This is a genomic window from Limosilactobacillus difficilis, assembly GCF_947387495.1.
GTDB lineage: Bacteria > Bacillota > Bacilli > Lactobacillales > Lactobacillaceae > Limosilactobacillus > Limosilactobacillus difficilis.
Map to the genome: position 1 here is coordinate 1 of NZ_CANDNU010000009.1, position 57,577 is coordinate 57,577.

A 57,577-nucleotide genomic window follows, 5' to 3' on the forward strand; every position below is an offset into this window, starting at 1 on the left:
AGGCCTTCTACCAAGAGATATCACAGCTCCATCAACCAATAATCAATTGGTCAGTATTATTTATTTGAGTCCAGTGGCTAACTTATTCTTGAAATTTAGGCCTAAATAAAAAACGCCTTCTCGCTTAACTTAATAAGCAAAGAAGACGTCAGTAACGCGGTCCCACTTCTCATGCGCCGCTCCCTCACGAAAGTGGCCTCAAGTTGAAACTTAATTCAACGCCTGGTAACGGTGGCAACCGGGTTAACTTACTATTTTCGGTTAATCAGTTCCTAGGTGTGCTTCATCAGTAACGCTAGCTCCCTTTCCAGCGACGGGAACTCTCTTGATAGTTGGTTAGTGATTACTCTCCTAGTCATGACATTCAAGTTATATTGATTCATCAAAAAAACGCCCTCTCTGCTTAACTTAATAAGCAAAGAGGACGTCAGTAACGCGGTCCCACCCCTTGTTCGTCGCTTCCTCACGAAAGTGACCTCAAGTTGAAACTTAATTCAACGCCTGGTAACGGTGGCGACCGAACCAGCTTACTGGCTTTCAGCTGGTTAGTTCCTAGGTGTGGTTCGTTAAGGTGATTGACCTCCTTTTCAGCAACGGGGGTTCTCTAAACAATCCGGCCTTAACTACTCTCCTAGTCATTACTTGCGATTGCTTTTGATGAATTGTTTAAAACAATATCATTAGATTTTTCTCATGTCAACACATTATTTTTTAATTTTGGCTCTGATACTCAAACAAGTGATAGCCGTGACCAACTTCAGCGATACTGTGAGCGTCCGAACCAAATTCTAATGCAACGCCTTGCTGCTGGGCTTGCTGCAAGATCTGCTGACCAGGGTAGAGGTCATTGCAGTATGGTTTGTAGAGTCCAGCCGTATTGAAATCTAATTTCATTTTTTTCTCGTTGGCCACCTTTAAAATTTGCTTGACTAGTTTCATTGTCGGTACTGAAAAAGTGGCTGGTAAGTGAAAATAGTCCTGATATTTTTTGATCAAGCTCATGTGACCGATTTTGGCAGGGGAAAATTGACCATAATCTACTGCCACACTGGTTAAAACAGTTTGAAAATAACGCTGGTAGAGTCGCTGACCATCTTGGATATCATCGCTGAAGCCATCGTGCAGTTCGTTAGGACTATAATCAATCCCGTAATAACCGCCGTTTGCCGCCTTCAAATAGTGAATTGAAATGATATTATTTTCCGTCAGGGGACCCACTTGTGCTAGAAAGTCTTTAATTGTGTCTTCGTAATCAGCAAGGTAATCAATCTCAAAACCGACTGTCACCTTAATTTGTGCTTGAAACTGTTTTTGGAGTTTGCGGCCCAGTGCGAGGTACTGGTCGATCTGATCCCAGCGCAGGGAAGCAGTGGCAACATTATCAGGGTCCCCGGCATAATGAGCGATGAATTCATCCGGCAAAGGTGCGTGTTCGGTGAGGTGGTATTCGGTAAAACCGAGTTGAATAGCTCGTTGGATCATTTTTTCGGTAGGTTCGCCACTGCCGTGCGGACATAATTCTGTATGGGTATGACCATCAATTTTCAAAGAAAAACCTTCTTTTTGCGATAATAAGCGGCTTCGGTTTAGTTGCCAGTAGCTTCCATGCTTTCTTTGTACTTGTCCTTGATGAAATCAGCGGAACGCTGCAGCTTTTTCAGTTCTTCGTCCGTTAGTTTTAACTGGGACTGGTGAACGATTCCGTCGCGACCGACAATCGCCGGATAAGACAGGTAAACGCCGTATTCTTGGCGGTAGTTGGAAACTGGCAGCTCGGTCAGAGCATTGGAGAGAATCGTGTTTGTCAGGTGAACGGCCGCGGTAGCTACGCCATAACTGGTGTATTTCTTGCCCTTGAAGACCGTCCAACCACCCATCCGAGCTTCTTCGTCTAACTTGGCGAGATCGAGGCCTTCAGTTTTGGCAAGCTCGGTAATCGGGGTGTCGAGGACCCGAACGGTTGACCAGGCCGTGAATTGGGAATTACCGTGTTCACCAAGGTTGTAGCCGTTAACCGACCGAGGGTCAACGTGAAGGCGCTTGGCAACGGCACGTTTCATCCGGGCTGAGTCCAGCAAAGTTCCCGTGCCGATGACGTGGTTCTTGGGCAGACCGGTGATCTTTTGGTAAAGGGACGTGATAACGTCGACAGGGTTGGTGATGACTACCATCAGCCCGTGAAAGCCGCTCTGCTTGATCTGATGGGCTACGTCACTGACTTCCTGCCGCGTGAAAGGAAGTTCGGCAAAACGATCGGCATTGGGATTATCCTGCAGTTTGATGTTGCCGAGTGCGGAGATGATCACGTCGGTGTCTTTGAGTTCGCCGTAGTCGTTCACCTTGATGTCCGTATGCACGGGGAGGTTGGCCATGGCGTCCTCGAAGTCGAGGGCGTCCGCCTGAACTTTCGCTTCGTTCTTGTCGATCAGGACCAGTTCGTCAGCAAAACCGTTAGCAACGATGTAGTGAGCAGCGGTTGAGCCAACGTGGCCCAGTCCGATGATTGCAATTTTCCGAGACATCGAAATTCCTTCTTTCTGAGAGAATGATTAGAATCTTAAATTGAAACTCATTATATCATGGACGTTGTCATAAAAAAAGCAAGGTTTGTTGGCCTTGTTCCAGTAAATCTCTGCTAAATCCTGCTGTCGGATTGCTAATCGCAATTCAGCAGCGGGATTTTAATTTGTTCAGGAAAATGACACAAAAAAGGAGCATGCCAAAAGTCATTGCTGGCTTCGCACGCTCCTCTGAATCGAAATAAGCGCCAAGCGATCGGCTGGGCCGAATGCTTAGCGCCATTGGGTGGATTATGATCTAAAATTTTGTGGTGATGGCTTAGGCCCAGTAGAAGTTTGGCCGGTAAACCACTTGGTAAGGACGATCGTCATCATTCCAGTACCATTGATAGTTGAATTCTTGGACGGCTTGTCCCGCAGCCCCATAAACCGAGTTCGGGTCGCTGCTCCAGTAGTAGCCGCAAGTAGAAATACACTTCGGATCGGCACCACCGGTTGAAACGATGACAACGTGACCACCAGCACCGGCGGAAGTTCCCCAGACCACGATGTCGCCGTACTGAACGTCTTGTTGGCCGTAACCGGAGCCGGCAATGTAGTAGCCATTTTGCCGGAGGTAGTTGCCGATGTCCAGGGTGGAGTAGAGGTGACTCGGGGTGGAACCACCGGCTGAATATACCGCCTGGGTCATGGAACCGGAGCAGTCAGCTGTTCCGTCGCTGCCGTTCCGGGAGCCGTACATCGAATAAGTCAGCTTGCCTTCCCGCGACAAGAACCAATTGATAACCCGCTGGCTGAAGCCAACGAAAGCCCCGGAATCCTGGAAATGAACCTGGTGGCCGTTAATCCAATGATTGCCCGTGTACATCTTGCAACTGTTCAGGTCGAAGTAGTACCAGTTATGGTTAACAAAAGTCCAGCCGGTGTCCGCCCAAGCGTTGGTTGGGTCGAGATAGTACCAATCGTTGCCCAGGTGCAGCCAGCCGGTATCAGCCCAGGCATTGGTCGGGTCGAAGTAGTACCAGTGGCCGTTGATGTACTGCCAATCGGTCCGGGCAGTGCCATTGTTGTTGAAGTAGTACCAAGCCCCGTTGACTGATTTGTACCAGCCAGTCGCTGCCGCAGCATTGGTACCGAAGTAGTACCAGGAGCCGTTGATCTTTTGCCACTGGTTAACCGCCAGGGTTTGGTCAGCGGTATTGTAGTAATAGTAACGATTGCCAATCTGGTTCAGACCATTAGTGAAATTGAAAAGCAGGTTCCCACTAACTGGGTCGAACTGGTAGGTTTGACCATCGATAGTCGCCGTCGTTTGGCGCGTTCCGTTTTGCTCGTTGTAGTATTGCAGTGCCTTGGCAGAGGTGTTGTAGACCAAGCCAGTTTGCGGATGCCCATTCTGGTCGAAGTAGTAGTGTTGACCGCTAATTTCAGTTGGCCCCGTGGCGAGCTGGCCTGTCGTAGGGTCCAGGTAGTAACGTTGGCCATTGATTGATTGCCAGCCAGTCAATTCCCAGGCATTGGCTGGGTCAAAGTAGTACCAAGAATTATTGAGGAGCTGCCAGCCAGTCAGGGCCCAAGCGTTGGTCAAGTCGAAATAGTAACGGTGACCGTTAATCGACTGCCAGTTGATGTCCGCTTGCCCGTTTTGATCAAAGTAGTACCAACGACCGTTAATGTACTGCCAATTGGTCAGCGCGGCCCCGGAGCCACCAAAGCCGTACCAGCGACCGTTGATTACCTGCCAACCAGTCTTCATGGCGCCATAAGTGCCATCATGCTGCGGGTTGAGGTAGTAGGTGCTGTTATTGATCTTTTGCAGACCAGCCAGCATCTGGGCGTTAGTCGGTTCAAAGTAGAACCAGTGATTGTTGAGCCAAGCCCAGCCCGTGGCGGCTGCACCGGAATTGTTGAAGTAGTACCAGTTGCCGTCAACTAACTGCCAGCCGGTCTTCATGGCACCATAAGTGCCATCATGCTGGGAATTGAGGTAGTAGGTACTGTTATTGATCTTTTGCAGCCCCGCTTCCATGATACTGGATTGCGGGTTCATGTAATACCAATTATTGTTAATCCATTGCCAATTGTTGGTTAGCTGACCGTTTTTAAAGTAATACCAGTCATTGTTATTTTGCTGCCAGCCGTTCGCCAACTGCCCCTGACTGTTTTGCCAGACAGAATTGCCATTTGTGCTGGTTTGTTGGTAGCCGTTAATGTTGGTCACAGCTTGGGAGCCCTGATCAGTCTTGGTTGTGCTAGTTGTACTTTGCTCAGCAGCGCCTTGGTCAGCAACAGCCGTGCCCGTGGTCTGATTAACGGCGCCTGCCTCGTCTGTGGTGGCTACAACTTGCTGAGTGTTAACCGGATTGGCCGTGTTGGGTTGGTTTTCTGCCGCGTAGGCATGACCACCCCAAAGACCAAAGGCAACGATAGCGGCCGTCAGCCACAGCTTACCGGCCTTGTACATTTTGAAGTGCTTCTTCATTGAAATAATTTCCCCCATTTAAGAAAGATGTCGCACTTATCATAACATATAATTTTTGTCTCTTTGAGGGCAAAAAGCCCAGAACAATATTGTCATGTTCTGAACTCACTTTTGGTACGATTTAGTTTTCTGTTATGACTACTTTGGTTCCGGTGGGAACATTTTGCTGGAACCACTTGGCATCGGGCAGACTTAAGCGGATACAACCGTGAGAACCTTGAGCCTTGCCTAGCTTGGCGGCTTCCCAACCGATAATGTGGTGGGCACCATCAAATGGTACTGAATGGAAGAGGTAAATACCGTGGCCTAACCAGGAGGTCCAATAATAAGCTCCTTCTCCCTGGCTAGCAACATAGAATTGGTAGCCCCGTTCTGGCTGAACGTAGTAGGTGCCAGTTGGTGTATTATTGCCCAACCCGGCGCTAGAGTACATTGTGTAGATGTTCCGATTGCCAGACATTAAGTAAACGCGATTTTTGCGGATGCTGACATGAACCCAGAAATTAGGGGTTTGGCTGACATTCGGGTACGGATCATATTCTGAGGGTTGGTAGATGTTAACAGGTCGCATAATGTAGCGGTTCGTTAACTCTTCTTGTTTGTCCGTGGCCCAGGCATTGTTTTCATCAAAATGGTAGCTTTGCCCATTGATAATTTGGTTGCCAGTTAATGCCTTGCCAGTCGACTGATCAAAATCATAGACCAGTCCGTTAATCTTGTGGATGCCGGTATAGGCCCAAGCGTTTTCTTCATCGAAGTAATACCAGCTGCCATTAATTTTTTGCCAGCCAGTCTTGGCCCAGGCATTGCTGGGATCAAAATCATACCAAGCGCCATTGATTTGTTGTAGACCACTTGTTGCCTGATGGGTTGTTGAATCAAAGTAGTACCAGCGACCGTTGATCTTTTGCCAGCCGGAGGCAATATTGGCATCATTGTTGTAGTAATACCAGTGCTTATAGTAGTATAGCCATCCCGTCTGCACAGCCCCATCATTCTTCAACAAATACCAAGTATCATTCGGCTTTACCCAGCCGACTTGCATTTGATTATTTTGCGGGTCTAGGTAGTACCACTTATTATTGACTTCTTGCCAACCAGTAGTGGCCGCCCCATTTGGAGCGAAGTAATACCAATGCCCGTTGACCCATTGCCAGCCGGTCTTCATGGTGCCAAAAGTGCCGTCGTGCTGGGTGTTGAGATAGTAGGTACTGTTGTTGATCTTCTGCAGGCCGGCCTGCAGCTGGGCGCTGGTTGGATCGAAGTAGAACCATTGGTTATTCAGCCAGGCCCAGCCCGTGGTAGCGGCACCGGAGACGGTGAAGTAATACCAGTGACCATCAGCCAACTGCCAGCTGGTCTTCATAGCGCCGAAAGTGCCGTCATGCTGGGAATTGAGGTAGTAAGTATTGTTATTAATCTTCTGCAAACCAGTCTCCATCACCTTGGATCGTGGATTCAGATAGTACCATTGATTACCGATCAACTGCCAGTTGCCGGTCTGCTGACCATCCTTGAAGTAGTACCAGTTGGTATCATTTTGCTGCCAGCCGTTTGCCAGCTGTCCTTGGTTGTTTTGCCAGACGTCATGGCCGTTCATACTGACCTGTTGGTAGCCATTGATGTTGGTTACGGCTTGGACAGTCTTGTCGATATTGATTGAGCTATTCTGATTTTGGTTGTTTGCAACTGCCAGGTCCGTGCTTTGCTTTGTCGTGCTTTGGTTTGTGGTGACGGCAACCCGGGCTGTTGCCGAGTTGTTTGAGCTGGCTGGGAGTTCAGCTGCGTAGGCGTTGCTACTTCCCCACAGGCCCAAAGCAACGATAGTAGCTGTCAGCCACAGTTTACCCGCCTTATACATTTTGAAGTGTTTTTTCATAGCGATGATTCCCCCAAAATTAAAAAAGTTATTACACCTATCATAATAGCATGCAACTATTACGCAGACGACTAAGCAATTAAACGATTTTCCGATTAAGGAGTTGACATCAGTCGTCATTTGGATAGAATTTAATTAAAATATTAAAACAAGATGAGAATAGTAAGGGATGACTTTAATCGGCAGCGAGCGCTAACTGGTGAAAGGGCGTATGCAAGGACTCCCTGAATGAACTCGTCAGGATTGGAATGGGTGCAAGCTACATTTCCGGGCGATGACCGTTATCCATTTTAAGAGGCTGTCGAAAGACAGTGAAGATAGGTGGTACCACGGTTGTCGTCCTTGTGCAGATTGCACGGGGACTTTTTTTATTTTGGAGGTTAAACACATGTCACGAATTCAAGCAGCAGATGAACGCCAGTACTTAGAAGAAGTCTTTGACCAGCTCGGTTTCACGAAAGAAAACGGGCAATTGTTGGCCGATACCTTGGTGGACGCCGATCTGCGGGGAATTTCCTCACACGGGATTCAGCGCTTGGCCTGGTACCGGCGGATGATTAAGGATGGCACAATTGTTCCAAGCCGCGAACCTAAGGTAGTTCGCGAGCTGCCGGGGACAGTTTTGGTTGACGCTAACCAAAATATGGGGCAAATCGCCGCCAACTTAGCGATGGACAAGGTGATTGACAAAGCCAAGAAAGTCGGTGTCGGGATCGGGGTCGTCAAGAACTCCAACCACTTTGGGATTGCCGGCTACTACGCCCGCAAAGCACTGCAGGCCGGATTAGTCGGGATCGCCCTGACGAATACGCGTCCACTGGTTGTACCGACTAATGCCCGGGAAGCCTTTTTGGGTTCGAATGCCTTTGCCTTTGGCTTCCCGGCCAGCCCGCACCCGTTTATGTTTGACGGGGCGACTTCCACCGTTGCTGGCGGAAAGATTCAGTTGGCCGACAAGAAGGGCGAAAAATTGCCAGGTCAGTGGATTGTCGACAAAGATCGTCAGCTGGTCAAGGACCCGAAGCAGGCGGAAGGCATTTTACAAAAAGCAGCTTTCAGCGAAGATCAAGAAGGTGGCGGCTTGCTGACCCTCGGTGGCGTAGATGAAGAGAACAGTAACTATAAGGGAATGGGTAACTCAATTGTCGTCGAATTGCTGACGGGAATTCTGGCTCAGGGTTCAATTTCTGCCGACACTGTCCGCGGCAAGCATGACTTCAGTCAATTCGTCTTCGCCTTCGACCCGTCCTTCTTTGGCGATCCAGAGCAGTTGAAAGCTGATGCGACTGCCATGCTTGACCGGATTCGTCAGCTGGACCACGTTCCAGGCAAGACAATCTGGGTGCCAGGTGACCGCGAATACAAGTACTTGGCGGAAAATAAGCAGCGCGGGGTCAGCATCGACGATAGAACTTTTGAAGAAATTGAGGAAATTGGTCAAGAACTTGGAGTGCAGGTCCCTGCTAAGATATAATAAGAAAAAGAGTCTTATTGAACAAAGAAAGAAGCAGGGATTAGTGCAGTTTTTAACACATTCTCAACGCTATCGGTTGTGGCGGTGGACCGCAACGGCAGCTGCTGGTTTTATTCTGAGCGGAATTGCCTATGGCCAGGTCCGGGCATCGGCCGATACGACAACCAATACAGTGACGACAACGACGACCTCCTCGGCGATCAGTTTGGCGCCGGCTTCTGCCAATGTGCAGGCCGACCAACCAGCTGCGACCAGTGACAGCACCTTGGTGAAGGTGACGCCGGCCGTGGGTGACCAAGGTGAGCCGGCCGGTTTGAAGAATAATGCGAATGGCCAGGGTGGAATCACTAAGCCCAACACCAAGTATACGGAAATTGCCAACGCGCAATATGGCGAGTTCGGCACCCAAACGGCGACAACCTGGGGTGATCCGAATGATCCCACCATCAAGCGAGCGACAGTTTCCAACCTCAATCAGCTGCCATTGACCTTTGCGCCGGGGCAGTTGATCTATGACCCGAACAATGATAGCTCGCCAGTGATTGACAGCACAAAGGGGCTGAGCGAGGTCCAGATGAATTTCTTGCGGGAGCTGGGAGTCAACTGGCTCAATCAGTATCGCAACTATGTCTATGATCATTATCCGGAACTTTACCGCTACTACAACCAGCTGGGCGGCTACCGCACGGCGGAGATGGATAGCATTCGACCTTTTACCTTATTGAATACGGACGTCGCGGCCAGCATCGGCGATCAGGAAGCACGGATGCGGGCTAATGACGGGATGGATGAAGTACGTCATGATCTTGCCAATCCCGATATTTGGCGAATCATTCAAAATACAGTCCACGCAGATGCACTGCAGCAAGCGATGCTCAACGCCCTAGTGGCCGATGGTGACATTCGGAGTATCGATGATGTCTACCTCTTCCCTGACAATAACGAAAATCTCTATATCGTCAGCGGTCAGACCCTGCTGCAGTACGCGGTTGATCTCTACAACCGGATGCAGGCGATGCTCTATGGTGAACTTAATGATCCGGGAGTGACGGCCACAACCCAGCTGGGGCATGCCATCAATGCGCTGAAATTTGCTGATATCCTGACGGGGATCGGCTTTCAGCGGTCAGTCAAGCACCCGGCAACCTACTACGTTACTTTTGACAGTCAGTCCTTTACCCCTTATGTCAGTGCCGGCTTAACGGCGACCGCCAAGGCATGGTACCAGGCCCGGGGAATTAACCTGACCAGTGCCTATCTTCGTGACCGTCTCAATGCCATGATTACAAGTGGGCGTTTTAGCCAGTATCTGGGAACGACGATGACGTCAGCTGAATACAATACGATTGTTGACGCCCAAACCAAGGGAGTCCACACCGGTTGGGATCAGCGAGACGGCCATTGGTACTACTACAACCAGTATGGCGATATTATGACGGGCTGGCAGTTGGTCCGGGGCGCTTGGTATTATCTCGACCCTGTTTCGGGGCAGATGGCGACTGGTTTGACCACGATTGACGGCCAGCTCTACGGCTTGCAACCTTCAGGACAGATGTTGACGGGTTGGCAGTATATGAATGGTCACTGGTATTACTTTGCGTCTTCCGGAGCTGCTGCCAGTGGCTGGCAAATGCTACGGGGAATTTGGTACTACTTTGATGCTAATAATCATCAGATGCTGACCGGGGCCCAGTCGATTAATGGCAGCACTTATGGCTTTAACAATGCTGGCCAAATGTTGACGGGTTGGCAGGATCTCGCCGGTACTTGGTACTATTTCATGCCTTCCGGGGCCGCGCTCAGCGGTTGGCAATGGTTGAATGGCCATTGGTATTACTTTGCGCCTACGACTGGGCAGATGCTAGCCGGGCTGCAATCGATCAAGGGCCACTACTATTACTTGAACGAGCAGCATGACGGTTACTATGGCGCAATGAAGAATGGCTGGCAAGTGATTGACGGGGCTTGGTATGGTTTTGGCGCTTCTGGCTCGGCCTTGACGGGTTGGCAGTTCATCAATGGTCGCTGGTACCGTTTTGACCAGACCGGCCGGGCTTTGGCCGACAGCCAAACGATTAACAAACACCACTATTACTTTGATCCGGTCAATGCTTGGGCTTTGACCGGCTGGCAAAAGTTAAATGGCTATTGGTACTATTTTGATCCGGCCAATGCCTGGGCCCTGACTGGCTGGCAGCTGATCAATGGCCACTGGTACTATTTTGCCCCGGACGGTCGGGCAGATACTGGGTGGCAGACCATCAATGGTCACCGCTATTATTTTGATTCGACGAATGCTTGGGCTGACACCGGTTGGCAGGAGATTGCCGGGAATTGGTATTACTTCGATCCAACAAATGCTTGGGCTTTGACAGGCTGGCAGACGCTTGGTGGTCATCGTTACTACTTTTCGGCGGATGGGAAGATGGCAACTGGCCAAATAACCATTGACCATGTGACCTATCATTTCAACGACCAGCATGATGGTACTTACGGGGCATTGTTGCAAGCAACATCGACATCAACTGGTGACGATGCTGTGTCCCCCGCCGCAGGAACGCGTTCTAAGTCGACAACGGATTAAAGCAACTAGCCGGGTGATAGCCCGGTTTTTATTAATATTCACTAAGAAAAATTAAAATAGTCCTTGATTTTCTCATTTTAGTGTGTAGAATACTAAATAACAAATCAACTAAAGCAAATAACAACATTGATCGAGAACGATGATTGATTGCCAAGGCAGAGAACCGGTGGTTGGTGAAAACCGGAAGCGGCGATCATGAGTTGATCGCTCGTGAGTTGAGCATCGAAAGTCACTGATTAGTAGATTGCCCTGGTAGCACCCATTACCGTGCCAGCTAATCGCCACCCTGTGTGGCCGTTAGTAGAGGTGTTTCCTGGCCCCGTGTCGGGAAACATGAACAAAGGTGGTACCACGCAGCAGCGTCCTTTTCAAGCTCCCAGAGGGGAGTTTGGAGGACGCTGCTTTTTTATTTAGTGGCAGTTGAAAGAAAGGTGATGATGATCATGTCGGAAGATGACATTAGTGGCATTCAAAGCCCGGTTAAGATTAACAACAATTCAGAAAAAATCGAATTAAATAAGAACATGGTGGTCGTCACCATTTGCAGGGCAGCTCGCTTGTAATCGTGACGGTCACCTCTTAGAGGAGGAAATTATTATGGCCAACGAAACTGCAAACCACACCGCCCTTAACGACAAGCAAACCGCATTTGTGCAAGCCTTGTATGATGCTTACCGGACAAAGAAACCGCTCCAGATGGATGAATGGGACGGTGTCGTCAATGATGATGAGACAGCCTACGCGGTCCAGGACGCCTTTGTGGCCCTGAAGGGACTGCCTACTGGCGGCTACAAGGTGTCGCTCACGAGCAAGGAAACTCAGGATATGTTTGATTCTGACAGTCCACTTTACGGCCAACAAGTTGATTCCCATTTCTTGCCAGCGCCAGCGTTGTTATCCTTGAAGGACCAGACGATGGCCCCGTTGCTGGAAGTTGAATTAGGCTTCCGGGCGACTACTGATCTGCACGCCAGCGATAGTTTAGAAGACCTGCTTCACAAGACGACGGTCTGTGGCACCGTTGAACTGCCTGATAGTCGTTTTGCCGACTGGTTTCCAGACTTAAGCAAGTACAACGTGATGAGTGATTGCGCGGTAGGCGGCTTCGTTGTCTACGGTGCTGAACGGCCGACAGATGAAGTTTTCAAGACTGTCGATGACGCTGCCAATGTCAACGTTACACTTTACCACGACGGGAAAGAACAAGCCCACGGTAAGTCCAGTGAAGTTCTGGGGAACCCCTTGAAGTCCCTGCAATGGCTCGTTGGCAAGCTGGAAGAACAGGGCAAGACCTACAAGGCGGGGCAATTAGTTTCATCAGGTACTTTTCTGCTTCCGCCGCACCTGACAGCTGGCAAATGGGAAGCCAAGTTTGATCAGGGCTTTGGGGATGTGAGTGTTGAAGTTCGCCCATAACCACGGCTGAAGTTAGACTTTATTAGAAATGATCGATTCAAGCATAGATTGAGAAGAGAGGGAACGCTTATGAGAAAAGTTGCAGTTGTTGGAATGGGCCACGTTGGCGCAACGGTTGCCCACTATCTTGTTTCTGGTGGTTTTACGGATGAATTAGCGTTGTATGATACCAATCAAGCGAAGGTGGAAGCGGATGCCTTGGACTTACGGGACGCGATGGCCAATTTGCCTTTCCACACCGTCTTGACGGTTAATGACGATTCACAGTTGCGCGATTGTGACGTGGTGGTTTCAGCCCTCGGCAAATCAAAGCTGGTGGACACTCCCGACCATGACCGCTTTGCCGAATTCAAATTTACCCGCACTCAGGTTCCCTTGGTAGCCAAGAAGCTGGTTGACAATGGTTTCCATGGCATGCTGGTTGATGTCACCAATCCGTGCGATGTTATCACTTCAATGTACCAAAAGTTGACGGGCCTCCCGAAGAATCACGTGATGGGCACCGGGACGCTGCTGGATTCAGCCCGGATGCGGGCTTGTGTCGGCGACGCCCTGCACGTTGATTCGCGATCGGTGGTCGGTTTCAACCTTGGGGAACACGGCAATTCTCAATTTACGGCCTGGTCGACGGTGCGCGTCCTCGGCAAACGGGTGCTGGACTTGGCTAAGGAACGGAATCTTGACTTGGCTGATCTGGAAGAGCGGGCTCGTCAGGGCGGTTACATGGTTTATAAAGGCAAAAAGTACACTAACTACGGAGTAGCTACGGCGGCAGTTCGACTGACCAACGCCTTGCTGAGCGACGCCCGAACTGAAATGCCGGTATCGAACTATCGGGAAGAATACGGGACATATCTCTCCTATCCGGCCGTTGTGGGACGCGACGGTGTGATGGAGCAGCTGCATCTGGATTTGACTCCGGCAGAAGAAGAGAAGTTGCGCACTTCGGCCAACTATATCAAGGATCGCTTGAAGAAGGAAGAAGCAAGGTCACTTGCGGCCGAAGCAGAAAATTGATCATCAGGGGTTGACAAAGGTCGCAAGGGCTTGTATCATTCATGGCAACAATTAAAAAACAGTTAGAGCACGATGAAAAGATGAGTAATTCAGCTCCGCTTCTCAAGAGAGCTGCCGGTTGATGGAAGACAGCGCCGCGTCTGAACGAAGATGGTCTGGTAGTGCAGCAGCAGCGAGGGCTTTCTAAGCCGCTGCCGAGTTGGTATCCCGTTACCCGTACCGAGTCCTGGGGGTAGAATATTCTCGTGACTCAATGAGGTTGTTTCCGTGAGGAAATAACAAAATTAGGTGGTACCGCGACTAAGAGCTCGTCCTTTGATTAGATTTTTCTAATCGAGGACGGGCTTTTTTCGTGTCTGACTTAGAAAAAACGGTGACATTAATCACAATGACATCTAGTGGTAGAGGAGGTTCGATTGATGAGTAAGATAACGGTGGCGGTGGGTCAAATTGACATTGACCTAGCTCAGCCGGAAACAAATTACGCCCGGGTGCACGAAATGACGGTTGCGGCGGCCCGGGCTGGGGCAGACGTGGTGGTCTTTCCGGAAATGTGGAATACCGGCTACGCCCTCAAGCAGCTGCCCGACCTGGCTGATTTAAATGGCCAACGGACCCTCCACCAATTGCGCACGGATGCTAAGGAGTTCGGGATCAACATCGTTGGCGGTTCCGTAGCGACAGCTCGTGACGGGAAATTTTATAACACGACCTACGTAGTTAATTCTGCCGGTCAGTTAGTCGGTTCATACGACAAGGTGCACCTCTTCGGTTTGATGGATGAGGGCCAATACATCACAGCCGGTGATCGGGGCAACGCCTTTGACTTGGCGGGAGTGGCCAGCGCGAGTGCAATCTGCTATGACCTGCGTTTTCCAGAATGGTTGCGGACGATTTCACGCCACGGGGCACAAGTACTATATCTGCCGGCAGAATGGCCGGACGTCCGGATCCCCCAGTGGGAGGCTTTGTTACGGGCCCGGGCCATCGAAAACCAGCAGTTTGTGGTAGCGGTCAACCGGGTCGGTCACGATGACGGGAATCGTTTTAATGGCCACTCGCTCGTGGTTGATCCCCTAGGCAGAGTCCTAATCAATGCTGGTGAACAAGCAAACCTGACTTTTGCCCAGTTAGACCTCGATGAAGCAGTCAAGGTCCGCGGCCCGATCCCGGTCTTCAAGGATCGCCGGCCATCCCTATATCGCTAAAAATTAATTCAGGAAGGGAAGCAGAAACATGAAGTTTGAAGAATCCAACTTATTACACGGTTTACCGAAACAATTTTTCGCCAATCTGGTCGCCAAGGTCAATGCCAAAGTCGCCGAAGGGGTCGACGTCATCAACCTGGGTCAGGGCAATCCGGACAAGCCGACTTTTGATTATATCGTCAAGAGTGCCCAGAAATGGGTGGCAGACCCGGCCATGCACAAGTATTCGCAATTCCGGGGCCTGCATGCTTTTAAACAGGCGGCTGCTGATTTTTACCAGGACCAATATGGTGCCAGCTTTGATCCGGAAAAGGAAGTCTGTGTCCTCGGTGGTTCCAAGATCGGGCTGGTGGAATTACCGTGGGCGTTGATGAACCCCGGCGATACTCTGCTGCTGACGGACCCTGGTTATCCTGATTACCTGTCCGGAGCAGCCCTTGGCGAAGTCAAACTGGAAACCGTGCCATTGCTGGCCAAAAACAACTTTCTTCCCGACCTGGATGCAATTCCGGAGGCGGTTGCCAAGCGCGCGAAGTTCTTCTACATCAACTATCCAAACAACCCGACCGGTGCCGTGGCCACTGCCGATTTCTACGAGCAGCTGGTTGCTTGGGCAAAGAAATACCATGTGGGCATCATTAGCGATTTGGCTTACGGAGCCATTGGCTATGACGGTAAAAAATGCCTGAGCTTCATGCAGACACCTGGTGCCAAAGATGTCGGCATCGAATTCTACACTTTCTCCAAGACCTTCAACATGGCCGGCTGGCGCCTGGCCTTTGCGGTCGGCAATCCCGACATCATCGAAGGCTTGAACCTGATCCAGGACCATCTTTTCGTCAGCGTTTTCCCTGCCATTCAGTATGCCGGTATTGATGCACTGACGGCTCCCGAACGTGACGGGGAGATCAAGAAATTGGTCGACCGCTACCAGAAACGACGGGATGCCTTCATCAACGCAGCCGAGAAGATCGGCTGGCACGCCTTCGTTCCGGGTGGGACATTTTACGCCTGGATGCCGGTTCCGGAGGGTTACACGAGTGAACAATTTGCTGACCTTCTGCTGAATAAGGCCGGCGTGGCAGTAGCGCCAGGGAACGGGTTTGGCAAATATGGTGAAGGCTACGTCCGCATTGGTCTTTTGATCAAGCCGGAGCGGCTGGTTGAAGCCGTGGAGCGGATTGATAAGCTTCACTTATTTAAAAAGGATTAATTGACTCATTCAGACAATATCAAGGAGGAAAAAATTATGGCTTTATCTTACGCGGTTTTAGGTGCTGGCGGCATGGGACTTCGTTTCGGGGTGCTGCTGCAAGAATTAGCTGGTTCCAAGGTTGACTTTGTCGATAACTGGGCTCCCCAGGTTGACACGATCAAGAAACAAGGCGGGGTTTACGTTTCACGGGATCATGAAAACAAGCATTTGGTACCAATCAACATTTATTCACCGGAAGAATACGCGGGTGATCCAGATGTCTTCATCGTCTTTGCCAAACAGCTGACCCTTGATGATTTACTGAAACGGTCGGCCCACTTCTTCCATCCCGACCACCAGTACGTTTTCACCGGTATGAACGGAATGGGACACATCGAAAAGATCAACAAGTACTTCCAGCCAGAACATGTATTGGCCGGGACCTGCTTGATCGGGACGGTGCTTAACAAGGCCGGGGACGTTGACTTCATTGGCAAATCTGGGGCGGGCTCGATCAATGTGGCCAACCAAACCGAAAAGCCGGATGCGGTCACGAAACAGATTCTGGCTGACTTTACCAAAGCTAACATCAATCCTCACTACAACGAAAACTTTCTGGGAACTCTCTGGACGAAGCTGATCTTTAACTCCGTCATCAATACCCTCTGCACGATGTTTGAAATTCAAATGGGCCAGTTCATCGACTACCAGGGTTCCGAACGGCTCGGCAAGCAGCTGATTAATGAGGCCTTTGACGTCGCCGAACGAGCGGGCGTCAAGCCGCTGTCGACGCGGGAAGAAGAGTGGCGGACGATTCATTACGTCAGCGCCGAAACCAACCCGCTTCACTACCCGTCGATGTACCAAGACATGCACAATGATCGGAATACGGAAGTTGACTACATCAACGGCTATATTTACGAAACCGGTAAGAAGTATGATTACGAAGCGAAGACACATGATTTCCTGCGCGGCCTGGTTCACCTGGCTGAGAACACGCGGAAATTCCGTTAATTGAAAGCAAAACCCTCAACGCTGGGTGACCAACGTTGAGGGTTTTGTGATGTTAAAAATTAAGCTAAGTGAATGTTCATTTTGATGCTGCCGGACAGGCTTTCGTGAACGGTACAAACCCGCAGGGTATTATCTAACAAATCCTGCTTTTCCTGGTCATTTAAGTCACAATCGAAGTCTACCGTTGTATCGATGGCGGTGACAGCGGTTCGGCCACCACCCAGCTTGTCGACGGTGCCGTGGGAAGTGATCCGGACGTCGCGCAGATTAATGCCGTGCTTCTTGGCGAGCGCCTTGGCGGAGATAGTTAAGCAGCCATTGAGTGCACCGATCAGATATTGGACCGGGTTGGGACCCGCATCAGTTCCAGCCGGGGTGGGTTCATCGGCCAGGTATTGGTGTTGGCCGGCCTTAATCATCACCTGATAGCCGGCGGGACGGAGATTGGAAGTGACGCGATACTCACTCATAATAAATGCCTCCTTTTCTTTTTCCTTCAATATATATTATACTAGAATAATAATATATATTGAAATCTTTTAGTATTGCGCTGAGATAAGCAAAGCGTCTGCTAAAGAGTTAACGCGGTGCTTTAGCACCACGGGAGGGTAGAATAATGGAATATACCACACTTAATAATGAGATCAAGGTCCCGATGGTGGGTTTCGGGGTTTACCAAATTGCCCCGAGTGAAACGGTGACGGCTGTAACGACAGCATTGCAGAAGGGTTACCGGATGATTGACACCGCCGATTATTACCACAACGAAAAGGAAGTCAGTCAAGCCGTGGCCCAGAGTGACGTTCCACGTGAGCAAGTCTTTATTACTAGCAAAATTCAGCCGACGGCGGATTATGCTACGGCGATGAAAGAGATCGACGAGTCAGTATCACGGATTGGTGACTATGTTGACCTGATGCTGATTCACTGGCCGGGCCCAGCCAACGTTGAAAATTACCGGGCCCTGGAGGACGCCCAAAAAGCTGGTAAAGTACGGTCGATTGGCCTGAGTTCCTTCTACGGTCAGGAGTACCAGGAAATTTTGGACAAGTGTGATGTGGTGCCGGTGGTCGACCAAAACGAAACTCATATCTTTCACCAGCAGCGCGAATTTCATGAGCAATTGGAACAAGATGAGGTTAAACTCGAAGCTTGGTCACCGCTGGTTGAAGGGGTACATGATGTCTTCGAAACCCCCATATTGAGACAGATTGCTCAGAAACACCACCGGACGACTCCGCAAATTATGCTGCGCTTCCTGGTTCAACAGGGCATTATCGTCCTACCACGGAGCGAAAACCCGGCTTATATCGCTGAGGACATCGATCTCTTTAGTTTTGAGCTTGACATCGATGATATGATGGCGATTTATAAACTCGACCAAGAACAATCTTACTTTGATAATCTTTTCTAGAGGACACTAGCTGAAAATTAGAGCGCCTTGACCCCGTTTGAAGGGATATTGGCGCTCTTTTTTAGTTGGTGATTTGAAAGTTAATCAATGGCGAAGGATACCCCCCAAGCAATGTCTTTTTGGTAACTGGTCTGACCCAAACCACGATATTTATTTATCACATGCAAACATACTACATCCGCTTTATAGCAGCACTTTGACTGGCTAATCAAAAAAATAGACGGATTGTTCTTTAAATAAAATAGAATAATTCTGGACTTTTATCTAAAGAGTGATAAACTAATAAGTGAAGTGAGATATAAAAATTATTAATTGCTATTTATCTGGGGGACTAAAAAAGGCTGAATGTAATTATCAAATGAAAAATGTAAAAAAGACGATGGCGGGGATGGCCGTTCTTTTGCTGGGAACATTCACGTTGGCAGCAGGGACTACTGCTTATGCTGATGACACAACGGCGCCAGCTCCGTTGGTCCGTAACGTCCCGGCTTCGCCAATTTCCGAGACGGAAGTAAACGTTCAACCGACGAATGATCAAGGGACTATCAAGAATGTGCCGGCTTCCCCGGTTTCTGAAACGGAAGTGAATGTCCAGCCAGCTGCAATGGCCACTAGTCAATCTGCCCAGAGCAGTGCCACTGCCCAAGTTCGGCTGACCTCGGCAAATGATTCAGCCCCCGTCTCTGTTAGTGCTCAGTCAAATCAACAGGTGCCAGCTGCTACTGGCACAAAGGCTACCGTTAATATTCCGGTGGCTCCATTAAACCAGTCCCAGACAGCAGTTAAACAAAACACAGCCTCTTCAATTACTCCAATTAGCCAGCAAGATCGGGCTCTGAGCCAGGCAAAGCAAACAAACCGGTTCCAGCGGACGGCTAGTCATAGTACACACGATGCCGCTGTGAAACACCAGCCGGTAGCCGCGATGAGTTTTGGCTTCCTTGGCTTGACCGGTTTAGGACTGATCTTGGGACGAAATAAGAAGCGAATCTAATAGTTTGAACCGATAGCAATCGCGACCGCATCTTGATGATGCGGTTTTTTGTTACAATTAGAGGGGAGAAAATGGAGGTAAAAAATATGCAAGAGAAAGAACTGACAATTAAACGTGATGGGTTACGCTTGGCAACAATCTTGGACGTGCCAGCGGAGCGGAACTTCGACTTGGTGATCATGATGCACGGCTTCACTAGCAATCTCGGCTACTCGGCGACGTCGCTTTTCTACCAACTAGCTACGAAACTGCAGCAGAGTGGTCTTGCGACCCTGCGTTTCGACTTCAATGGCCACGGCAAAAGCGATGGCCAACTTCAGGAAATGACGGTGCTGAACGAAATTGCTGATGCCAAGGCAGTTTTGGCCTATGCCCGACACCTCCCCGGCGTGCAGCATATTTACCTGCTCGGTCACTCCCAAGGCGGCGTGGTTGCTAGCATGTTAGCTGGCTTGTATCCTGATCTGGTTGATAAATTGGTTCTCATGTCACCGGCGGCCACTTTAAAAGACGATGCGTTGCGGGGGCAATGTCAGGGTGAGACTTATGATCCTCACCACATCCCGCAAATAGTCCGGGTAGCTGGCTATGATATCGGCGGCTTTTATTTTCGGACCGCTCAGTTGTTGCCAATTTATGAAGTGGCGGCTCATTTCGAGGGGGCTGTTTGCCTGGTCCATGGTTTAGCTGACACGGTGGTGGATCCGGATGCCAGCCGGCGTTATGATGAAATTTATCAGAACGCCGAGCTGCATCTCCTAGCTGACTGCGACCACTCTTACATGGTTCTGCCGAAGCGACGCCAAGCGATCGAACTGATCACTAATTTTCTTCATTAAGCGGTGATTTGACAGTTAGCGGATACTTTGCTAGCATGGGGGCTAATCAAAGAGGGGCTGGGGCGCCACTGCGTGTGGCTGAGATACTACCCATGGAACCTGATCTGGTTAAGACCAGCGAAGGGAGCTTCCAACTGGATTTGATATTAATCAAACCGGTGCACTTTTTTGGGTGCGCCGGTTTTTCTTTTCCAGTCTCTCAAGAAGGAGAGAGGAGTTTTTATTATGCAGACTGTTGACCATAATCAACATCATTTTTCATTGCGTGACGTTATTTTTCTAGCTATTATTGCTATTTTCTTTGGTTTGATCTACCAAGGCTGGAGTTACATTTATTACCTGCTGGCGGCTACTCCGCTGAAGCCCTTTGCTAACGATCTGACTCTCGGGGTTTGGGTGATGGCAGGTCCATTGGCAGGAGTACTGCTGAAGCGGCCGGGAGTATCCACGATTGGTGAGGTGCTGGCATCGGCTGTTGAGATGCTGTTGTTTTCCAGCTGGGGTGCGGCAGATTTATTGAGCGGTTTCGTGCAGGGAATTGGCAGCGATCTCGGTTTTGCCACGACCGGTTACCGCAACTGGTCGAAACTCGGCTTGTTCTGGTCGACACTGTGGAGTACCATCATCACCTTTATCTGGGACTGGTTTAAGAGCGGCTACAGTAAATATTCGCTGGCGATGAACTGCTCCCTCTTCGTCATCCGCTTTATCTCAATTGGGTTCTTTGCGGGTATCCTGGTCTACTGGATTGCCCGCTTAGTGCGGCGGTCAGGATTGATGAAACTATGACTTCCCTTAGTGCACACCAACTTAGCTTTGCTTATGACGACCGAGAAATTTTTCATCGCTTAGACTTTACGGTACCGATGGGGGAATTTTCCTTGCTCACGGGTCCGTCGGGCAGCGGCAAGTCTTCGCTGCTTAAATTGCTGGCAGGACTTTTTCCTCAGTACGGCGGGCGCGTGACGAGTGGCCAGGTGAGTCTTAATGGCCAGAATGCAGCCGAGATTGTTCCTTTTCAGCGAGCAACCAAGGTGGCGATGCTTTTTCAACATCCTGCCCGTCAATTTGCGATGCGGACGGTGAACCAGCAGATTGACTTTGCTTTAGCAAACTTGCAACTCTCCGCAGCCGAAATATACCGCCGTCGGCAATGGGTACTGGGAAAGCTAGCACTGCAACAATTTGCCCACCGTCTTGTGACGACGTTATCAGGTGGTGAACAACAGCGGGTTGCTCTGGCTTGTGTATTGGCGATGGACAGTGAAATCATTCTGCTTGATGAACCATTTGCCAACGTTGACATTAATGGACGAAAGAATTTGCTCCAAATCCTCAAACGATTGCAGGAAACGGGCAAGACCATTTTTCTGGCCGATCATGATCCAACGGGCTATTGTGGCATTGCGTCGCGGCTCTTCCGGGTGGATGCTGATGCCAAAACGGTGCGGACGGTTCCACTAGAAAATTTACCGACTGAAGAAGAAAATTTGACGCCGGTGCGGCTCAGCGACGAGTTGCTGGGAGGAAGATTGCGCTGGCATGATTTGACTTATGGCGTGGGGGAGCGACAGCTAGTCCATAACAGCAGCTTTACTCTGCCAGCCGGTAAGATCGGTTTGCTATCTGGAAAAAACGGTGCAGGGAAGTCGACCTTGTTCAACGTCCTGTCACGGCAGCACCATTTCACAGGCCAGCTTAGTTTTGACAGTGTTCTGGCGCAAAAAGTTCCGTTGCGAAAATGGGCGCTGAAAGTCGGTCAGGTTTTTCAAAATAGTACGGACCAGTTTATCTCGATGACTGTTAAGCAAGAACTAGCAATTTCCCGCAAGCACAGTCGGCAGCCAGACTACTGGACGCCCCGTCGGATTGATCAATGTCTTGCTGACTTGAATCTCAGCCGGGTAGTGGATCATGTTTGCTACCGCTTGTCGGGTGGTCAGCAGAAGAAGCTGCAACTGTTGAGTATGTTAATTATGGCTCAGCCGGTTCTCCTGCTCGACGAGCCCTTTGCCGGTTTAGATTTGCAGTCAATTCAGCGGGTCTTGCAGCTCCTGAAGATGGTTAAAAAAGATTTGCAGACGAGTATTTTGATTATTTCACATCAGCGCTATGGCATTGTGGCGGCGCTGGATTATGAACTGCGACTGACAGGGCAAAGATTAATCTTGCAGGGGAGGGACTCTGATGAATAGAACTAAACGGCGGGGGTTAAACCCGACCATCCTTTTTGTTATTATGCTAGGAATTGGCTTGCCGCTGAGCTTCTCACGTTCAGTAATCCTCAACGCAATCATCATGCTTTTTACCGTGCTTTACCTGTGCTGGGAGCGAGTCCGCTTGCGGACAGCACTTTTGGTACTGTTGATTGCCTTTCCCCTTGCTTTCGGGAGCTGGGCCTCGTTTATGTTTTTTGGAACCGGCGACCGGCTGCACGCTGCCTGGATTTACGGCACGCGTGTTTACGCCTATCTTTTGCTGGCGATGATTCTGACGATGACGCATTCGGTTCAGGAAATTTTATTGAGCTTGCATCATCACCTGCACCTCTCCAACACCTTCGTGTACGGTTTGCTGGGGTCGTTTAATATGATGAAAAATTTACGGGACCAATACCGGCGGATTAAGTATTCCGCGATGTTGCGTGATGCACCTTATCATTTTTGGCAGGCGCACTTTTATCTTCGCTTGATTATCACGGCCCTGAATTGGTCCAACGACTTGGCAATTGCGATGACTTCGCAAGGCTTTACTGAAGGGGCCGAACGTACGGAATTGTCGGTGGACCCTTTGCCAGCGTGGCAGTGGGGCTTGGCAGGGCTGCTGATTGTGCTGTACTGCGGAGCGGCTTTTCTGTGGCGGCCGTGGTAAGCTCGACAGGGCATTAAGGTGCGGCTAAACAGGATATCGCGGGCAGGCGAGATTTTTTTTGTAAAAAGTGTTGACAAGAATGAGAGAATTATTATAATAAACACATAATCAATTAATCAAACGCGAAACATATCGAAAAGCAGAGTAAGTATCAAAGCTTTTTTAGAGAGCTTCTGGCTGGTGAAAAGAAGTAAGTGTAGGTGCTGAAAATGGGCTTGGAATGGTGCCGGCGATATTTAGCCGGTGACGGGTTAGCACACGTTATTAGTGCTAGGTAATTCTGATTTCATTTGGAGTAACCTACTGAGGTCAGGTCGGTGACGACTTGACGAATAAAGGTGGTAACACGAGCACTCGTCCTTTAAATTTTTTAAAGGACGGGTGCTTTTTTGTCGGTCAGTTTGGTTAATTGAAAGCTATTATTGATATCTTTTAGAGAAAGGGAGTTTTTGTTATGCGGAAGAGTCGGAAGAGGAGAAACACAATTATTTGGACAGTTGTTGCTCTGGTTATTATCATCATTGGCTACTTCAGTTTTGTACGGCCGCGTCAACAGAGTCAGCAAACGGTCACGGTCGGGATTATGTCCGGTGACAAGCATAATGAACAGATTTGGCAGTCCGTTGCCAAAACGGCCAAAGACAAGTACCATGTTACCGTGAAGACGAAAGAATTCACTGATTATAACCAACCGAACAAGGCTCTGCAAAATGGGGACATCGACTTGAACGCTTTCCAGCACAAGTTGTTCTTGAAGAACTGGAATCAGGCTCACAAGACCAACATCGTTTCGATCGGTGACACTTACATCACCCCAATCCGGGTTTACTCTAATAAGTACAAGAACATCAAGTCCTTGCCTGATGGCGCAACGATTGCCATTCCAAACGACGCAACGAACGAATCACGGGCCCTGGTTGCCTTAAAGAATGCTGGCTTGATCACTCTGAAGAAAGGGACAACTTTAGCAACGGCTAACTCCATTGCTAAGAACAGCAAAAACCTGAAGTTCAAGGAATTGGCTGCTGATCAAACCGCTCGCTCACTGAAGGATGTCGATGCTGCGGTAATCAATACCAATTACGCCCAGGCTGCTGGCCTGACCGACAAGTCAGTGATCTTCGTGGAACCAACTAACAAGGATTCCAAGCAATGGGTCAACATTATTGCTGCTAAGAAGAGCGATCGTAATAAGAAGGCCTACCAAGATGTTGTGAAGTCCTTCCAAACGAAGAAGACTCAGCACTTGATCAAGAAGTACTACGGCAACAAGGAACTGTCCGCTTGGAACTTGAACTTTAACAAGTAAGAGGAGGAATTTGCATGGCACAGCCAATCATCGATTTAAATAACGTTAGTGTGACCTTCAAACAGGGCAAGGAAGTCGTCCATGCGGTGCAAGACGTAAACTTGCAGATTCAGCCGGGCGATGTCTACGGGATCGTTGGTTATTCCGGTGCCGGCAAATCCACCCTTGTACGGACGATCAATCTCTTGCAGCAGCCGTCAGAAGGAAGCGTCACGGTAGATGGGGATATCTTTTTCAAGGATCATCAACAGCAAGTCAGCAAAAAGGAATTGCAGACTAAGCGGCGCAATATTGGGATGATCTTCCAACATTTCAACTTGCTAAACGAAACCTCCGTGATTGAAAACGTCCTCTTTGCGCTCAAACACAGCGACTTGGATGAGGATGCCCAAGAAAAGAAGGCCCTGGAATTGCTAGAACTGGTAGGCTTGAAAGATAAAGCTGATTTTTACCCGGTTCAGCTCTCCGGTGGGGAGCAACAGCGGGTTTCCATTGCCCGGGCTTTAGCCAACGATCCGAAAATACTGATTTCTGACGAAGCGACGTCAGCCCTGGACCCGCAAAATACAAACCAGATTTTGGACCTGTTAAAGAAACTGAATCGCGAGATTGGCCTGACGGTTGTCCTGATCACGCACGAAATGGATGCCGTTAAGCGAGTAGCTAACAAGATTGCCGTCATGGAACATGGCAAAATCATTGAGAAGGGGAAGCTACAGGATGTCTTCCTGCGGCCAAAACAGGAATTGACCCGGCAATTTGTCGGGGGCTCCCTGGCCGCTATCGACACGCTGAAGGCCTTTGACCTTGATCATCTAGAAGACGAGGAACTATTCCAGCTGGTTTACAACGGCAATAATGTCACCCAGTCGATCATTGTTGAACTTTACCGGCAATTGAACGTGGAAGCTAGCATCCTGTATGGAAACGTCGAGGTGCTGAGCGGCCAGCCAGTCGGAACACTCTTTGTCATCGTCAAGGGCGCTGATGAGCAGAGACAAGCAGCGGTAAAATTCTTAAATGATAACAATGTTACTGTAACCAAGGTTGATGATAGGAGGATTTGGAATGAGTAATCTTTTACCGAATGTAGTCCAACTCGGATGGGGCGGCGAAAACGGCTGGTGGACATCGATTGTCCAAACGCTCTACATGACCTTCTGGCCAGCTATCTTTGGAGGAATCTTAGGTTTGATTTTCGGAGTGGCCCTTGTCATCACCCGGCCGGGCGGCATTTTAGCCAATCGCTTCTGGTTTAATATCTGTGACAAGATTGTTTCGATCTTTCGGGCAATTCCCTTCATTATTTTGTTAGCCTTTATTGCTCCGTTGACCCAGCTGATTGTTGGGACGCAGATTGGGACGACAGCTGCGCTGGTTCCGTTGACCATTGGTTGCTTTGGCTTTTATGCCCGGCAGGTGCAAGTTGCTCTGGAAAGTGTGGACCACGGAAAAGTTGAGGCGGCTGAAGCTATTGGTGCTACCAATTGGGACATTATTAAGGACGTTTATCTCAAGGAAGCCCGTTCAGAATTGGTGCGGGTCTCGACGGTTACCCTGATCAGTCTGGTTGGCCTGACTGCCATGGCCGGTGCGATCGGTGCTGGTGGTTTGGGGAACACGGCTATTTCCTACGGTTACGACCGCTTTAATAATGACGTCACCTTGGTCGCAACCCTCTTGGTTCTGCTCTTTGTCCTGATTATCCAAGTAGTTGGTGACATCTTAGCCAAGCAGCTTAACCATCAGGATCGTTAATCGCCTATTAATATAGTAGAAAAAGTTAAAATTAAGAACCTTCCTTGGTATGGGGGCACCTCAGCTAGTTTAGCGAGGCGCCCTTTTTTGTCTGTGTTAGTGTGAATATTGGTTGTATATCCAGCTTATAAAAGGTTTTGCGTTTGAATATATACCCATCATCTTGAAGTCTCTTTCGGAGGGCAATGCCAGACGTTTGTTAGACATTAATGCTCGAAATAATCTATTTAATTCACTTATAGGTGCTAAAATTCAATTACTTACTTTTGATTGGCAAAACTAATGATAGAAAAAATGAACGAATTTAGAGAGCAAAAAGTAAAATATGCTTTTAATATATTTTAAATTATGTTATTAATCCTTAGTTAAAAGAACTAATGTCATTATTTAAAATAATCGTTTGATAAATAATCGATCAGATCACTGGGGCACAGCTGTTTCATAAAACGTTTTACTAATTACTTTTTAAGAAGAGCTTAAGAGTATTTAGCTATTAGGAACGACCGTGATCCTAGTAATCAACAGTACTATTAAGAACAAATCAGCGACAGCTTTAAGAAAATAATTTTAAGATGATAAAAAATGTTATTTTTGGACTAGACCTTCTAAAAAATAGTACTTTCTTTTTTATTTGGCTGATGATTAATTTAGATTGCGTTGTGGGCAAAGACAAAGGGAATGCCTATAAGAAGAACTTAGTTTGAACTGGTCGTTAAATTAATTAAACTTTTTTCGCCGAAAAAAACCGCAAAAATTATTATTTCCAGTCAGAAGACTACTAAGCAAAAAAGTATTTTTAAGTACGCCGAACCTAATAGACCATAAATACTAAAAAGCTGAAACACCGCCGATTGAGACTAATCAGCTCTGCTGTTTTTAAATTTTGACAATAAAATTTATAAAATAAAATGACTGTTAAAACCCGATAAACTGTTTAACCAATTTACCATTTGCTATTCCCATGTATATTTTGACTTGTTAAAGTACACCTGAATTTACGGGGGACAAGTTACAAGATTCGTGGTGACTTGATTGAATTGGTCAATCACCGATCTGAAATGGGGGTCAGCAAAAAATGAATGGTGCACGGGTAGTTTTAACAACGACATTAGCTGCCGCGGCGGCGTTAGGAATTAATGCCAGTCAGGTTCATGCTTCGACAGTTCAGCTTCATAATAATGCCACTGCTGTTCAGCAAGATGAGAGTGATCAATTGCTGGGAAGTTTTAACGCAGCGGTTGGACAGGCATATCAGCAAGCTGCTAATGCCCGCAACACAGTTGACAATGGGTATGCTAGCTCATTTAATAACCAGGAGCAAAATAACCAGAGTCAATATAATCGCCAACTGAGTTCAAATCAACAGAGTTACACTCAGGCGACGAACCTTTATAACCAAAAGGTTCAACAGATTAATAATAATTTGGCAGCCTCTGTTGTGAAAGCCGCGACGGTAATTCCAGCTAATCAACTTCAAGATACGGCTAATGGTCGTCATATGTTAGCTAAGTCAGCCAACAGTGCTGAATTTGCTAATTCGGACTTTGGTAAATTGAATGTGGAAGAATGGGAAGACGTCTTTGTCCACCATAATGACGGGACGCCTGACGATATCGTTAATACTGCTGCCAATCGGCTAACGTCGCTGGACCAGTTGCCGCTAACTTTTGAACCAGGAATGCTGGTTTACGATCCGGCAAATGATCATTCTGAAGCGGTCGACTTCAATAATGGCTTGTCCGATAGCCAGAAGGAAGTTTTGGAAGACCTGGCCATCAACTGGGTCGATCAGTTCCGGCAGACTGTCTACGATCAGTACCGGAGCTATTATTATGCAGCGCTGCACGATAGCAATGCGCCGCGTCCGCAGCGGCTGGTCAAGACAGCTGGCGGTGAAGCGATCGGCAATATTTTGTTGCGAATGCGCGAAGATGGGCAGCTTTCTGCTAACACCCACACTACTGACAACCTCAACACGCAAAACGTGGCCGAAAGCAATGCGGGAACCAATTCAGCTGAATGAATTCCACAATGCCGAGAATACTTATTTCGGTCTTTACAACGGCCGGGGGATTGATTGGAACTACCTGAAGCAACAGGGAATTACTAAATCTGGTCGGACCTGGATGGAGGATCTCTACCAGATTCAGGGCTATCATTCCACGATGCTTGCTTATGCAATCAGTCTCTATGACTCTCTGCAGTGCATGCTCTATGGAGAACTTTACAGCAATAATATGAACGCTGGCCGCACTGCCGGTGGTCATGCCGCTAATACCCTGAGTCCTTACTTGCGAGTTGTGACGGTGCGTTTTCAAAAGGAAAACAGTCACTTCTTCTCGCACCGTGACGGCCACCCGAATATGTCTGGTTTGGACTATGCCTACATTATCGACGGATGGGGCTTTGTGAATATGACCAGCATGAGTGCTGATCGACTGTATCAGACCACGTCGAACGTTAATAATGCCACTGGCTCCCGGATGTATGGTGGGGACGCTCAGTCGCTGGGAATTGTGAACAGCATTGACGCAGCTCAGCATAACATTTCGGCAAGCTTGGCGGCCCAGCGCAAGGTGAACTTGGCGAGTGCCGAAGCCATGTGGCAGACTGCCAAGAACAACGAAGCGTCATTGCTGAACCAGGTCGTCAGTGTTAATAACAACCAGCTAATGAACCTGACGGCCTCCCATGGTCGTAAGCTTCAGGCAATTAATGTCAACCTGCAGCAAGAGCTGAAGCAATTGCAGCAAAATTACTGGGATCAACGAAATGCGCTGAATAACGGGGACATCGTTCGGTTGGCTGCCTTAAAGGCGCAGCAGCAACAAATCCTTACCAATGCGCAAGCCGATAACAATGCGATTGTTAACAGTTCAAATATCGAGCCGACACTGAAACAAATTGGTTTGAATGTACCGATGGCCATGACATTGGCCAATACTGCTGAGGAAGCTCCGGTAATGGCCAATGGGATTCAACAGTTGGTTCGGCACCAAAGTCTTCTCGCTGCTGTTAAAGGGGAAAAAAACAGCCTCAACTTTGGCTCAGTGATGGTTCAGCTTCCTGCCGCCGGTCGTCAAGCCGTGAGTGGCAAGAAGTCAGTAGCAAAAGCCAGTCAGACTAACCCGGGTGTGGGGACACCGGAGTTTCAGTTGGCCAGCCTAGCAGCCGGGACAACGAAACTGGTTCAAGCTACTGATGCTAGCGTGGTGATGGGAAACCGCGCTAGTTCCTTAGTTCAAAAGGCTAAGGATACAGGGGCTTCAACGACTGCCCCCGTTGCTAGTCAACAAAGCAGTCGTCAGCACGGCCTTGCAGCCGTGATCGCATCCTTTGGAATGGTGTTGGCAATGTTTGGTTCAGCCGTATTAGGACGCAAGTTCTAATTAAAGAACCATAATGGTGGAGTCCAGGGGGACAGATAACCACCGAAAGGAATTTACTCTTGGCACTGGGAGCTTCCCAGCGCGTCAAGCTAGATCAAAGCAGCTGTTGAGGGAAGCAGCTGCTTTTCTATATAAAAATCGAAAAAGGCCTTGCATTTTTGATGAAGGTGAGTAAAATAATAGTCAATAATTAAAAGACGATGAGAAAGCAGAGTAAGATTTCTAATTCTGATAGTGATTCGGGGGTAGTGAGAACTCGAAAGACACTGGGAATCCGAATAACCCTTTCCCGGATCGCAGTCCCAAATGCTTAGCAGAGTAGGATGCGCCGTTACCGGAACGTTACCACCGGAGAGCATGATTGTGCTCGTAATGAAGTTGGCCTGCTTAGAGGTAGGCAACTAGGGTGGTACCGCGAAGTCCTTCGTCCCTATTGTGGTGGACGAAGGACTTTTTTTGTTCTCCGTCCACGTTAAAGTTGTTGTTTAGCTTTGTCTGAAAAGGAGAAATGATTATGAGTTTGATTTTACCTAAAGATTATGATCCACGTCTTTCAGTTCGTGACACGGAACGGGCCATTCGCTACATTCGGGAAACTTTCCAGGATGAAATTGGCAAGGAATTGAATCTGCAAAGGATGTCAGCACCGATGTTTTTGCCAAAGAGTACGGGGCTGAACGACAACTTAAACGGTGTTGAAAGTCCGGTTTCCTTTACGATGAAGGACATGCCAGGGGAGACTATTGAAGTGGTACACTCCCTCGCCAAGTGGAAGCGTTACGCGCTGAAACGCTACGGCTTTAAAATGCATGAAGGACTCTACACCAACATGAACGCCATCCGGAAAGATGAAACACTGGATAACTTCCACTCCGTTTACGTTGACCAGTGGGACTGGGAAAAGATTATCGCCAAAGAAGAACGGACGCCGGAAACTCTCCACAAGGTAGTTCGTAAGATCTTCAAAGTGATCAAGCATATGGAACACGAAGTTTGGTACAAGTTCCCACAGGCTGTTTACCACTTACCAGATGACATTCACTTTGTCACGACGCAGGAACTGGAAGATAAGTATCCGGATCTCGAACCAATGCAACGGGAAGAGAAGGAAGCTAAAAAGTGGGGCGCAATTTTCGTAGAGAAGATCGGGGCACCGCTGAAGCGTAGTGGCAAGCCGCATGACGGCCGTGCACCTGACTACGATGACTGGGAACTCAACGGTGATATTGTTTTCTGGTATGAACCATTGCAAACACGCCTGGAAATCTCCAGTATGGGAATTCGGGTGGACGAAGACGCAATGCGGCGTCAACTAAAGGCGGCCGGTTGTGAAGACCGGAGTGAGCTACCATTCCACAAGATGCTACTGGAAGGCAAGCTGCCATACACAATTGGTGGCGGAATCGGTCAATCACGTCTGTGCATGCTGCTGTTGGGCAAAGCCCACGTTGGTGAAGTCCAAGCTAGTGTTTGGCCGCAGGACATGATCGACCAGTGTGAAGCAGATAACATTCATTTGCTGTAGGACAAACATTACAATCATTGGGACTGAGAAAGTTAGCTGACTTTCTTAGTCTCTTTTCTTTTAAGAGTGATCTTTTTTAATCTAAATACTGCTAATCTTAAGGAAAGGAAAGTGCAAAACATTTAAAAATAAAGCGTTTCCAAGGGCTGACAATGAAATGGTTAAGCACAAGTGTCGTTATTTTCATCAATAATTCTCATCTGTTACTCATGGTTATTTGAGCTTTTTCTTAATATTTAGTATAATATTCATATGTTTATTCGTTGATTATTTCACAAATGTGTGACATTTGACGGAATAGTTGACTTTGGAGAACTAATATTTTATAGAAGGGTTTTGAATTAAATTGGGGAAAGGAAAAAACCTAGACACAGCTTTCTTCGGGCAACCGCGGGGCTTGTCGACACTGTTCTTCACTGAAATGTGGGAACGTTTTAGTTACTACGGGATGCGTGCCATCCTTTTGTTCTATATGTATTATGCGGTCAGTCGAGGCGGTTTAGGATTTGATCAGACGACTGCTGCTTCGATCATGTCAATTTACGGTTCAATGGTCTTCCTATCCGGGGTTGTCGGTGGTTGGCTGGCCGACCGGGTTTGGGGCAGCCGAAAGACTGTCTTCTACGGCGGGGTCCTGATCATGTTTGGTCACATTGCCCTGTCATTGCCGCTCGGCGCCGCTGCCCTCTACGTTTCAATCGCTTTGATCGTGATTGGGACTGGGCTGTTAAAGCCTAACGTTTCCTCCATGGTTGGGGATCTCTATTCAAAAGGCGACAACCGGCGTGACTCCGGTTTCTCAATGTTTGTCTTCGGTGTTAACTTGGGTGCCGCGGTTGCTCCGTGGGCTGTGCCGTGGGCCGCTAATGGTTTTGGCTTCCACGCCTTTGGTAACACGATGAACTTCCATGCCGGCTTCTCATTGGCCGCCATTGGGATGTTCTTCGGTTTGCTTCAGTACACGATCGATGGTCGGAAATACTTGAGCCAGAAGAGTCTTTATCCTGAAGACCCGATCGACAAGGACAGTTTGCATAAGATCACTCTCTGGACTGTGATCGCAGTCATTGCCGTTGTTGTTATTCTGGCTCTGATGGCAGTTATGGGCAGTTTTAGTGTCAATAACATCATCAGTTTGATCACGATCATCGCCATTGCATTGCCGATCATTTACTTCATCATGATGCTCAACTCCAAGAAAGTAACGAAGACTGAACATTCACGGGTCCTCGCTTACATCCCACTGTTCATCGCGGCAGCAGTTTTCTGGGGGATTGAGGAGTCCGGCTCTGTTGTGTTGGCCCTGTTTGCTCAGAAACGGACGATTTTGCATGTTGGTAGCTGGCACTTCGCCGCTGCTAACTTCCAAACGTTGAACCCACTGTTCATTATGATTTTGACGCCATGCTTTGTTTGGCTTTGGGATCACTGGAAGAAGCAACCGACGTCACCGACGAAGTTCGCAGCCGGTCTGGTTTTTGCCGGTTTATCCTACGCTTGGATGGCCTTGCCAGGAATTATTCATGGTACAACAACGGGGCGGGTTAGCCCGCTTTGGCTGGTCGGCTCATGGTTCCTGTGCGAAATTGGGGAAATGCTGATCTCGCCAATTGGTCTTTCCGTCACGACGAAATTGGCTCCGGAAGCTTTCAAATCACAGATGCTTAGTATGTGGTTCCTGGCGGATGCGGCCGGTCAAGCCGTCAACGCACAGATTGTTAAACTTTACAGTGCGAACACAGAAATTGCTTACTTCCTGGCAATTGGGGTTGTCTCCGTTGTCTGTGGCCTGATTCTCTTCAGTCTTTCGAAGAAGATCAGTTCGCTTATGGAAGGCGTTAATTAGAATTAATTCACAATGAACTTATACCCAGTTGTCTGCTAGCGTTTTGCAGAAATGCTAGTTTGGCAGCTGGGTATTTTATTAGTCTTAAATGGTAGCGCTTTAGCAAATTCTAATAGAAGTGGTGAGTAGTAGTCCAGTTCGAGTTGGCAAAAGTAGTAAACAAGCTCGTTTGATGCTGTTTTAACGCTGTTTGCTTGGCAAATAGCGCTCTGGACGGCATTTGCGGGTAGATGAAAGATTCCTCTTTAAAATTCAATTAATTTGGTAAGAAAAAGAGTAGAAAGAATTAAAAAAATACTAGAAAATTAGTAAGCACCTGATTACTTTTCTGTAAAATATTTTTTTCACATAATTTAATAAAAGCATTTACCACAATGATATCACTATTTCAGTAACAAAATTAATTGTTTTTATTTCTTGTAGTTCTAATTTTGTGAAATTGATTCTTGTATGCGCTTACGCTATATTAAACATGCCCGGGTAAGAGAAATAAAGCACATTTAAAGCGAGGCGTGATAAACGATGAAAGTCGGAATCGTAAAAGAACATAAAGCTGGGGAAGGTCGTGTCGCTGCCACACCTGCAAATGTCAAGAAATTAATTGATGCTGGGACTCAGGTTATGGTTGAAGACCAAGCCGGAACTGGATCTGGCTTTGAAAATTCAGCTTATGAAGCGGTCGGCGCCAAGATTGTCAGCCATGAACAAGCATGGGACGCAGACTTAGTTGTTAAGGTTAAGGAACCTGAACCTGAAGAATACAAGTACTTCAAAGAGGGTCAAGCCATTTGGGGCTTCCAACACTTAGCTTCAACTCCTGACACGGTTAAGGCAATGGAAAAAGCCGGAGTAACTGCCATTGGTGGTGAAACAATTGTCGAAAATGGTCAATTAGCTTTGTTGAAGCCGATGAGTGCTATTGCCGGTCGTCGTTCAGTGATTATGGGAGCCTACTACCTTGAATCTCAGCACGGTGGTGAAGGAATTCTACTGCCTGGCATTCCAGAAGTGAGCGCCGGGAAAGTGGTCTTCTTCGGTGGTGGCAATGCCGCTGTTAATGGTGCTGAGTTGGCCCTGTCGATGGGTTGCGAAGTTTCAATTATTGAACTGAAGCAAGAACGGATCGACTGGTTGAATGAACACTTTAAGGGTCAAAAATTCACAGCTATTAACTCAACACCAGAAAATCTGGCGGCTGAGATCAAGACAGCTGATGTCTTCATTTCTACGATTCTGATTCCTGGTGCTCGGCCACCGAAGTTAGTTACTGAGGACATGGTAAAGAGCATGAAGAAGGGCAGCGTTCTGATCGATGTCGCTATTGACCAGGGGGGAACGGTAGCAACGATTGATCACCCAACGACAATTGAGGATCCTGTCTTCACTAAGTATGGTGTGATCCATTACGCAGTTCCTAACCAACCAGGTGCTGTTCCACGGACTGCTACGATGGCATTGTCTAGTGGCAACATCAAGTACCTGCTTGAGATCGCTCATGACGGCATTGATAATGCCATCAAGCGTGACGAAGCCTTGGCTAGTGGTATTAATGTTTACCATGGCAAGGTTGTTAATGAGGGATTAGCTAAATCTGTTAATAGTGATTACCATCAATTGACTGATTTGATGTAATGATTATTAGCAAAGAAAAGAGGATAGACCATGGCTAAGGAAAAAAACTTATCTTCTAACCACACAGGCTTTATAACATTGCGCGATGCTTGGGGAGCTGGCCACTTAATTCACCATGTTGGTACCGGCCGAGTTACTCCAATGATTGAATCAATGTTTTTAAGCCGGACTGTTACTGGAGGAAATGTTTTCCTGAAATTGGAAAACATGCAGTTGACTGGTTCATTTAAGTTTCGTGGCGCCTTTAACAAGATCATCCACCTGACGGATGAGCAAAAGAAACGCGGTGTGATCACTGCCAGTGCCGGTAATCATGCCCAAGGTGTTGCATTAACCTCTAAGCTGCTGGGGATCAACGCAACAGTTGTTATGCCGACTGGTGCACCAATTGCTAAGCAGAAAGCGACAGCAGGGTACGGCGCAAAAGTCGTTCTGCATGGGGACACATTTGATGAATCACGTGCCTACATGGAGAAAAAAGCTGCTGAAGAAGGTTTAACAATTGTTGATCCTTACAATGATCAAGATGTGATTGCTGGCCAGGGCAGTATTGGGATTGAAATTATTCGTCAATTATGGGACGTTGACACCGTTATTATTCCGGTTGGTGGTGGCGGCTTGATTTCTGGGGTATCTGCTGTTTTGAAGAGCTACAACCCAGATATTCATATCGTCGGTGTCCAATCAGAAAACGTCCACGGTATGACTGCATCACTTGATGCCGGCAAGATCACGACCCAGAGCAATGGCAAGACTCTTGCCGACGGGACGGCGGTTGCCACTCCTGGTGATATTACCTTTAAGTACGCTCAAAAATTTGTTGATGAAATGGTTCTGGTTTCTGAAGAAGAAATTGCCAGTGCCATGAAAGACTTGATGCAGCGGACGAAGATTATCACTGAAGGGGCAGGTGCTTTGCCAACAGCAGCTCTTGAGGCTCACAAGATTGATGACAAGTGGTTGAAAGATAAAAAGATTGTGGCCTTAGTTTCTGGGGGGAATGTTGATCTTGCCGATGTTTCTAAGAATATCGACCATTTCTTTGCTGATGATCCTGATGGACATTTCCTCGGCTAATGCCTAGTGGTGAGGAGGACTAATTATGAAAAGCGCTGCTTCAAAAGCTGCGGAAAAGAATAATTATAAGCCTTATGTCACCGATGGTAGTACGAAACATGGTGGAAGCGGAGTCATCTTATTGATGGGGGCTATTTTAGCCGCTATCTTCTCTGCCTCTACTGCTTATTCTGGGATGAAGGCCGGCTTAACTGTTGCGGCTGGGATTCCGGGTTCAATCATTGGTGCAGGGCTTGTTGCAGCTTTTGCAAAAAGTAAAGGTATTTTAGGTAAGAACATTCTGCAAGGGATGAGTTCCGGTGGTGAATCCATTGCTAGTGGGATGATCTACGTTTTGCCAGCCATCATTATTATTGGTGGTAAGGTCAACTTCTTGGCAGGGATTATCGTCGGTTCGCTGGCGGTTCTGTTTGCCATCGGGATTGCGAGCCTGGTTCAGAACTACCTCGTTGTTCAAGAACACGGTAAGTTAATTTACCCAGAAGCTGTTGCCATTAATGACGCGCTGGTCACCAGTGAATCTGGTGGTGATTCACTGAAGTTCATGGGGATTGGTTTTGCAGTTGGTGGCATCATTACGATGCTCACCACCCAGTTCTTCAGTTTGGTCAACAGTACGATTAATTACGTTGGGAATGCCAGTTATCGCTGGAAATGGTCAACGGAAGTTAACCCAATGCTGGCTGGGATCGGTTTCGTTATCGGGATTCAAGTTGCTCTGACGATGTTTGCCGGCAGTTTCTTGGCTAACTTCGGGATTACCCCATTGATTTGTTACTTCACTCACTTAGCTGGTTCTGGTGTTCATGTCTGGAATGACGCTTCCATCACTGTGAAGACGATGAACGTCGATGCGGTGGCTGGCTCTTACAGCCGTTATATCGGTGCTGGGATGATGCTTTGTGGTGGGATTGTTGGTGCCATTAAGTTGATTCCAGTTATTGGCACTTCCATCAAGCAAACTATGAATGCTAAGGGTGAAAATGATGGTTCCAAGAGCAATCTTGGAATGATCGGTCTGTTGATTGCTATTATTGCGATCTTCTTTGTTGGATTCTTTATCTCTGGCAACATTCTGATGGCCATTGTTGGCGGTATTTTATCACTGCTGTTGGCCTTGCTGTTCGTGATCGTTTCTGCACGGATGGCCGGAACGATTGGCTGTTCAAACAACCCGGTTTCTGGGATGACGATTGCCAGTCTGGTTATTATGACTCTCTTCTTCGCCATCTTTGGCTGGAAGTCTAACGCCCAGACGCAAGTTCTGCTGATGTTCGGTGTATTTATTGTGACGGCTATTTCCGTTGGTGCTGCCTATGTCCAGACCCAAAAGGTTAACTACTTAGTCGGCGGTAACAAGAACGAAGTAACGCGTTACTTCATGATTGCTGCCATCATCGGTGTCATCATTGAAGTCGGCACGACGGTTCTGCTGGAACCTCAGCTGCGAATTCAGGGTTCTAACCCACCGTTTGGTCTGCCACAAGCCAACTTGATTGCTACTTTGACCAGTGGGATTCTTTCTGGTAACCTGCCATGGGTTATGGTTATTGTTGGTATTGTGATGGGACTTGTTTGCCAGATGGTCGGCCTATCAATTATGACAGTTGCCCTTGGTTTCTACCTTCCAATGTCCACCACGACGGTTATCTTAATTGGGGCCTTACTGCGGTTCTTCATTGAAAAGGTTACTAAGGACAAGGCTTTGCGCAAGACCCGTGTATCACAAGGGATTTCCTTATCAACTGGTTTGATTTGTGGTGGTTCTATCCTTGGTTTGGTTGGGATCATTCTCCACGTTACTGGCGTTCTTAAGGACAAGACCCTTACCGGTTTTGCAGCAGGGAACGGCGTTGCCTTTATCCTCTTAATCGTTATGATTATCGGGACTGTTTGGCCGCTGCTGACTATTAAACACGCTGACAACGCTAACAGTAATGACTAATAGCTGATAATCAAAGGAGGCACTGCTATGAAAAAGGCAGGTGATGTTTATACGGAAGATGATTTGAAGCAAATGGTGTATCGCAAGAATGATGAGTTGCTCTTCAAAAAGAAAAAAGGGATTGTGACTATTATTCGGGAACAAAATCACCCAATTCAAAATTTCGTTCGTAAATATCTGCACTTTCGGATTCCAAAAGAGACGTATCTTGAACTGGATCGGTATGGCAGCTTCGTCTTTTCAAAAGTGAATGGAAAACGCAGTGTCTACCAGATCGGACGCGAATTAGCTCAGGAATTTCCTGAAGCTGATCAATATCGTTATACTCGTTTGTTGATGTACTTAAATCAAATCTCCAATAATGAACACCTAATTATTAAGGTGAGTTAATAGCAAAATGTTCTAATAGATGAAGTATTCCTAAGGAAAGCTATGTGTGTTTGTGAGCACACAATAAGGAGGAAATATCATGATTGACCGTTTAGAAAGATCTGCATGTACTTCAATGATGGTTGGTAAAAATGCTTCAACTGATGGTTCAACTTACATCTCACGTAACGAAGACCGGCTGGTTGCAATCCACCCAAAGCGCTTTACGGTAATGCCTGCCGTTAGTGGTCGCCATGAAACTTATGTTTCGGCTTACAACAAGCTGACTGTTCCGCTTCCGGAATCTGGTTACCGTTACACCTCAACTCCTGATGCACACCAGGACAAGGGCCCTAACGAAGAAGACGGGTTCAACGAAAAGAATGTTGGTGAATCAGCTACCGAAAGTGTTTACGCTAACTCACGTGTCCTTGCATTTGACCCATTTGTTAAGAATGGCCTGGCTGAAGACTCAATGACCACTTTGGTACTGCCATACATTGACAGTGCGCGTGATGGTGTTCGTTACCTCGGCGAACTCGTTAAGAAGTACGGTTCAGCCGAAGGTAACGGTGTTCAATTCAATGACAAGGACGAAGTTTGGTACATGGAAATCGTTACTGGTCACATGTGGGTAGCTGTTCGGATTCCGGACGATTGCTACGCTGTGGCTGCTAACCAGGTTGCCATCGAAGACATCGACTTCAACGATCCTGACAACTACATGTGGGCTGACGGAATTCAAGAATTCGTTGAGGAACACCATCTGAACCCAGACCGTGACCGTTGGGACTTCCGGCACATCTTCGGTACAAACACTGAAAAGGACCACCACTACAACACGCCACGTGTATGGTTCGCACAACGTTATCTCAATCCAGAAATTGAACAAAACCCAGAAGACACCGAGATGCCATTTATTCGCAAGGCTAACCGGAAGATTGATGTTGAAGATATTCAATACATTCTGAAGTCACACTACAACGAAACTAAGTACGACCCGCTGGGTGGCGGCAACGAACACGACCGGAAGACTTACCGTGCGATTTCACTGTCACGGACTGCTCAATCACACATTCTTCAAATGCGTGACTCTGACAAGCAAGGGGACGCCGGTGTTCAATGGATCGAATTAGGTGTACCGAGTTTCTGCCCACACGTTCCATTCTTCACTAATGCCAACGCAATTGACCCATCATACAGTGAGTTCCCTGACAAGATGGACCTCAAGTCAGCTTACTGGCTCTACGAAGCATTGGCTGAAGTTGTTGAAGGCCATTACGCAGAATTCATTGAAGAAGATGAGGCTTACCAAAAGGACCTCAATGAATGGGCAAAACGGATGATTAACAAGGTTGACGAAGACACCAAGGACATGAGCGGTGACAAGTTAACTGAATACTTAACTGAACAGAACCACAAGATTGCTGAACACTACAACAAGGCAACGAAGGATCTGCTCTTCAAACTGCTGACTGAAGGCACTGACCTTTCAGACTTGACTTTCAAGATGGATCCAAACCTGTAAATTGCAAGTATAGGTAGTTGATGAGGTAAAAAATAAACCGCTAGTTCCCTGTGAGCTCAGCGGTTTATTTTATCGATAGTTGTGGAAAGGTTATTGCAATGAAAGACTTAAAATTTAAAAGCATTTTTGACATCATTGGTCCAGTAATGGTCGGACCAAGTTCATCGCATACTGCTGGAGCTGCTAAAATCGGTAAAATTGCCCGTAAATTATTTGGTGAAGAACCATCAGATGTACGGGTGCACCTTTATGGATCCTTTGCGAAAACCTATCGCGGCCACGGGACTGATTTGGCCATCTTGGGTGGTGTTTTGGGAATGACCCCTGATAACGTCGACCTGGCCCATTCACTTCAAGTGGCGAAGCGGAAGAAGATCAAGGTTGTTTTCATCCCGAGTAGTGATGAGGTGCCTTATCCTAACACCACTAAAATCGAATTGATCAAGGATGATCACCACTTATCGGTTACTGGCGAATCGATCGGTGGTGGCAACATTCACATTAGCAAGATTGATGATTTTAAAGTCAATTTGACGCCCGGTACCAATACCTACGTCATTATCCAACACGACATTCCGGGGATGGTTGCCTCTGTTTCACGAATGTTTAGTCAAAATAACATTAATATTGCAACGATGACGGTAAGCCGTTCAGGTGAGGGGGACAAAGCCCTGATGATTATTGAAGTAGACGATGTTCATAAGGGGATGGCAAGTCAACTTCGTTCCTTCCCTGGCGTGATCAGCGTAAACTATTTTGACTAGTGCGGGGGTGAAGAAGAGATGTTTTATTCGATTAAGGACTTGGTTCAACAGGCATCCCAGGAAAAATCATTGCCTGAATTGATGCTGAAAGTCGAAGAGGAGAACACCGAACGCAGTCGGGAGGACATTCTCAAAATTTTAGACCATGATTTGGCAGTGATGAAACATTCTGTGGCAGAAGGTGTCAAAGGTGTTAAGTCAGTTACCGGCCTCAGTGGTTTTGACGCCAAAAAGATGGATCAGTATCTGGCGGGAAAGCATGGAATTTCCGGGTCCCCGGTTCTCAAAGCCGTCCGCAATGCGATTGCGGTCAATGAAGTCAATGCGAAGATGGGGATTATCTGTGCGACCCCCACTGCTGGCTCAGCGGGGGTTTTAGCGGGAACATTGGTAGCCGTTAGCGAGGAGTTATCACTGAGCCACCAGGACCAGCTAGACTACCTGCTCACTGCTGGTGCTTTTGGTCTTGTCATTGCTAATAATGCTGGGATTGCCGGCGCCGAAGGAGGCTGCCAGGAAGAAGTGGGTACGGCTAGTGCAATGGCGGCTGCTTCCATTGTGCTGGCAGCTGGCGGCACGATTGAGCAGGCTAGTGCGGCGGTAGCGATTGACCTGCAAAACATCATGGGCCTCATCTGCGATCCGGTCGCTGGCTTGGTGGAAGTGCCATGCGTGAAACGCAATGCCATGGGGGCTAGCCAGGCGATGGTGTCAGCCGATATGGCTTTGTCGGGGATGACGAGCATCATCCCAACAGACGAGGTCATTGAAGCGATGCGTAAAGTCGGTCTTCGAATGCCACTAGCCTTCCGTGAAACGGCGGAAGGTGGTTTAGCTGCTACGCCGACCGGCAGAAAGTTGCAACAACAGATTTTTAAATAAGTAGTGGGGGTGATGATGATGGAACGACAGCAAGAAATTGAATTAGAGCGGTTTGGTGCGTTTGAAGTCGGAAAACGGATGCTAACTTTGGCACACCACCATCACCACAATAACCGAATATTAAATGCAGGGCGCGGTAACCCTAATTGGATTAATACCAAAGCACGGCTAGCAATGGCACGGTTGATTGAGTTCGGCGTCAGTGAATCAAACCGGACGATTTGTAGCGGTGACATGGGCGGTTACGTTGAAGAGGAAAAGATCGGCGAACGTTTCCGTCAATTTGTGGATCCGCAACGGAGTGTGGACCAGTTTTTGTTGAAGTCGTTGAATTTTGTTCATGATCATTTTGGGATGTCCGAAGACGACTTTCTCGCCGAAATGGTCAACGGGGTAATTGGCAATAATTACCCGAATCCCAGCCGTGTTTTGAAAAATACGGAAATCTTATTGAACCAGTATCTCCAAAACACCTTGTATCACGAACATGATCTGGCGGGCCAGACTGAACTCTTTCCAACTGAAGGTGGATCAGCAGCAATTGATTATATTTTTCATTCCTTGGTTGAGAATGAATTAATCAAGTCCGGGGATAAGATTGCTATTAATACACCGATCTTTACACCATACTTGGAGATTCCACGGCTCAATGACTACCAGTTGGTTGAAATGAATTTACGTTCCGAACGTGAAAACAACTGGCAAATTGACCCGAAAGAATTGGCAAAGCTGAATGATCCGACCATTAAGGCCCTCTTCATTGTTAACCCAACGAATCCGGCCTCTCACGCCTTTAGTCCAGCGGCTCTGCACGCAATTGCCGAAGCGGTCAAGCGCAATCCGAAACTGATGATTATTACTGACGATGTGTACGGTCCTTTTGTCAAGGACTTTCAGTCGATTTATGGGATTGCGCCACACAATACCCTTCTCGTATATTCCTTCTCAAAGTTATACGGTGCCACAGGCTGTCGCTTAGGGTTGATTGCTGTCAATAAACACAATGTTTTTGACCAATTGATTCGGGAGTCGCCTGCTGACAAAAAGAAACGTTTGCAAGAGCGCTATAGTATTGTGACGATGGATCCGGATAATTTCCACTTTATTGACCGGATGGTAGCTGACAGCAGATCAGTTGGTCTTTATCACACGGCTGGTTTGTCTACGCCTCAACAAATTCAAGAAGTGTTGTTTGCCCTGACTGACTTGCTAGGCAATGGAGTTCATGACGATTACATTCAACGAGCTCGGCGGCTGGTCAGTCAGCGGTCCCGCGACCTGCACATCGGTCTGGGGATGACTAGCGACGACCATGATTTAACTGGGGATGCTAAATACTACTCTCTGATCAATCTTTACTCCTTAGCTGAAAAGCGATTTGGACATCCATTCCGTCAGTACTTAGAACATCACTTTGAACGAATCGATTTTCTGGTCCAGTTAGCCGAAGAAAACGGTGTTGTTTTGATGGACGGTGTCGGCTTTGGTAGCCGGCCCGGTGAAATTCGGATTTCTAATGCTAACTTGCCAACAGAAGATTACCGCCTGATTGGCCGGCAAGTGGGCAAACTCCTGGCCAGGTACTACCAACGCTTTAAAAAGCAGAAAGAAGAATCACGGTCAGGAAGTGATTAAATGGCAAAGCAATTGAACTGGAAAACTTTTACGAAGCGTACACTGATTGCGATCCTCTTCGGTTTTTTAGCAGCGATTGGGATTAATATCTTCTTAGTGAATGCGCATTGCTACACGTCGGGAATCACGGGGATCGCCCAGGTTATCCAGGCGGTGATGCAAAGCAACGGGGTAACCGTGAGCTTGAGTTTGCTGATGGCCATTCTCAATGCTCCTCTCTATATCTTTGGGCTCTTCGTCTTTGGTTGGCAGTATATCGGTTTTTCATTGCTGACTCTGGTGTCTAATATCATCTTTCTGAAGATCATTCCCGTAGTTGCCTTTGTCAAAGATCCGCTGACCAATACGTTATTGGGGGCAATTCTGCTAGGCATTGGCGTTGGACTCTGTTTTAACAACGGCTTTACCACCGGTGGCACTGATATCATTGTGACTTATTGCCAGACCCGTTTTCACCGAAAGGTCGGTTTCATTAATAACATTGTCAACGGCGGAATTCTCTTGGCTTCGCTGTTATTCTTTGGCCCTTCCAAAATCATTTACAGTACTATTAGTATCATCGTGACCAGTTTTGTCATCGACTATGTCTTCACCTTGCAACACGACATTTCTGTTACGATCTTCAGCAAGCATCCCAAGCAGTTGATTGAACAGTTGAAGAGCTTCGAACACGGAGCGACGATTTTGAACGGGACCGGGATCTATACAGATGAACCAACCACGGTCATTTTAGTAGTGGCACAGGCCCCCCAATTGAAGTATCTGGAACGGCTGGTGAAGAACGCCGATCCGGATTCGTTCGTCTGTGTTTCCAATACGACTGCCGCGGAAGGCCAGTATAATCGGGCCCTCTTCCAATAAAAGTCATTAAAAAAGGTTAACGTTGACAGATTGACGTCGCAATCAAAACTTGATTGCGGCGTTTTGTTGTATCATCATAAGCAGTTGTGATTTTGAGCGGGGAGGCGATGAGAAATGGGTAAAAAGCTGTGGCTGGCATTGGGATGTATCTTTTTATGTATTTGCTGGACGACAACAGCATCTGCCAATATCGGGCAGGCTAATTCGCGGCGCTTACGGGAGGCTAAACGGATTAAACGAACTCTCCACTTGTCAGATGCCAACGCAATCGTAATGATTTCCAATCGATCAGGTGATGAGCAACCGATGACGGTCCGCAATCGTTCCTGGGAAGTGCATCGGCAAGACCAGTTGATTACGCCCCATCGTCTCTACCCGATTGCTTCCCTCCAGAAGGTTTTCACTGGACTGCTCACCCAACGATTAGTTCAGCAGCAGCGGTTGAGTTTGCAAAGCCGTCTAGACCGTTATTACCCGACAGTGCCGTTTGCCAGTCAGATTACGGTAGAACGGTTAATGACCCACACTAGTGGTTGTGCTGATGTTAAGTCGGCACGGCGCCACTATTTGCCAACGGAAGCGGACCAGATGCACTATGTCTTGCGCCATGTCAAAGTTAAAGACAGTTTTAGCTGGCACTATTCCAACGCGGATTTTGCCTTTCTATCTGGTATTATTTCGCGGATCAGTGGGAAACCTTATCATCAAGTGCTTCGTCAACAATTGTGGCAGCCATTGGGCTTGCACATGAAATTCTATAATGAAGTTGGGCCGGGCCAAGTGGTGCGGGCGGTCCACCCGGCGATGCCAACGTGGCGGACGATCCGTGATGATATGGGGGCAACTCCCGGCAGTGCCGAAGTCTTTAGTTCCCCGGCGGACTACTGGAAGTTTCTTAACTGGCTCAGCTCCGGTTCACCGTCACCATTGTCTCGTTTGATGGCACACACTCACCAGCCGATTCCGTATTATGGAGGGATCTACAATTATCACGGTTTGGTACACGCGAATGGTTACGTGGATGGCTACTTTTGTACTTTTTATGTTCACCATCACGAACGGATGCTTCTCATGACTGATAATCTGAGTTTCATTCATGCAGAAAGTCTGAGTAATCACATTTTTCACGACATTTTCCCAAAAAATCATCGACATTAGAAATTTATTTAAATTTACCCTTGAATTTTGATGGGGAAGTCTGTATTATACTTGTTGTGGTTAGTTTTAATCGCCATGGAGGGGTAGCGAAGTCTGGCTAAACGCGATGGACCGTAAATCCATTCCTTCGGGTTCGGTGGTTCGAATCCACTCCCCTCCATTTCATCATTGGGCTATAGCCAAGTGGTAAGGCAACGGTTTTTGGTACCGTGATGCGCTGGTTCGAACCCAGCTAGCCCAACTGCCAGAGCTGTGATTACATTATGTAGTCACAGCTCTTTTTTTTTAATTTATCGAAATTTGACGAAAAAGGAAGGATTAAGATGCCAAAGCAGGGACAGTTTGCTGCCAGCCGACGACGGAAAAAAATTAAACAATTCAAGGTAAAGCGGCATGATTCGGGGCAAATGATCGATCCAGAACAGCTAGTGGATTTTGTCCTCGTTCGCTTTGCTTTGACGACGAAGCGCCGGATTGCAAAAGATCACCAGGAAAGCGAACAGCGCTTTTTACAAGAATTGGTGCCAGCCATCCGTGAACAGCAGGGGGATGTGCGAAAAGCTATCAGCAAGCTTTTGCCCCAGATTCGAACGAGAGTGCCGTGGCAGTTTTTTCGGCAAGTTGCCAGTGATTGGCCGTTGGTGGCGCACTTTATCAAACGCGAGCTGCCGGCAATCCCCGTTAAAGATCGGTTCGTGGTTTTTAACTTGCCAGATGAGGGGCAGTTTAATCAGTTGGTGGGCAACGCCCTGGCTGAACAGGCGGCGGCGCTGACAATGCTCAATACCAAATTGCCGGCAGTGATGCGTCAGCAAATCGCCCGGTCGATCAAGGATAGTGTCGTAGGAAATGGCCAGGTGGACTGGCGGCGGGTAGCTCAGCTCTTTAAGCCAATTCCTTTCGACAGTTCGTCTGCACCTGACATGGCAACTCGGCAGTGGCTGGATGATTTGCAAAAAACAAATTGACTTGCCGATTTTGATGGATCGTGTTTATAATGGAGTATCGTTTTGAGGGCTATGGCGGAGTTAAAATCGCCATAGCCTTTTTCTGTTCATAGAAAGGAGCAAGTATGCAAAACAGCCAAACAACGCCCAGCAGGGCCTACATTGCCATTTTTTCGATGGCAATGATGACCTTCTTGGGAATTTTGAACGAGACATCGGTAAACGTGACCTATCCCATTTTATCGCGAGAATTTAACACTTCCTTGGATGTTACTCAGTGGATTACTGCCGGCTACCTGTTGACGGTCACGATTGTGATGGGGACGACCGCGTACCTGTTGCGGCAATTCCCGGCCCGCCGCATCCATTTAGTTTGCGTGATTATTTTTATTGCGGGTGACGTTACCTGCGCTTTAGCTCCCAACTTCGGCGTTCTCTTGGCTGGACGGCTGATCCAGGCAGTGGCGACTGGTTTAGCGACACCAACGATGTTTTTCTTGATCCTCAAATTCATTCCACGCCAGCGATTAGCGACGATGACTGGGATTGGGGGAATGGTAATTTCCTTTGCCCCGGCTTTGGGACCAACTTATGGGGGCGCGATCGTTGCCAACTGGTCGTGGCGCATGATTTTTTGGCTGCTACTACCTTTTGCCATTATTAGTTTGATCGGCGGCCAGCTGACAATCCAAAACGTGCCAGCAGGCAATCAGAAGAGCTTCAGCTGGGGGAGCCTGCTGACCCTGGCAGTGGCGTTATTTGCGGTTATCGATGCGGTAGCGACGATGGGGCGCCAGGGCTTTAGCAAGACTTTTTGGCTTTTGCTGGCGGGAGCCATCGTCTTTTTTGCCTGTTTTTGCTACATCAATCGCCACGGATCAGCACAATTATTTGACACCGCGGTTTTCCACTTGCCGACAATTCGCTTGGCGGCGATATGTTACTTTGCCTTGCAGTTTATTAATATCGGCATTTCGCTGGTGATCCCCGTTTATTCACAGTACACTCTCCACGTTTCCTCATTCGTGGCTGGGGTGATCTTGCTGCCGGGCTCGATCCTGGGGGCTTTGGTTTCGCCGCTAGCTGGCCGACTTGCTGACCACCGCGGCTTCGCCCTCCCCGTGGTTCTTGGTGCCTGTCTACTGGTGATCGGGGCGAGTTGTTTTGCCTTTGCTCAGCAGAGTTTGACGCCATGGAAAATGATGTGGTTTTTCATGATCGAGCGGGTGGGGTTTAACAGTGCTTTTGCTAACACCCTCTCCAACTCCTCAACCTTGGTGGCGGATCACCAAGTAGCGGACGTCAACTCGATCTTTAACATGACCCAACAGTTTGCCGGTGCCCTTGGGGTTGGCTTGCTAACGGCTTTGATGGCAATCTTCCAGAATCAGGGTACGGGTTCACTGGCTACCCGGACTTACCAGGGTGGCCAGTTGGATTTTTGGCTGTTATACGGTCTAGCCGTCCTCACCTTAGTGCTTTTTATCGCCAATTACACCATTCAACGCATCGACGAGCTCAGAAAAGGCTGATGCTGTTAGCAGGCATCGGCATTGGTGTATACTAACAGTAAAAGACAACGGGGGAACACGAAATGACAGTGGAAATTGATGGGATTAAAAAAGAAGTGCAGACTGGCCTTAATGAGCTGCTTGAACAGGCTCATTTAAAGGTGGGCGATCTGGTGGTTTTGGGGCTGAGCACCAGCGAAGTGCAGGGCGGTTCGATCGGGAAGGACTCGAACCTGCAACTGGGGCGGGAAATCGTCAAAACCATTGTTGAAATTATTAGAGTTCACCACCTGCACTTAGCTGTCCAGGGATGTGAACACCTCAACCGGGCCCTGGTAGTCGAACGATCCGTGGCTGAACAGCACGGTTTTGAGATCGTAACTGTCTATCCGGCTCTACATGCTGGTGGTGCTGGTCAAATAGCGGCCTTTGAGCAATTCCACGATCCGGTGGAAGTTGAACATATTGTAGCCAAGGCTGGCATGGACATTGGGGACACCTCTATTGGGATGCACGTCAAGTTTGTCCAAATTCCAGTGCGGACGAGCATTAAAGAAGTGGGCCAGGCCCACACGACCTACTTGCGTTCGCGACCAAAACTGATCGGCGGTCAGCGGGCAAAGTATGAGTGGGATCCGATCGATTAAAAGTAGACCAATGCTTCGCTATCCTGGAAGGAAATTATGATTGCTAAAAAGGAAAGGCTGTCTTATGAGGCGAGAAATTAACCTTTGAAAGACAACCTTTTTAATTTTGCAAAATCTTAAAAGAAGACTAGACAGACTTGTTTAAAAAGCAGTTCAGCAAAGGTATAATTACTGTTGGTATTGCTATCTTTGTCAAATAGGGAGCTTTTATGTTACAGCAAGTTCAGCATTTTCTAGTCTCGGTTCCAATCTTTACACTTTTCCTATCGCTGGCGCTCGGTTTTGCCCTCGGTCGCGTTAAATTGTTGAAAGGCTTTAGCTTGGGGCCAACAGTAGGAACCCTAGTGGTGGCTTTGATCATTGGCCAAGTCGGCGTGTTCACCCGGAATGAAGAATTAGGGACCATTTTCTTTGGTGCCTTCATGTTTTCCGTGGGCTACAAAGTCGGCCCTTCCTTTTTCGTTAGTATGCGGCTCTTTGGCGGGCGGATGATCTTCACAGCCTTAATTTGGCTGTTTAATGCTTTTTGGGTGGCCTGGTTGACCTTTAAGCTCTTTCACATCGGCCCGGGGGTAGGTCCTGGGGCGATTGCCGGTTCCTTAACACAGTCTGCGACGGTGGCTAGTGCTCTGCAGACGATCGGGGCGTTGCCAGTCTCCCATGCGGTCAAGATGAGCTATGAAGCCCAATTGCCGGTAGCCTATGCCTTGACCTATGTCTTTGGGACCTTGGGTGTGATCATCCTTTTGCGGGACCTGGCACCTAAAATTTTGAAGATTGACTTACGCGAGCAGGGATCACGGATGGCACGCAAATATCATTTCCATGCGAAGAACCCGAACCCGACTTGGCGGCGGACTTACTTGGTACACGAAAATTCGCCAATTGTGAACCAAACCATCGGCAACTTTAATAAATTTTTTGATTCGCGGCTGGTTGCTTTGGCAGCTTTCCATGGCTACGATATGACGGATAAATTGGATTACAAGATTCGGCCAGGCGACCGAGTGACGATTATCGGTTATGCGATTCACTTCCATGAGTTAATCGGAATCGAAGGCCTTAAAGAAGTACTGACACCGACGAATGCTCCCCGGGAACGGAAATTTGTACTCGGACGGCATTTCCACCCTTATCAGCTGGCGACTTTGCGGCAACATGGGGTATTTGTCAACCTCCAGAACCCGATTACGGGCGCGGACCAGTTAATTAATCACCTCCAGCCTGGAGATGTGATTTCCTTAACGGGGAACACTTCTAAGACCGCACCAACCTTGCGAAAGATGGGGTGCTGGCACACTGCTGAATCGGCCATCAACTACTCCCTGTTTTGTATTGGCATCGCCGGTGCTTCGATGTTGGGGTTGATCGGTTTGAAAGTAAACGGCATTCCTTTACAACTGGGGAACGGGACGGCGGCTCTTTTGATGGGCCTTCTGACCAGTGCTTGGATTGATCGGCACCGTAATATCAACTCAATTCCGCCTGCAGTCACTGGCTTCCTTCAAAACTTTGGCTTAACAATTTTTGTTGGAATGGTCGGTTTGCAAAATGCGCGGGCCTTTACGAGTGCTATGCAAGCACTTGGCTGGCAGATTTTATTGGTTGGTGCGTTGATTTCTATTTTGCCGCACGTTATTACGATGTTATTTGGCCGTTACATTCTTCACATGGAGCCACTGGCTTTGATTGGGGCTCTCTGCGGTTCAGGGACGATTGCGGCGGCAATGAATGATGTTTCCCAGCGTGCTGGCCGGGAAGGTGGTGCTTACGTGGCATCTGCGTTTACACCAGCTTTTGTTGTTGGTAATATTGGGATAACGTTATTGGGCCCACTTTTTGTGGCCTTGTTATCGCACTAACTCAGAAAGGTGAAAAAAATGAAGAAGTTTTTTACAGTGCTCGGGGGAATGGGGACCTTGGCCACCGAGAGTTACGTTCGTTTGCTGGATCAGCGGACGCCAACTCAATCTGACCAGGATTACTTAGATTACATTGTCGTTAACCACGCGACAGTGCCGGACCGGACGGCCTGGATTCTTGATCACAGCAAGCCGAGTCCAGTGGAGCCCTTGCTCGAGGATGTCAAGCAACAAAGTTTGCTTCACCCCGAATTCTTTGTGTTAATCTGCAATACGGCCCATTATTCGTACAAGACCCTGCAAGCAGCAACCGAGATTCCGATCTTAAACATGCTTCAATCAACGGTTGACGCAATTAAGACGATCAAACCCGGTGCCAAGCGCGTCGGACTGCTGGGGACTTATGGGACCCTGGCTTCCGGGATTTATGATTCTTACATTACGAATGCCGGTTACACCGAGGTTAAGCCGAACGAAGAATTAAAAGAACTGACTGAAGACCTGATTTACCACGACATTAAGGAAAAGGGGCGTTCAGATGGCAAGAAATACCACGAGTTGATTCGGCGGATGACTGAGGAAATGAATTGTGACATCGTTATTTTAGGCTGCACCGAACTCTCTTTTGCTGAGGAAATGGACCCTGAGACGGAGTACCCGGTGGCCGATTCCCAGTCCATCATCGTTGACCGCTCACTTGAATTAGGCCTAAAAATGCAAAAGGGAAAAGCCTAATTGGGTCATCTGAGTGGCGGTCTAAAATAATAGATTAAACAAGATTGGTCTAAACCCGAAAGACGTGTGGTACAATGGGCTATAGCAAGTATTGGTTCTGTTAATAGCAAAAGAAGGGGTTAGCATGGGTTCACCGGTATACATTCAAATTCATAACGAACTGCGGAAGAGTATCGAAGACGGGAAATGGCAAGTTGGTAGCAAGATCCCGGCTGAACGGGAACTGGCGACTCAATTTGGTGTGAGCCGAATGACTCTGCGTCAAGCCATCCAAACGCTGGTTGACGAAGGGGTGCTGGAACGTCGCGTTGGTTCTGGAACCTTCGTGGCCAGCAGTAAGGTTCAGGAAAAAATGGCTGGCGTGACTTCCTTTACCGATTTGATGCAGGCAGCTGGTAAGAAGCCTTCCAGCAAGACAGTTTCTTACCACCTAACGATTCCATCTGAGAGTGAGATTGAAAAGCTGCAGTTAAAAGAGGGCCAGCAGGTCTTACGGATGGAGCGGGTGCGTTATGGTAATAACGTGCCATTATGCTATGAGATTGCTACGATTCCGGCCGACCTCATCAAAGACTTCTCAAAAGATGAAATTACGTCGAGCTTTTACCACACCCTTGAATCCAAGGCGGATCTGCACCCTGGCCACGCTACCCAGCAGGTTTCGGCAGCCAATGCTAACGAGCGAATTGCCGAATTGTTGAAGATTCGGCGGGGTGATGCCTTGTTGCGGATGACCCAAATCTCTTACTTGCAGGATGGCCGCCCCTTTGAATATGTCCATGCTCAGTACGTTGGCAATCGGTTTGAATTTGTCCTGGAAAAGTAATTCATTCGTCGAACGGACTGCTGACTGTGCGAAAAGGAGGCGCTTTGATGCGCGATTTACAAAAACAAATTATTAAAGAATTAGGTGCCCAACCGCAAATTGATCCCACTGCTGAAATTCAGCGGCGCGTGCAATTTATGAAAGATTATCTGTTGACGACGGGAATGAAAGGCTTAGTTCTCGGCATTTCTGGGGGGCAAGACTCCTCCCTGGCAGGACGATTGGCTGAGATGGCAGTCACTTCCCTGCGTCAAGAACGAGAGGATGCGGCTTACCAATTTATAGCAGTGCGGCTGCCTTATGGCGAACAGGCCGATGAGGATGACGCGATGTTTGCGATTAACCAATTTATTCATCCTGACCAGGTGGCACGGGTGAACATCAAACCAGCCACAGACGCGATGGTAGAGGCCGTTGAAAAGAACGGCTTGAAGGTGAGTGACTTCAATAAGGGCAACGTGAAGGCCCGGCAACGGATGATTGCTCAGTATACGATTGCTGGTGCCGCACACGGTGCCGTTGTGGGTACCGATCACGCGGCCGAGGCCATCACGGGCTTTTACACGAAATTTGGTGACGGTGGAGCTGACCTGACCCCGTTGAGTGGTTTAGACAAGCGGCAGGGACGCCAATTGCTGGAAGCTCTGGATGCGCCGGCTCGACTTTATGAAAAAACACCGACGGCCGATCTGGAGGATGATCGTCCCGCTTTGCCTGATGAGGAAGCGCTCGGTGTCAAATATAAGCAAATTGACGATTACCTGGAGGGGCAGGAAGTCAACGAGCAGGCTGCCAAAACCATTGAAAACTGGTATCTGAAGACTCGTCACAAGCGGCATCTGCCGGTGACCCCTTGGGATAAATGGTGGCGCGCCTCAAAATAGCTTTGTGGCGCTTGCCAAGAGCGTAACATAAATGGCGTCGAACATTCGGTGCAGCCGAACGCTCGGCGCCTCTTTGTGTTCAATTATGATGAAGGAGGAAATACTGTGGAGGAGAATGCTATCAACCTAGTCGCCAAACGGCTGCCTACGCTTAAACGGGGACAAATTAAAGCAGCGCTCGACTTGTTGGACGCCGGGAACACGATTCCCTTTATTGCCCGTTACCGAAAAGAGGCGACGGGGGCATTAGATGAAGTCAAGCTGCAATCAATTGCTACAACGGCCCATCAAGTTGAGGAATTGACGGAGCGAAAGCAAACGGTTTTAAAGGCCATCCGTGACCAGGGAAAACTAAGTGATCAGTCGGAGCAAAAAATTCGGCAGGCTGAAGATCTGGCGACAGTTGAGGATCTCTACTTGCCATACAAGCAGAAACGGCGGACCAAAGCCCAGCTTGCCCGCGAACAAGGGCTCGCTCCTTTAGCCAACTGGATTTTGACCTACCCGGCAGGGGACTTGAACCAGCATGCCGCCCAATTTTTGAATGATGATATTGCTGATCCAGCAGCGGCTCTGGCGGGAGCCCACGAAATTTTAGCCGAAGCCATTAGTGAAATGGTTACGGTGCGGGGATGGCTGCGCAGTTACAGTAAAGACCATGGCCGGCTGGTGACGACTGTTAAGAAAAAAGGAAAAGAAGCCGACGAAAACGGGGTTTACCAGCAGTACTATGATTTTAGCAGCAGCGTGAAGGATCTCGATTCCTACCAGGTGTTGGCAATTAACCGGGGTGAAAAGGAGAAAGTTCTGACCGTCAAATTGGTGGTTGACCAAGAAACAGTTATGAATTACCTCCACTTTCGACTGGTGGACCCCCATGAGGAAAGTCCGGCGGCCCAGTTCGTGGAAGATGCATACCGCGATGCTTATAAGCGTTTTTTGGGTCCAGCTATTGAACGTGAAATTCGCAAGGACTTGACCACCCAGGCTGACACTCAGGCGATCAAAGTTTTTGGCGAAAATCTTTACCATCTGCTGATGCAGGCCCCGATCAAGGGTAAGGTGGTGTTAGGTTTTGACCCCGCTTACCGGACCGGGTGTAAATTGGCCGTCCTAGATCCGCACGGCAAACTCTTGCACGTTGCGGTGATCTACCCGCATAAGCCAGCGCCTGAGAAACAGCGGGCGGCTGCCGCGGGTCAGCTAATCGACCTGATCAACAAGTACCAGGTGGAAATGATTGCGATTGGTAACGGCACCGCCAGCCGGGAATCGGCGGCTTTTGTTGCTGACGTCCTGAAGAAACTCGACCGTTCCTGCTACTACGTAATTGTCAACGAAGCCGGTGCGTCCGTTTATTCGGCGAGTCAGGAGGCGCGAGACGAATTCCCTGATTTGCCAGTGGAAAAACGAAGCGCCATTAGTATCGGTCGCCGTCTCCAGGATCCTTTGGCAGAACTGGTCAAGATCAATCCGCAGGCGATCGGTGTCGGCCAGTATCAGCACGACCTGCCCAATAAGGAACTACAAACGGAACTGGACGCCGTGGTTGAACGGGCGGTCAACCAGGTTGGTGTCAATTTGAATACCGCTAGTTACCAGCTGTTGGCCCACATTTCGGGCCTGAATGAAACGATTGCCCACAATATTGTCAAATATCGCGATGAAAACGGTGCTTATCTTAGTCGGCCGGACTTGAAGAAGGTGGCTCGTCTGGGACCGAAAGCTTATCAGCAGGCAGTTGGTTTCCTGAGAATTATCGGCGGGAAAAATCCGCTTGATAATACGGATATTCATCCGGAAAGCTACCCGGTTGCCGAAAAGATGCTTGAAAAGGCGCAGGTCGATCCGACAGCACTTGGCAGTGCATCAGCTAATCGGCAGCTGGCTAAGCTGAAAACAGCCGACTTTGTTACCGCCACGACGGGAGCGACAACCGTGCAGGATATTTACCAAGCCCTGCAAAAACCCGGTCGTGACTTGCGTGACATGATGCCCGCTCCATTGTTGCGGTCTGATGTGCTTACCCTGGCCGACCTCAAGCCGGGGATGAAGCTGCAAGGAACGGTTCGCAACGTCGTCGATTTCGGAGCCTTTGTTGATATTGGGGTGAAGCATGACGGCTTGGTCCACGTTTCCAAAATGTCACACAAATTCGTCGATAATCCCCGTAGTGTCGTAGCCGTCGGCGATATTGTGACTGTTTGGGTCGAAGCGGTGGACCAGGAGCGCAGCCGGATCCAATTGACGATGATCGATCCGCGGGATGGTCAGGATGACTGATCAAGAATTATTAGAACTGACCCGGCGGTTGTCATACCAGCGTTTTGGCCGACCTTTTCGCCACCAAATTTTCTTCAATTCCCGGCTTAAAACAACCGGTGGTCGTTATCATTTGTCTGATCACCACATCGACATCAATCCTTTGATGTTGACGGAACATGACATGGTGACCCTAGAAGGGGTAATTTTGCATGAGCTGTGTCACTATCATCTGCACCTGTTGGGCCGGGATTACCACCACCGAAGTCGTGACTTTCGTGAATTATTAAAAGCGGTCGGCGGATCGCGCTATGCGCCGCCATCTCCCCATCATCGCCATCATTCCCGCTCTTATCGTTGGGAATACCAGTGTCAGCGTTGCGGGGCCCGGCTATTACGACAACGGCGCTTTGATGTGCGGCGCTATGTCTGTCGCCATTGCGGGGGCCGTTTTCGCTTAATCAAACAACTTTTCTAAAAAAGAGTTGATCAATGAGAAATAATCTGCTAGAATATTTCTTGTTGATGCGGCAGTGGCGGAATTGGCAGACGCGCAAGATTAAGGATCTTGTGGTCGTTTTTAGACCGTGGAGGTTCAAATCCTCTTTGCCGCACTACTAAAAGACTGTGACAAGCATTTTGTCACGGTCTTTTCTTTTGTTATCAGCTAATTGCTTTCCACGAAATGATTGGCCCGCGAAGCCTTTTGCGCTATCATTAAGAGGCGAGAGTAAGGAGTGATTGATTTTGTCAACACTGGTCATTGTTCGTCATGGTCAAAGTGAGGCCAACCTAGCTAATCTGTTCACGGGCTGGACAGATGTTCCGCTGACAACGCACGGCGTTGCCCAGGGACACGCGGTGGGACGCGAGTTGGCCCGACGTCATCTGTCCTTCGACCACGTTCACACTTCATACATGAAGCGGGCAATCATTACTGCCGATATTGTTTTGGATGAGCTGGGGCAGGATTACCTGCCGATTTATAAAACCTGGCGCCTGAACGAGCGACACTATGGTGCCTTGGCAGGCCAAAACAAGGATGCGGTCAAGGCAAAATACGGTGCAGAGCAGTGGCATCGTTGGCGGCGAGGATTCACCGACGTTCCGCCGGCTTTGCAACACCGCCAGTGCGACCGGCGTTATGATCGTTTGGGGGTCCAGATGCCGCTCAGTGAAAGCCTACAGATGACTCAGCGCCGGCTCCTGCCTTATTGGGAGGACCAGATCGCACCGCGATTGTTGGATGGCAAGAACGAGTTGATCGTCGCCCACGGTAGCAGTTTGCGGGCGTTGATTAAGTATCTTGATCGAATTCCTGATGAGGACATCGACCAGGTCGAAGTGCCTAATGGCGAGCCCATCATTTACCAATTTGATGAACAACTGAACATTACTAAGAAAGAATTAATCCAAGTTAAATAATCTTCGTGAGGAGGACTTTGCTGATGCCAATCCATGAACTTCCTAACAACCCGACCTTTGCCAACCAAGTTCAGTTACTGGAAAACGTTACTTATGCCGCTGCCGATGGTGAACCACTGGGAATGGACCTCTTGGTTCCTTGGACAACGACGCTGAAGGCTGATCATGCCGAAAAGCGGCCGCTAATCGTTTTTGTTCAGGGAAGCAGCTGGACGACCCCTAACCTTGGAAGACAAATTCCTCAGTTAGTACCATTTGTCCAGGATGGTTATATTGTTGCTACCGTTCGTCACCGGAGCGCGGCGGAGGGACATCCCTTCCCAGCCTATCTTGAGGACGTCAAAACTGCGATTCGTTACCTGCGAGTTAACGCCAGTCAATATGATATTGATCCTCAGCGGGTCGCCATTTGGGGAACCTCATCTGGTGCCAATGCGGCCTTGCTAGTCGGGTTGACGCCTGACGATCCTCGCTACCGTTCAGACGTCTTCTTGAACGAAAGTGATCGGGTCAATGCAGTTGTAAGTTGTTTTGCACCGACTGACGTCAAGGACACCTTTGAGTACACCGCTAAGGTGCCAGGGTCGGATCTCTTGCAGTACTCTCTTTTTGGTACCGACAAGGACGAGTGGGATGCTAAGAAAAAAGCCATGAGCCCGCTCTACCAGGTCAAGAAAGACAAGGATTACCCGCCATTTATCTTGCTGCACGGGGATGCCGATAAGAAGGTGCCCTATGACGAAATGGAATCGATGTATAAGGCATTGCAGGACCAGGGCGTGGATGTCGAAGCATACCGGGTGAAGAACGCGGACCATGAGCGTGATTTTTGGAGTCCACGGGTATACTCGACGATTCACCGCTTCTTGGACCAAGTTGAAAAGCCAAGTCGTTAACCGCTAATTGATGATTAAGGACGAAACGAAGCCACCCGGCGTGGTTGGGTCATGCCGGGTGCTTTTTTCGCGCCAAAATGGGAAAGGATGATTATAATTTTGATTACGATGGCAGGAATGATTGGGGCTGGGAAATCGAGTATGACCAGCATTCTGGCTCGTCAGTTGGGAACTAAGGCTTATTTTGAACCGGTGGCTGATAACCCGGTGCTTCCGCTGTTCTATAAGGGCAACGAAATTGCGGCCAAAAAGCGGGCAGCGGGGGACAAGGACGCGACAAACCCCTATGCCTACTTGCTGCAAACCTTCTTTTTGAACCGGCGCTTTGCGATGATCAAGAAGGCCATGCGTGACGACAATAATATTTTGGACCGTTCGATCTACGAAGATGCTCTTTTTATGAAGATGAACACCGACATGGGCAACGCGACAAAGGTCGAATATGATATCTATCGTTCTTTGCTGAATAATATGCTGGAAGAACTGCCCTATGCTGCTCATAAGAAAGCCCCTGACCTGATGGTAATGATCGATGTTTCTTATGAGACGGTGATCAAGCGGATCAAGCGGCGGGGACGGAAATATGAACAGGTGAGTGCTGATCCTTCCCTGGAGGGTTACTACAAACGTCTCATTCGCTACTATGACGAATGGAAAACGGAATACCATGCTTCTCCACTATTGGTGATCAATGGTGATCGTTACGACTTTATGACGAGAATTGCGGATTGTCGCCACGTTTTGGATCAAATTTACCAGGAACTCCACCGGATCGGTTCTCTGACTGACGAACGCTTTAGTGAATTGGAAGCTAAGCTGCCGCTCCTTCAATTATCAGATTTGACAACCGATCAAAAAGAAAATCATTAGCAAACTGGTAACTACTATCTGCCGGCAATTTTATCGATAGTACAACAATAGGGGACTGTGACATAAGTCTCTAATAAAGAACGGAGTTGGATGAAATCTTCGGATTTCATTCAGCTCCGTTTTCCTTT

47 protein-coding genes, 3 tRNA genes, 1 riboswitch and 4 other annotated features are annotated in these 57,577 nt (G+C 48.3%); of the genes, 45 read left to right on the forward strand and 5 right to left on the reverse strand.

Annotated elements, in window-relative coordinates:
• Window positions 1-138 precede the first annotated feature (138 nt).
• Window positions 139-368: a binding site (T-box leader), on the reverse strand.
• Between the two features lie 49 nt (window positions 369-417).
• Window positions 418-648, reverse strand: a binding site (T-box leader).
• Between the two features lie 63 nt (window positions 649-711).
• The 4 genes from hisJ to QOR82_RS02940 all read right to left on the reverse strand — a co-directional run bounded on the left by hisJ (window position 712) and on the right by QOR82_RS02940 (window position 6,880).
• Complete coding sequence (gene hisJ / locus QOR82_RS02925) at window positions 712-1,548, reverse strand: histidinol-phosphatase HisJ (RefSeq protein ID WP_283583277.1); 837 nt, start codon at window positions 1,546-1,548, stop codon at window positions 712-714.
• A 38-nt stretch (window positions 1,549-1,586) separates the two neighbouring features.
• Window positions 1,587-2,522, reverse strand: a complete 936-nt coding sequence (locus QOR82_RS02930; RefSeq protein ID WP_283583278.1) for an L-lactate dehydrogenase — start codon at window positions 2,520-2,522, stop codon at window positions 1,587-1,589.
• 316 nt (window positions 2,523-2,838) lie between these two features.
• Window positions 2,839-5,001, reverse strand: coding sequence for a KxYKxGKxW signal peptide domain-containing protein (locus tag QOR82_RS02935; RefSeq protein WP_283583279.1), 2,163 nt, complete (start codon window positions 4,999-5,001; stop codon window positions 2,839-2,841).
• 121 nt (window positions 5,002-5,122) lie between these two features.
• A complete protein-coding gene (locus tag QOR82_RS02940) occupies window positions 5,123-6,880 on the reverse strand; it encodes a L,D-transpeptidase family protein (protein ID WP_283583280.1) in 1,758 nt (585 codons plus the stop codon).
• Window positions 6,881-7,268: 388 nt separating this feature from the next.
• Between QOR82_RS02940 and QOR82_RS02945 the strand changes: the two genes are divergently transcribed.
• From QOR82_RS02945 to QOR82_RS02975, 7 genes are all read left to right on the forward strand, one after another.
• A complete protein-coding gene (locus tag QOR82_RS02945; protein ID WP_283583281.1) occupies window positions 7,269-8,354 on the forward strand; it encodes an Ldh family oxidoreductase in 1,086 nt (361 codons plus the stop codon).
• Window positions 8,355-8,397: 43 nt separating this feature from the next.
• The gene (locus QOR82_RS02950) at window positions 8,398-10,938 is read left to right on the forward strand and encodes an N-acetylmuramoyl-L-alanine amidase family protein (RefSeq protein WP_283583282.1); all 2,541 of its coding nucleotides are present in this window, start codon (window positions 8,398-8,400) and stop codon (window positions 10,936-10,938) included.
• Window positions 10,939-11,535: 597 nt separating this feature from the next.
• The gene (locus QOR82_RS02955) at window positions 11,536-12,354 is read left to right on the forward strand and encodes a 2-keto-4-pentenoate hydratase (protein WP_283583283.1); all 819 of its coding nucleotides are present in this window, start codon (window positions 11,536-11,538) and stop codon (window positions 12,352-12,354) included.
• A gap of 69 nt (window positions 12,355-12,423) precedes the next feature.
• Window positions 12,424-13,371 (forward strand): L-lactate dehydrogenase, encoded by a 948-nt coding sequence (locus QOR82_RS02960; RefSeq protein WP_283583284.1) that lies wholly within the window; start codon window positions 12,424-12,426, stop codon window positions 13,369-13,371.
• 419 nt (window positions 13,372-13,790) lie between these two features.
• Window positions 13,791-14,579 carry a carbon-nitrogen family hydrolase gene (locus QOR82_RS02965; RefSeq protein WP_283583285.1) on the forward strand — a complete coding sequence of 263 codons (789 nt, stop codon included), beginning with the start codon at window positions 13,791-13,793 and terminating at the stop codon, window positions 14,577-14,579.
• Window positions 14,580-14,607: 28 nt separating this feature from the next.
• Window positions 14,608-15,792, forward strand: a complete 1,185-nt coding sequence (locus tag QOR82_RS02970) for a pyridoxal phosphate-dependent aminotransferase (RefSeq protein ID WP_283583286.1) — start codon at window positions 14,608-14,610, stop codon at window positions 15,790-15,792.
• Between the two features lie 36 nt (window positions 15,793-15,828).
• Window positions 15,829-16,788, forward strand: coding sequence for a ketopantoate reductase family protein (locus QOR82_RS02975; protein ID WP_283583287.1), 960 nt, complete (start codon window positions 15,829-15,831; stop codon window positions 16,786-16,788).
• 59 nt (window positions 16,789-16,847) lie between these two features.
• On the opposite strand, the gene QOR82_RS02980 is transcribed toward QOR82_RS02975, so the two are convergent.
• Window positions 16,848-17,258, reverse strand: a complete 411-nt coding sequence (locus tag QOR82_RS02980; RefSeq protein WP_283583288.1) for an OsmC family protein — start codon at window positions 17,256-17,258, stop codon at window positions 16,848-16,850.
• Window positions 17,259-17,404: 146 nt separating this feature from the next.
• Here QOR82_RS02980 and QOR82_RS02985 point away from each other — a divergent pair, with 146 nt between their 5' ends.
• The 38 genes from QOR82_RS02985 (at window position 17,405) to QOR82_RS03170 (ending at window position 57,449) form a co-directional block, all read left to right on the forward strand.
• Window positions 17,405-18,202 carry an aldo/keto reductase gene (locus QOR82_RS02985; protein WP_283583289.1) on the forward strand — a complete coding sequence of 266 codons (798 nt, stop codon included), beginning with the start codon at window positions 17,405-17,407 and terminating at the stop codon, window positions 18,200-18,202.
• A gap of 358 nt (window positions 18,203-18,560) precedes the next feature.
• Window positions 18,561-19,196, forward strand: coding sequence for a hypothetical protein (locus QOR82_RS02990; protein WP_283583290.1), 636 nt, complete (start codon window positions 18,561-18,563; stop codon window positions 19,194-19,196).
• An 86-nt stretch (window positions 19,197-19,282) separates the two neighbouring features.
• A complete protein-coding gene (locus QOR82_RS02995; protein WP_283583291.1) occupies window positions 19,283-20,035 on the forward strand; it encodes an alpha/beta hydrolase in 753 nt (250 codons plus the stop codon).
• A 48-nt stretch (window positions 20,036-20,083) separates the two neighbouring features.
• Window positions 20,084-20,178: riboswitch (TPP riboswitch) on the forward strand.
• A gap of 82 nt (window positions 20,179-20,260) precedes the next feature.
• Window positions 20,261-20,824, forward strand: a complete 564-nt coding sequence (locus tag QOR82_RS03000; RefSeq protein WP_283583292.1) for an ECF transporter S component — start codon at window positions 20,261-20,263, stop codon at window positions 20,822-20,824.
• Entirely contained in the window at window positions 20,821-22,230 is a 1,410-nt protein-coding gene (locus QOR82_RS03005; protein WP_283583293.1) for an ATP-binding cassette domain-containing protein, read from the forward strand. Before QOR82_RS03000 ends, QOR82_RS03005 begins: the two co-directional genes overlap by 4 nt.
• Window positions 22,223-22,906, forward strand: coding sequence for an energy-coupling factor transporter transmembrane component T family protein (locus QOR82_RS03010; RefSeq protein ID WP_283583294.1), 684 nt, complete (start codon window positions 22,223-22,225; stop codon window positions 22,904-22,906). The genes QOR82_RS03005 and QOR82_RS03010 overlap by 8 nt, the downstream gene beginning before the upstream one ends.
• Window positions 22,907-23,029: 123 nt before the next feature.
• Window positions 23,030-23,271: a binding site (T-box leader), on the forward strand.
• 89 nt (window positions 23,272-23,360) lie between these two features.
• Window positions 23,361-24,215: a MetQ/NlpA family ABC transporter substrate-binding protein gene (locus tag QOR82_RS03015; RefSeq protein ID WP_283583295.1), complete on the forward strand. Its 855-nt coding sequence runs from the start codon at window positions 23,361-23,363 to the stop codon at window positions 24,213-24,215.
• Window positions 24,216-24,229: 14 nt separating this feature from the next.
• Window positions 24,230-25,291, forward strand: coding sequence for a methionine ABC transporter ATP-binding protein (locus QOR82_RS03020; RefSeq protein WP_283583296.1), 1,062 nt, complete (start codon window positions 24,230-24,232; stop codon window positions 25,289-25,291).
• Window positions 25,266-25,973 carry a methionine ABC transporter permease gene (locus tag QOR82_RS03025; protein ID WP_408612907.1) on the forward strand — a complete coding sequence of 236 codons (708 nt, stop codon included), beginning with the start codon at window positions 25,266-25,268 and terminating at the stop codon, window positions 25,971-25,973. The genes QOR82_RS03020 and QOR82_RS03025 overlap by 26 nt, the downstream gene beginning before the upstream one ends.
• 1,075 nt (window positions 25,974-27,048) lie before the next feature.
• On the forward strand, window positions 27,049-27,996 hold the full coding sequence (locus QOR82_RS03030) for a hypothetical protein (protein ID WP_283583298.1): 948 nt from the start codon (window positions 27,049-27,051) through the stop codon (window positions 27,994-27,996).
• Window positions 27,971-29,362, forward strand: coding sequence for a hypothetical protein (locus QOR82_RS03035; protein WP_283583299.1), 1,392 nt, complete (start codon window positions 27,971-27,973; stop codon window positions 29,360-29,362). Before QOR82_RS03030 ends, QOR82_RS03035 begins: the two co-directional genes overlap by 26 nt.
• 191 nt (window positions 29,363-29,553) lie before the next feature.
• Window positions 29,554-29,797 (forward strand) — a binding site (T-box leader).
• A gap of 79 nt (window positions 29,798-29,876) precedes the next feature.
• Window positions 29,877-30,887: an aspartate--ammonia ligase gene (gene asnA, locus QOR82_RS03040; protein ID WP_283583300.1), complete on the forward strand. Its 1,011-nt coding sequence runs from the start codon at window positions 29,877-29,879 to the stop codon at window positions 30,885-30,887.
• A gap of 346 nt (window positions 30,888-31,233) precedes the next feature.
• Window positions 31,234-32,733 carry a peptide MFS transporter gene (locus QOR82_RS03045; protein ID WP_283583301.1) on the forward strand — a complete coding sequence of 500 codons (1,500 nt, stop codon included), beginning with the start codon at window positions 31,234-31,236 and terminating at the stop codon, window positions 32,731-32,733.
• A 522-nt stretch (window positions 32,734-33,255) separates the two neighbouring features.
• Window positions 33,256-34,365, forward strand: coding sequence for an alanine dehydrogenase (gene ald / locus QOR82_RS03050; protein ID WP_283583302.1), 1,110 nt, complete (start codon window positions 33,256-33,258; stop codon window positions 34,363-34,365).
• Window positions 34,366-34,395: 30 nt separating this feature from the next.
• Window positions 34,396-35,442, forward strand: coding sequence for a bifunctional threonine ammonia-lyase/L-serine ammonia-lyase TdcB (tdcB, locus tag QOR82_RS03055; RefSeq protein WP_283583303.1), 1,047 nt, complete (start codon window positions 34,396-34,398; stop codon window positions 35,440-35,442).
• 25 nt (window positions 35,443-35,467) lie between these two features.
• Complete coding sequence (locus tag QOR82_RS03060; RefSeq protein WP_283583304.1) at window positions 35,468-37,387, forward strand: OPT/YSL family transporter; 1,920 nt, start codon at window positions 35,468-35,470, stop codon at window positions 37,385-37,387.
• A gap of 27 nt (window positions 37,388-37,414) precedes the next feature.
• A complete protein-coding gene (locus tag QOR82_RS03065; protein ID WP_283583305.1) occupies window positions 37,415-37,777 on the forward strand; it encodes a PqqD family peptide modification chaperone in 363 nt (120 codons plus the stop codon).
• 79 nt (window positions 37,778-37,856) lie between these two features.
• A complete protein-coding gene (locus tag QOR82_RS03070; protein WP_283583306.1) occupies window positions 37,857-39,284 on the forward strand; it encodes a C69 family dipeptidase in 1,428 nt (475 codons plus the stop codon).
• A gap of 98 nt (window positions 39,285-39,382) precedes the next feature.
• Window positions 39,383-40,048, forward strand: a complete 666-nt coding sequence (sdaAB, locus tag QOR82_RS03075; RefSeq protein ID WP_283583307.1) for an L-serine ammonia-lyase, iron-sulfur-dependent subunit beta — start codon at window positions 39,383-39,385, stop codon at window positions 40,046-40,048.
• 18 nt (window positions 40,049-40,066) lie between these two features.
• Window positions 40,067-40,930, forward strand: coding sequence for an L-serine ammonia-lyase, iron-sulfur-dependent, subunit alpha (gene sdaAA, locus QOR82_RS03080; RefSeq protein ID WP_283583308.1), 864 nt, complete (start codon window positions 40,067-40,069; stop codon window positions 40,928-40,930).
• Window positions 40,931-40,948: 18 nt separating this feature from the next.
• Window positions 40,949-42,565 carry a bifunctional aspartate transaminase/aspartate 4-decarboxylase gene (locus tag QOR82_RS03085; protein WP_283583323.1) on the forward strand — a complete coding sequence of 539 codons (1,617 nt, stop codon included), beginning with the start codon at window positions 40,949-40,951 and terminating at the stop codon, window positions 42,563-42,565.
• Window positions 42,566-43,426: a YitT family protein gene (locus QOR82_RS03090; protein ID WP_283583309.1), complete on the forward strand. Its 861-nt coding sequence runs from the start codon at window positions 42,566-42,568 to the stop codon at window positions 43,424-43,426. It abuts the gene before it with no gap.
• Between the two features lie 114 nt (window positions 43,427-43,540).
• Complete coding sequence (locus QOR82_RS03095; RefSeq protein ID WP_283583310.1) at window positions 43,541-44,584, forward strand: serine hydrolase domain-containing protein; 1,044 nt, start codon at window positions 43,541-43,543, stop codon at window positions 44,582-44,584.
• A gap of 77 nt (window positions 44,585-44,661) precedes the next feature.
• Window positions 44,662-44,744, forward strand: a tRNA-Tyr gene (locus QOR82_RS03100).
• A 9-nt stretch (window positions 44,745-44,753) separates the two neighbouring features.
• Window positions 44,754-44,825: transfer RNA gene (locus tag QOR82_RS03105), tRNA-Gln, on the forward strand.
• 82 nt (window positions 44,826-44,907) lie between these two features.
• Window positions 44,908-45,552 carry a hypothetical protein gene (locus QOR82_RS03110; protein ID WP_283583311.1) on the forward strand — a complete coding sequence of 215 codons (645 nt, stop codon included), beginning with the start codon at window positions 44,908-44,910 and terminating at the stop codon, window positions 45,550-45,552.
• 104 nt (window positions 45,553-45,656) lie between these two features.
• On the forward strand, window positions 45,657-47,063 hold the full coding sequence (locus QOR82_RS03115) for an MFS transporter (protein ID WP_283583312.1): 1,407 nt from the start codon (window positions 45,657-45,659) through the stop codon (window positions 47,061-47,063).
• Window positions 47,064-47,125: 62 nt separating this feature from the next.
• Complete coding sequence (locus QOR82_RS03120; RefSeq protein WP_283583313.1) at window positions 47,126-47,689, forward strand: TIGR01440 family protein; 564 nt, start codon at window positions 47,126-47,128, stop codon at window positions 47,687-47,689.
• Between the two features lie 209 nt (window positions 47,690-47,898).
• Window positions 47,899-49,551 (forward strand): aspartate-alanine antiporter-like transporter, encoded by a 1,653-nt coding sequence (locus QOR82_RS03125; RefSeq protein WP_283583314.1) that lies wholly within the window; start codon window positions 47,899-47,901, stop codon window positions 49,549-49,551.
• Between the two features lie 18 nt (window positions 49,552-49,569).
• Window positions 49,570-50,286, forward strand: a complete 717-nt coding sequence (locus QOR82_RS03130; RefSeq protein ID WP_283583315.1) for an aspartate/glutamate racemase family protein — start codon at window positions 49,570-49,572, stop codon at window positions 50,284-50,286.
• Window positions 50,287-50,410: 124 nt separating this feature from the next.
• Window positions 50,411-51,112 (forward strand): GntR family transcriptional regulator, encoded by a 702-nt coding sequence (locus QOR82_RS03135; protein ID WP_283583316.1) that lies wholly within the window; start codon window positions 50,411-50,413, stop codon window positions 51,110-51,112.
• Between the two features lie 47 nt (window positions 51,113-51,159).
• Window positions 51,160-51,996: an ammonia-dependent NAD(+) synthetase gene (gene nadE / locus QOR82_RS03140; protein ID WP_283583317.1), complete on the forward strand. Its 837-nt coding sequence runs from the start codon at window positions 51,160-51,162 to the stop codon at window positions 51,994-51,996.
• Window positions 51,997-52,101: 105 nt separating this feature from the next.
• Window positions 52,102-54,279, forward strand: a complete 2,178-nt coding sequence (locus QOR82_RS03145) for a Tex family protein (protein WP_283583318.1) — start codon at window positions 52,102-52,104, stop codon at window positions 54,277-54,279.
• Window positions 54,272-54,736: a SprT family protein gene (locus QOR82_RS03150; protein WP_283583319.1), complete on the forward strand. Its 465-nt coding sequence runs from the start codon at window positions 54,272-54,274 to the stop codon at window positions 54,734-54,736. The genes QOR82_RS03145 and QOR82_RS03150 overlap by 8 nt, the downstream gene beginning before the upstream one ends.
• A gap of 49 nt (window positions 54,737-54,785) precedes the next feature.
• Window positions 54,786-54,872 (forward strand) — tRNA-Leu (locus tag QOR82_RS03155).
• Window positions 54,873-55,005: 133 nt separating this feature from the next.
• Window positions 55,006-55,683 carry a 2,3-bisphosphoglycerate-dependent phosphoglycerate mutase gene (locus tag QOR82_RS03160; RefSeq protein WP_283583320.1) on the forward strand — a complete coding sequence of 226 codons (678 nt, stop codon included), beginning with the start codon at window positions 55,006-55,008 and terminating at the stop codon, window positions 55,681-55,683.
• 23 nt (window positions 55,684-55,706) lie between these two features.
• Window positions 55,707-56,579, forward strand: a complete 873-nt coding sequence (locus QOR82_RS03165) for an alpha/beta hydrolase (protein ID WP_283583321.1) — start codon at window positions 55,707-55,709, stop codon at window positions 56,577-56,579.
• 99 nt (window positions 56,580-56,678) lie between these two features.
• Window positions 56,679-57,449 carry a deoxynucleoside kinase gene (locus QOR82_RS03170; RefSeq protein WP_283583322.1) on the forward strand — a complete coding sequence of 257 codons (771 nt, stop codon included), beginning with the start codon at window positions 56,679-56,681 and terminating at the stop codon, window positions 57,447-57,449.
• Window positions 57,450-57,577 lie beyond the last annotated feature (128 nt).

What these genes read in the sequence shown, in the direction of transcription:
- QOR82_RS03135 (WP_283583316.1), top strand. Translation starts at nt 50,411, where the DNA reads ATGGGTTCACCGGTATACATTCAAATTCATAACGAACTGCGGAAGAGT.
- QOR82_RS02970 (WP_283583286.1), top strand. Translation starts at nt 14,608, where the DNA reads ATGAAGTTTGAAGAATCCAACTTATTACACGGTTTACCGAAACAATTT.
- QOR82_RS03090 (WP_283583309.1), top strand. Translation starts at nt 42,566, where the DNA reads ATGGCAAAGCAATTGAACTGGAAAACTTTTACGAAGCGTACACTGATT.
- nadE (WP_283583317.1), top strand. Translation starts at nt 51,160, where the DNA reads ATGCGCGATTTACAAAAACAAATTATTAAAGAATTAGGTGCCCAACCG.
- QOR82_RS03015 (WP_283583295.1), top strand. Translation starts at nt 23,361, where the DNA reads ATGCGGAAGAGTCGGAAGAGGAGAAACACAATTATTTGGACAGTTGTT.
- QOR82_RS02975 (WP_283583287.1), top strand. Translation starts at nt 15,829, where the DNA reads ATGGCTTTATCTTACGCGGTTTTAGGTGCTGGCGGCATGGGACTTCGT.
- QOR82_RS03065 (WP_283583305.1), top strand. Translation starts at nt 37,415, where the DNA reads ATGAAAAAGGCAGGTGATGTTTATACGGAAGATGATTTGAAGCAAATG.
- QOR82_RS02960 (WP_283583284.1), top strand. Translation starts at nt 12,424, where the DNA reads ATGAGAAAAGTTGCAGTTGTTGGAATGGGCCACGTTGGCGCAACGGTT.
- QOR82_RS02990 (WP_283583290.1), top strand. Translation starts at nt 18,561, where the DNA reads ATGAAAAATGTAAAAAAGACGATGGCGGGGATGGCCGTTCTTTTGCTG.
- sdaAB (WP_283583307.1), top strand. Translation starts at nt 39,383, where the DNA reads ATGAAAGACTTAAAATTTAAAAGCATTTTTGACATCATTGGTCCAGTA.
- QOR82_RS03115 (WP_283583312.1), top strand. Translation starts at nt 45,657, where the DNA reads ATGCAAAACAGCCAAACAACGCCCAGCAGGGCCTACATTGCCATTTTT.
- QOR82_RS03000 (WP_283583292.1), top strand. Translation starts at nt 20,261, where the DNA reads ATGCAGACTGTTGACCATAATCAACATCATTTTTCATTGCGTGACGTT.
- QOR82_RS03025 (WP_408612907.1), top strand. Translation starts at nt 25,266, where the DNA reads ATGATAGGAGGATTTGGAATGAGTAATCTTTTACCGAATGTAGTCCAA.
- QOR82_RS03010 (WP_283583294.1), top strand. Translation starts at nt 22,223, where the DNA reads ATGAATAGAACTAAACGGCGGGGGTTAAACCCGACCATCCTTTTTGTT.
- asnA (WP_283583300.1), top strand. Translation starts at nt 29,877, where the DNA reads ATGAGTTTGATTTTACCTAAAGATTATGATCCACGTCTTTCAGTTCGT.
- QOR82_RS03020 (WP_283583296.1), top strand. Translation starts at nt 24,230, where the DNA reads ATGGCACAGCCAATCATCGATTTAAATAACGTTAGTGTGACCTTCAAA.
- QOR82_RS03035 (WP_283583299.1), top strand. Translation starts at nt 27,971, where the DNA reads ATGCGGGAACCAATTCAGCTGAATGAATTCCACAATGCCGAGAATACT.
- QOR82_RS03120 (WP_283583313.1), top strand. Translation starts at nt 47,126, where the DNA reads ATGACAGTGGAAATTGATGGGATTAAAAAAGAAGTGCAGACTGGCCTT.
- QOR82_RS02945 (WP_283583281.1), top strand. Translation starts at nt 7,269, where the DNA reads ATGTCACGAATTCAAGCAGCAGATGAACGCCAGTACTTAGAAGAAGTC.
- QOR82_RS02955 (WP_283583283.1), top strand. Translation starts at nt 11,536, where the DNA reads ATGGCCAACGAAACTGCAAACCACACCGCCCTTAACGACAAGCAAACC.
- QOR82_RS02965 (WP_283583285.1), top strand. Translation starts at nt 13,791, where the DNA reads ATGAGTAAGATAACGGTGGCGGTGGGTCAAATTGACATTGACCTAGCT.
- QOR82_RS03085 (WP_283583323.1), top strand. Translation starts at nt 40,949, where the DNA reads ATGGAACGACAGCAAGAAATTGAATTAGAGCGGTTTGGTGCGTTTGAA.
- QOR82_RS02995 (WP_283583291.1), top strand. Translation starts at nt 19,283, where the DNA reads ATGCAAGAGAAAGAACTGACAATTAAACGTGATGGGTTACGCTTGGCA.
- tdcB (WP_283583303.1), top strand. Translation starts at nt 34,396, where the DNA reads ATGGCTAAGGAAAAAAACTTATCTTCTAACCACACAGGCTTTATAACA.
- QOR82_RS02985 (WP_283583289.1), top strand. Translation starts at nt 17,405, where the DNA reads ATGGAATATACCACACTTAATAATGAGATCAAGGTCCCGATGGTGGGT.
- QOR82_RS03095 (WP_283583310.1), top strand. Translation starts at nt 43,541, where the DNA reads ATGGGTAAAAAGCTGTGGCTGGCATTGGGATGTATCTTTTTATGTATT.
- QOR82_RS02940 (WP_283583280.1), bottom strand. Translation starts at nt 6,880, where the DNA reads ATGAAAAAACACTTCAAAATGTATAAGGCGGGTAAACTGTGGCTGACA.
- QOR82_RS03030 (WP_283583298.1), top strand. Translation starts at nt 27,049, where the DNA reads ATGAATGGTGCACGGGTAGTTTTAACAACGACATTAGCTGCCGCGGCG.
- QOR82_RS03125 (WP_283583314.1), top strand. Translation starts at nt 47,899, where the DNA reads ATGTTACAGCAAGTTCAGCATTTTCTAGTCTCGGTTCCAATCTTTACA.
- QOR82_RS02935 (WP_283583279.1), bottom strand. Translation starts at nt 5,001, where the DNA reads ATGAAGAAGCACTTCAAAATGTACAAGGCCGGTAAGCTGTGGCTGACG.
- QOR82_RS03070 (WP_283583306.1), top strand. Translation starts at nt 37,857, where the DNA reads ATGATTGACCGTTTAGAAAGATCTGCATGTACTTCAATGATGGTTGGT.
- QOR82_RS03005 (WP_283583293.1), top strand. Translation starts at nt 20,821, where the DNA reads ATGACTTCCCTTAGTGCACACCAACTTAGCTTTGCTTATGACGACCGA.
- QOR82_RS03165 (WP_283583321.1), top strand. Translation starts at nt 55,707, where the DNA reads ATGCCAATCCATGAACTTCCTAACAACCCGACCTTTGCCAACCAAGTT.
- QOR82_RS02930 (WP_283583278.1), bottom strand. Translation starts at nt 2,522, where the DNA reads ATGTCTCGGAAAATTGCAATCATCGGACTGGGCCACGTTGGCTCAACC.
- ald (WP_283583302.1), top strand. Translation starts at nt 33,256, where the DNA reads ATGAAAGTCGGAATCGTAAAAGAACATAAAGCTGGGGAAGGTCGTGTC.
- QOR82_RS03130 (WP_283583315.1), top strand. Translation starts at nt 49,570, where the DNA reads ATGAAGAAGTTTTTTACAGTGCTCGGGGGAATGGGGACCTTGGCCACC.
- QOR82_RS03060 (WP_283583304.1), top strand. Translation starts at nt 35,468, where the DNA reads ATGAAAAGCGCTGCTTCAAAAGCTGCGGAAAAGAATAATTATAAGCCT.
- QOR82_RS02980 (WP_283583288.1), bottom strand. Translation starts at nt 17,258, where the DNA reads ATGAGTGAGTATCGCGTCACTTCCAATCTCCGTCCCGCCGGCTATCAG.
- QOR82_RS03150 (WP_283583319.1), top strand. Translation starts at nt 54,272, where the DNA reads ATGACTGATCAAGAATTATTAGAACTGACCCGGCGGTTGTCATACCAG.
- sdaAA (WP_283583308.1), top strand. Translation starts at nt 40,067, where the DNA reads ATGTTTTATTCGATTAAGGACTTGGTTCAACAGGCATCCCAGGAAAAA.
- QOR82_RS03110 (WP_283583311.1), top strand. Translation starts at nt 44,908, where the DNA reads ATGCCAAAGCAGGGACAGTTTGCTGCCAGCCGACGACGGAAAAAAATT.